This is a genomic window from Paenibacillus albidus (assembly GCF_014644435.1).
Taxonomy (GTDB): domain Bacteria; phylum Bacillota; class Bacilli; order Paenibacillales; family Paenibacillaceae; genus Paenibacillus_AQ; species Paenibacillus_AQ albidus.
Genome location: NZ_BMKR01000006.1, coordinates 56,269 through 109,968, shown reverse-complemented (window position 1 = coordinate 109,968; position 53,700 = coordinate 56,269). Strand labels below are relative to the sequence as shown.

Annotated in this window: 87 protein-coding genes (1 of these 87 only partly in view); 80 read left to right on the top strand and 7 right to left on the bottom strand. The window is 43.7% G+C overall.

All coding sequences use genetic code 11. The annotated features are described in order from the left end of the window. From dnaN to IEY53_RS08835, 3 genes are all read left to right on the top strand, one after another. Positions 1-458, top strand: partial view of a DNA polymerase III subunit beta gene (gene dnaN, locus IEY53_RS08845; RefSeq protein WP_189024019.1) — the final stretch only. Its footprint begins 649 nt before the window's first position; only the last 458 of its 1,107 coding nucleotides appear in the window; the start codon falls outside the window, past its left edge; it ends in the stop codon at positions 456-458. Positions 459-461: 3 nt separating this feature from the next. Beyond that, complete coding sequence (locus tag IEY53_RS08840; RefSeq protein WP_189024017.1) at positions 462-662, top strand: hypothetical protein; 201 nt, start codon at positions 462-464, stop codon at positions 660-662. Positions 663-830: 168 nt separating this feature from the next. Further along, entirely contained in the window at positions 831-1,202 is a 372-nt protein-coding gene (locus IEY53_RS08835; RefSeq protein WP_189024015.1) for a hypothetical protein, read from the top strand. A gap of 21 nt (positions 1,203-1,223) precedes the next feature. Here IEY53_RS08835 and IEY53_RS08830 read toward each other — a convergent pair whose 3' ends face one another. Continuing rightward, entirely contained in the window at positions 1,224-1,448 is a 225-nt protein-coding gene (locus tag IEY53_RS08830; RefSeq protein ID WP_189024013.1) for a helix-turn-helix domain-containing protein, read from the bottom strand. Positions 1,449-1,615: 167 nt separating this feature from the next. On the opposite strand from IEY53_RS08830, the gene IEY53_RS08825 reads away from it, so the two are divergent. From IEY53_RS08825 to IEY53_RS08715, 23 genes are all read left to right on the top strand, one after another. Continuing rightward, positions 1,616-1,789, top strand: a complete 174-nt coding sequence (locus IEY53_RS08825) for a hypothetical protein (RefSeq protein ID WP_189024011.1) — start codon at positions 1,616-1,618, stop codon at positions 1,787-1,789. A gap of 62 nt (positions 1,790-1,851) precedes the next feature. Continuing rightward, a complete protein-coding gene (locus tag IEY53_RS08820; protein WP_189024009.1) occupies positions 1,852-2,529 on the top strand; it encodes an HNH endonuclease in 678 nt (225 codons plus the stop codon). A gap of 10 nt (positions 2,530-2,539) precedes the next feature. After that, entirely contained in the window at positions 2,540-3,133 is a 594-nt protein-coding gene (locus IEY53_RS08815) for a sigma-70 family RNA polymerase sigma factor (RefSeq protein WP_189024007.1), read from the top strand. A 122-nt stretch (positions 3,134-3,255) separates the two neighbouring features. After that, positions 3,256-4,077 carry a hypothetical protein gene (locus IEY53_RS08810; RefSeq protein ID WP_189024005.1) on the top strand — a complete coding sequence of 274 codons (822 nt, stop codon included), beginning with the start codon at positions 3,256-3,258 and terminating at the stop codon, positions 4,075-4,077. Positions 4,078-4,433: 356 nt separating this feature from the next. Continuing rightward, complete coding sequence (locus IEY53_RS08805; protein WP_229696054.1) at positions 4,434-4,670, top strand: hypothetical protein; 237 nt, start codon at positions 4,434-4,436, stop codon at positions 4,668-4,670. Positions 4,671-4,687: 17 nt separating this feature from the next. Then, on the top strand, positions 4,688-5,092 hold the full coding sequence (locus tag IEY53_RS08800; protein WP_189024003.1) for a hypothetical protein: 405 nt from the start codon (positions 4,688-4,690) through the stop codon (positions 5,090-5,092). After that, positions 5,089-5,523, top strand: coding sequence for an ASCH domain-containing protein (locus IEY53_RS08795; RefSeq protein ID WP_189024002.1), 435 nt, complete (start codon positions 5,089-5,091; stop codon positions 5,521-5,523). The genes IEY53_RS08800 and IEY53_RS08795 overlap by 4 nt, the downstream gene beginning before the upstream one ends. Further along, positions 5,520-5,789 carry a hypothetical protein gene (locus IEY53_RS08790; protein ID WP_189024000.1) on the top strand — a complete coding sequence of 90 codons (270 nt, stop codon included), beginning with the start codon at positions 5,520-5,522 and terminating at the stop codon, positions 5,787-5,789. The genes IEY53_RS08795 and IEY53_RS08790 overlap by 4 nt, the downstream gene beginning before the upstream one ends. A gap of 4 nt (positions 5,790-5,793) precedes the next feature. Next, positions 5,794-6,084, top strand: coding sequence for a hypothetical protein (locus IEY53_RS08785; protein WP_189023998.1), 291 nt, complete (start codon positions 5,794-5,796; stop codon positions 6,082-6,084). After that, positions 6,068-6,259: a hypothetical protein gene (locus IEY53_RS08780; RefSeq protein ID WP_189023996.1), complete on the top strand. Its 192-nt coding sequence runs from the start codon at positions 6,068-6,070 to the stop codon at positions 6,257-6,259. The genes IEY53_RS08785 and IEY53_RS08780 overlap by 17 nt, the downstream gene beginning before the upstream one ends. A 175-nt stretch (positions 6,260-6,434) precedes the next feature. Next, positions 6,435-6,830: a hypothetical protein gene (locus IEY53_RS08775; RefSeq protein ID WP_189023994.1), complete on the top strand. Its 396-nt coding sequence runs from the start codon at positions 6,435-6,437 to the stop codon at positions 6,828-6,830. Then, a complete protein-coding gene (locus IEY53_RS08770) occupies positions 6,820-7,197 on the top strand; it encodes a hypothetical protein (protein ID WP_189023993.1) in 378 nt (125 codons plus the stop codon). The genes IEY53_RS08775 and IEY53_RS08770 overlap by 11 nt, the downstream gene beginning before the upstream one ends. A 369-nt stretch (positions 7,198-7,566) precedes the next feature. Beyond that, positions 7,567-8,097 (top strand): hypothetical protein, encoded by a 531-nt coding sequence (locus IEY53_RS08765; RefSeq protein ID WP_189023991.1) that lies wholly within the window; start codon positions 7,567-7,569, stop codon positions 8,095-8,097. Beyond that, complete coding sequence (locus tag IEY53_RS08760; protein WP_189023989.1) at positions 8,094-8,285, top strand: hypothetical protein; 192 nt, start codon at positions 8,094-8,096, stop codon at positions 8,283-8,285. Before IEY53_RS08765 ends, IEY53_RS08760 begins: the two co-directional genes overlap by 4 nt. A gap of 30 nt (positions 8,286-8,315) precedes the next feature. Next, complete coding sequence (locus IEY53_RS08755; RefSeq protein ID WP_189023987.1) at positions 8,316-8,762, top strand: HNH endonuclease signature motif containing protein; 447 nt, start codon at positions 8,316-8,318, stop codon at positions 8,760-8,762. A 59-nt stretch (positions 8,763-8,821) separates the two neighbouring features. Then, on the top strand, positions 8,822-9,058 hold the full coding sequence (locus tag IEY53_RS08750; RefSeq protein WP_189023985.1) for a hypothetical protein: 237 nt from the start codon (positions 8,822-8,824) through the stop codon (positions 9,056-9,058). A gap of 38 nt (positions 9,059-9,096) precedes the next feature. Next, positions 9,097-9,261 (top strand): hypothetical protein, encoded by a 165-nt coding sequence (locus IEY53_RS08745; protein ID WP_189023983.1) that lies wholly within the window; start codon positions 9,097-9,099, stop codon positions 9,259-9,261. A 15-nt stretch (positions 9,262-9,276) separates the two neighbouring features. Beyond that, on the top strand, positions 9,277-9,561 hold the full coding sequence (locus IEY53_RS08740) for a hypothetical protein (protein WP_189023981.1): 285 nt from the start codon (positions 9,277-9,279) through the stop codon (positions 9,559-9,561). A 215-nt stretch (positions 9,562-9,776) separates the two neighbouring features. Continuing rightward, the gene (locus IEY53_RS08735) at positions 9,777-10,115 is read left to right on the top strand and encodes a hypothetical protein (protein WP_189023980.1); all 339 of its coding nucleotides are present in this window, start codon (positions 9,777-9,779) and stop codon (positions 10,113-10,115) included. 183 nt (positions 10,116-10,298) lie between these two features. Then, entirely contained in the window at positions 10,299-10,463 is a 165-nt protein-coding gene (locus tag IEY53_RS08730; RefSeq protein WP_189023978.1) for a hypothetical protein, read from the top strand. Positions 10,464-10,487: 24 nt separating this feature from the next. Continuing rightward, positions 10,488-11,144: a hypothetical protein gene (locus IEY53_RS08725; RefSeq protein WP_189023976.1), complete on the top strand. Its 657-nt coding sequence runs from the start codon at positions 10,488-10,490 to the stop codon at positions 11,142-11,144. 15 nt (positions 11,145-11,159) lie between these two features. Continuing rightward, positions 11,160-11,438 (top strand): hypothetical protein, encoded by a 279-nt coding sequence (locus IEY53_RS08720; protein WP_189023974.1) that lies wholly within the window; start codon positions 11,160-11,162, stop codon positions 11,436-11,438. A 122-nt stretch (positions 11,439-11,560) separates the two neighbouring features. Further along, complete coding sequence (locus tag IEY53_RS08715) at positions 11,561-12,205, top strand: hypothetical protein (protein WP_189023972.1); 645 nt, start codon at positions 11,561-11,563, stop codon at positions 12,203-12,205. Positions 12,206-12,536: 331 nt separating this feature from the next. On the opposite strand, the gene IEY53_RS08710 is transcribed toward IEY53_RS08715, so the two are convergent. Next, positions 12,537-13,052 (bottom strand): hypothetical protein, encoded by a 516-nt coding sequence (locus IEY53_RS08710; RefSeq protein WP_189023970.1) that lies wholly within the window; start codon positions 13,050-13,052, stop codon positions 12,537-12,539. 221 nt (positions 13,053-13,273) lie between these two features. On the opposite strand from IEY53_RS08710, the gene IEY53_RS08705 reads away from it, so the two are divergent. The 40 genes from IEY53_RS08705 (at position 13,274) to IEY53_RS08515 (ending at position 44,780) form a co-directional block, all read left to right on the top strand. Next, positions 13,274-13,825, top strand: a complete 552-nt coding sequence (locus IEY53_RS08705; protein WP_189023968.1) for a tyrosine-type recombinase/integrase — start codon at positions 13,274-13,276, stop codon at positions 13,823-13,825. A 261-nt stretch (positions 13,826-14,086) separates the two neighbouring features. Then, the gene (gene terS, locus IEY53_RS08700) at positions 14,087-14,854 is read left to right on the top strand and encodes a phage terminase small subunit (protein WP_189023966.1); all 768 of its coding nucleotides are present in this window, start codon (positions 14,087-14,089) and stop codon (positions 14,852-14,854) included. Next, complete coding sequence (locus IEY53_RS08695; protein WP_189023964.1) at positions 14,838-16,247, top strand: terminase large subunit domain-containing protein; 1,410 nt, start codon at positions 14,838-14,840, stop codon at positions 16,245-16,247. The genes terS and IEY53_RS08695 overlap by 17 nt, the downstream gene beginning before the upstream one ends. A 79-nt stretch (positions 16,248-16,326) precedes the next feature. After that, the gene (locus IEY53_RS08690; protein ID WP_189023962.1) at positions 16,327-17,079 is read left to right on the top strand and encodes a DUF5677 domain-containing protein; all 753 of its coding nucleotides are present in this window, start codon (positions 16,327-16,329) and stop codon (positions 17,077-17,079) included. A gap of 117 nt (positions 17,080-17,196) precedes the next feature. Then, positions 17,197-17,352 carry a hypothetical protein gene (locus IEY53_RS08685; RefSeq protein ID WP_189023960.1) on the top strand — a complete coding sequence of 52 codons (156 nt, stop codon included), beginning with the start codon at positions 17,197-17,199 and terminating at the stop codon, positions 17,350-17,352. Between the two features lie 103 nt (positions 17,353-17,455). After that, positions 17,456-18,802 carry a phage portal protein gene (locus IEY53_RS08680; RefSeq protein ID WP_189023958.1) on the top strand — a complete coding sequence of 449 codons (1,347 nt, stop codon included), beginning with the start codon at positions 17,456-17,458 and terminating at the stop codon, positions 18,800-18,802. A gap of 41 nt (positions 18,803-18,843) precedes the next feature. Beyond that, positions 18,844-19,896, top strand: coding sequence for a 3-oxoacyl-ACP reductase (locus IEY53_RS08675; RefSeq protein WP_189023956.1), 1,053 nt, complete (start codon positions 18,844-18,846; stop codon positions 19,894-19,896). 3 nt (positions 19,897-19,899) lie between these two features. After that, the gene (locus IEY53_RS08670; protein ID WP_189023954.1) at positions 19,900-20,901 is read left to right on the top strand and encodes a hypothetical protein; all 1,002 of its coding nucleotides are present in this window, start codon (positions 19,900-19,902) and stop codon (positions 20,899-20,901) included. A gap of 53 nt (positions 20,902-20,954) precedes the next feature. Then, positions 20,955-21,251, top strand: coding sequence for a hypothetical protein (locus IEY53_RS08665; protein WP_189023952.1), 297 nt, complete (start codon positions 20,955-20,957; stop codon positions 21,249-21,251). Beyond that, positions 21,248-21,811, top strand: coding sequence for a hypothetical protein (locus IEY53_RS08660; protein ID WP_189023950.1), 564 nt, complete (start codon positions 21,248-21,250; stop codon positions 21,809-21,811). Before IEY53_RS08665 ends, IEY53_RS08660 begins: the two co-directional genes overlap by 4 nt. Before the next feature lie 8 nt (positions 21,812-21,819). Beyond that, on the top strand, positions 21,820-22,389 hold the full coding sequence (locus tag IEY53_RS08655; RefSeq protein ID WP_189023948.1) for a hypothetical protein: 570 nt from the start codon (positions 21,820-21,822) through the stop codon (positions 22,387-22,389). Next, a complete protein-coding gene (locus IEY53_RS08650) occupies positions 22,386-22,964 on the top strand; it encodes a hypothetical protein (protein ID WP_189023946.1) in 579 nt (192 codons plus the stop codon). The genes IEY53_RS08655 and IEY53_RS08650 overlap by 4 nt, the downstream gene beginning before the upstream one ends. Beyond that, positions 22,961-23,395: a hypothetical protein gene (locus IEY53_RS08645; protein ID WP_189023944.1), complete on the top strand. Its 435-nt coding sequence runs from the start codon at positions 22,961-22,963 to the stop codon at positions 23,393-23,395. The genes IEY53_RS08650 and IEY53_RS08645 overlap by 4 nt, the downstream gene beginning before the upstream one ends. A 66-nt stretch (positions 23,396-23,461) precedes the next feature. Further along, on the top strand, positions 23,462-23,659 hold the full coding sequence (locus IEY53_RS08640) for a hypothetical protein (protein ID WP_189023942.1): 198 nt from the start codon (positions 23,462-23,464) through the stop codon (positions 23,657-23,659). Positions 23,660-23,701: 42 nt separating this feature from the next. Further along, a complete protein-coding gene (locus IEY53_RS08635) occupies positions 23,702-24,484 on the top strand; it encodes a YomU family phage tail tube protein (protein WP_189023940.1) in 783 nt (260 codons plus the stop codon). A gap of 59 nt (positions 24,485-24,543) precedes the next feature. Then, positions 24,544-24,876 carry a hypothetical protein gene (locus IEY53_RS08630; RefSeq protein ID WP_229696053.1) on the top strand — a complete coding sequence of 111 codons (333 nt, stop codon included), beginning with the start codon at positions 24,544-24,546 and terminating at the stop codon, positions 24,874-24,876. A gap of 85 nt (positions 24,877-24,961) precedes the next feature. Continuing rightward, positions 24,962-25,162 carry a hypothetical protein gene (locus IEY53_RS08625; RefSeq protein ID WP_189024349.1) on the top strand — a complete coding sequence of 67 codons (201 nt, stop codon included), beginning with the start codon at positions 24,962-24,964 and terminating at the stop codon, positions 25,160-25,162. Positions 25,163-25,269: 107 nt separating this feature from the next. Then, positions 25,270-30,501: a phage tail tape measure protein gene (locus tag IEY53_RS08620; protein WP_189023938.1), complete on the top strand. Its 5,232-nt coding sequence runs from the start codon at positions 25,270-25,272 to the stop codon at positions 30,499-30,501. Next, positions 30,502-31,305, top strand: a complete 804-nt coding sequence (locus tag IEY53_RS08615; RefSeq protein WP_189023936.1) for a phage tail domain-containing protein — start codon at positions 30,502-30,504, stop codon at positions 31,303-31,305. Between the two features lie 15 nt (positions 31,306-31,320). Beyond that, positions 31,321-32,100, top strand: a complete 780-nt coding sequence (locus tag IEY53_RS08610) for a hypothetical protein (RefSeq protein ID WP_189023934.1) — start codon at positions 31,321-31,323, stop codon at positions 32,098-32,100. 15 nt (positions 32,101-32,115) lie between these two features. Beyond that, positions 32,116-32,661 carry a hyaluronate lyase N-terminal domain-containing protein gene (locus tag IEY53_RS08605; RefSeq protein WP_189023932.1) on the top strand — a complete coding sequence of 182 codons (546 nt, stop codon included), beginning with the start codon at positions 32,116-32,118 and terminating at the stop codon, positions 32,659-32,661. A gap of 11 nt (positions 32,662-32,672) precedes the next feature. Beyond that, positions 32,673-33,794, top strand: coding sequence for a hypothetical protein (locus IEY53_RS08600; protein ID WP_189023930.1), 1,122 nt, complete (start codon positions 32,673-32,675; stop codon positions 33,792-33,794). An 11-nt stretch (positions 33,795-33,805) separates the two neighbouring features. Beyond that, a complete protein-coding gene (locus IEY53_RS08595; RefSeq protein ID WP_189023928.1) occupies positions 33,806-34,192 on the top strand; it encodes a hypothetical protein in 387 nt (128 codons plus the stop codon). Beyond that, positions 34,185-34,292, top strand: coding sequence for a CD1375 family protein (locus tag IEY53_RS36045; RefSeq protein ID WP_373293826.1), 108 nt, complete (start codon positions 34,185-34,187; stop codon positions 34,290-34,292). The genes IEY53_RS08595 and IEY53_RS36045 overlap by 8 nt, the downstream gene beginning before the upstream one ends. A 104-nt stretch (positions 34,293-34,396) precedes the next feature. Then, on the top strand, positions 34,397-35,242 hold the full coding sequence (locus tag IEY53_RS08590; RefSeq protein WP_189023927.1) for a hypothetical protein: 846 nt from the start codon (positions 34,397-34,399) through the stop codon (positions 35,240-35,242). 92 nt (positions 35,243-35,334) lie between these two features. Beyond that, entirely contained in the window at positions 35,335-37,548 is a 2,214-nt protein-coding gene (locus IEY53_RS08585) for a phage tail protein (RefSeq protein WP_189023926.1), read from the top strand. A 39-nt stretch (positions 37,549-37,587) separates the two neighbouring features. After that, positions 37,588-38,124, top strand: coding sequence for a hypothetical protein (locus IEY53_RS08580; protein WP_189023925.1), 537 nt, complete (start codon positions 37,588-37,590; stop codon positions 38,122-38,124). After that, entirely contained in the window at positions 38,124-38,555 is a 432-nt protein-coding gene (locus IEY53_RS08575) for a hypothetical protein (protein ID WP_189023924.1), read from the top strand. Before IEY53_RS08580 ends, IEY53_RS08575 begins: the two co-directional genes overlap by 1 nt. A 128-nt stretch (positions 38,556-38,683) precedes the next feature. Next, entirely contained in the window at positions 38,684-38,890 is a 207-nt protein-coding gene (locus tag IEY53_RS08570; RefSeq protein ID WP_189023923.1) for a hypothetical protein, read from the top strand. 18 nt (positions 38,891-38,908) lie between these two features. Beyond that, the gene (locus tag IEY53_RS08565) at positions 38,909-39,202 is read left to right on the top strand and encodes a hypothetical protein (RefSeq protein WP_189023922.1); all 294 of its coding nucleotides are present in this window, start codon (positions 38,909-38,911) and stop codon (positions 39,200-39,202) included. A gap of 185 nt (positions 39,203-39,387) precedes the next feature. Further along, complete coding sequence (locus IEY53_RS08560; RefSeq protein ID WP_189023921.1) at positions 39,388-39,777, top strand: hypothetical protein; 390 nt, start codon at positions 39,388-39,390, stop codon at positions 39,775-39,777. Next, positions 39,764-40,564 (top strand): M15 family metallopeptidase, encoded by an 801-nt coding sequence (locus IEY53_RS08555; protein ID WP_189023919.1) that lies wholly within the window; start codon positions 39,764-39,766, stop codon positions 40,562-40,564. Before IEY53_RS08560 ends, IEY53_RS08555 begins: the two co-directional genes overlap by 14 nt. A gap of 2 nt (positions 40,565-40,566) precedes the next feature. Further along, positions 40,567-40,788, top strand: coding sequence for a phage holin (locus tag IEY53_RS08550; protein WP_189023917.1), 222 nt, complete (start codon positions 40,567-40,569; stop codon positions 40,786-40,788). A gap of 154 nt (positions 40,789-40,942) precedes the next feature. Then, the gene (locus IEY53_RS08545; RefSeq protein ID WP_189023916.1) at positions 40,943-41,365 is read left to right on the top strand and encodes a hypothetical protein; all 423 of its coding nucleotides are present in this window, start codon (positions 40,943-40,945) and stop codon (positions 41,363-41,365) included. A gap of 103 nt (positions 41,366-41,468) precedes the next feature. After that, entirely contained in the window at positions 41,469-42,002 is a 534-nt protein-coding gene (locus tag IEY53_RS08540; RefSeq protein ID WP_189023914.1) for a hypothetical protein, read from the top strand. Positions 42,003-42,309: 307 nt separating this feature from the next. Then, complete coding sequence (locus tag IEY53_RS08535; protein WP_189023912.1) at positions 42,310-43,284, top strand: hypothetical protein; 975 nt, start codon at positions 42,310-42,312, stop codon at positions 43,282-43,284. Between the two features lie 28 nt (positions 43,285-43,312). Next, positions 43,313-43,681 (top strand): hypothetical protein, encoded by a 369-nt coding sequence (locus tag IEY53_RS08530; protein ID WP_189023910.1) that lies wholly within the window; start codon positions 43,313-43,315, stop codon positions 43,679-43,681. 89 nt (positions 43,682-43,770) lie between these two features. Then, a complete protein-coding gene (locus IEY53_RS08525) occupies positions 43,771-44,121 on the top strand; it encodes a hypothetical protein (RefSeq protein ID WP_189023908.1) in 351 nt (116 codons plus the stop codon). Between the two features lie 182 nt (positions 44,122-44,303). After that, the gene (locus IEY53_RS08520) at positions 44,304-44,546 is read left to right on the top strand and encodes a hypothetical protein (RefSeq protein ID WP_189023906.1); all 243 of its coding nucleotides are present in this window, start codon (positions 44,304-44,306) and stop codon (positions 44,544-44,546) included. 15 nt (positions 44,547-44,561) lie between these two features. Then, positions 44,562-44,780, top strand: coding sequence for a hypothetical protein (locus tag IEY53_RS08515; protein ID WP_189023904.1), 219 nt, complete (start codon positions 44,562-44,564; stop codon positions 44,778-44,780). 33 nt (positions 44,781-44,813) lie between these two features. Here the strand turns inward: IEY53_RS08515 and IEY53_RS08510 are convergent, their stop codons facing one another. Beyond that, a complete protein-coding gene (locus tag IEY53_RS08510) occupies positions 44,814-45,080 on the bottom strand; it encodes a hypothetical protein (RefSeq protein WP_189023902.1) in 267 nt (88 codons plus the stop codon). A 159-nt stretch (positions 45,081-45,239) separates the two neighbouring features. On the opposite strand from IEY53_RS08510, the gene IEY53_RS08505 reads away from it, so the two are divergent. Next, positions 45,240-46,145, top strand: coding sequence for a discoidin domain-containing protein (locus IEY53_RS08505; RefSeq protein ID WP_189023901.1), 906 nt, complete (start codon positions 45,240-45,242; stop codon positions 46,143-46,145). Positions 46,146-46,209: 64 nt separating this feature from the next. Here the strand turns inward: IEY53_RS08505 and IEY53_RS08500 are convergent, their stop codons facing one another. Beyond that, the gene (locus tag IEY53_RS08500; RefSeq protein ID WP_189023900.1) at positions 46,210-46,884 is read right to left on the bottom strand and encodes an SOS response-associated peptidase; all 675 of its coding nucleotides are present in this window, start codon (positions 46,882-46,884) and stop codon (positions 46,210-46,212) included. Between the two features lie 25 nt (positions 46,885-46,909). Next, positions 46,910-47,776, bottom strand: coding sequence for an ATP-dependent DNA ligase (locus IEY53_RS08495; protein WP_189023899.1), 867 nt, complete (start codon positions 47,774-47,776; stop codon positions 46,910-46,912). A gap of 153 nt (positions 47,777-47,929) precedes the next feature. On the opposite strand from IEY53_RS08495, the gene IEY53_RS08490 reads away from it, so the two are divergent. Genes IEY53_RS08490 through IEY53_RS08475 form a run of 4 tightly spaced genes read left to right on the top strand, consistent with a single transcriptional unit; the run spans position 47,930 to position 49,128 of the window. Beyond that, on the top strand, positions 47,930-48,127 hold the full coding sequence (locus IEY53_RS08490) for a hypothetical protein (RefSeq protein WP_189023898.1): 198 nt from the start codon (positions 47,930-47,932) through the stop codon (positions 48,125-48,127). Beyond that, positions 48,043-48,342 (top strand): LexA family protein, encoded by a 300-nt coding sequence (locus tag IEY53_RS08485; RefSeq protein WP_229696052.1) that lies wholly within the window; start codon positions 48,043-48,045, stop codon positions 48,340-48,342. The genes IEY53_RS08490 and IEY53_RS08485 overlap by 85 nt, the downstream gene beginning before the upstream one ends. Then, positions 48,335-48,634 carry a hypothetical protein gene (locus IEY53_RS08480; protein ID WP_189023896.1) on the top strand — a complete coding sequence of 100 codons (300 nt, stop codon included), beginning with the start codon at positions 48,335-48,337 and terminating at the stop codon, positions 48,632-48,634. The genes IEY53_RS08485 and IEY53_RS08480 overlap by 8 nt, the downstream gene beginning before the upstream one ends. Before the next feature lie 14 nt (positions 48,635-48,648). Then, a complete protein-coding gene (locus tag IEY53_RS08475) occupies positions 48,649-49,128 on the top strand; it encodes a YhjD family protein (RefSeq protein WP_189023895.1) in 480 nt (159 codons plus the stop codon). Between the two features lie 69 nt (positions 49,129-49,197). Here the strand turns inward: IEY53_RS08475 and IEY53_RS08470 are convergent, their stop codons facing one another. Further along, positions 49,198-49,419 (bottom strand): helix-turn-helix domain-containing protein, encoded by a 222-nt coding sequence (locus tag IEY53_RS08470; protein ID WP_229696051.1) that lies wholly within the window; start codon positions 49,417-49,419, stop codon positions 49,198-49,200. A gap of 138 nt (positions 49,420-49,557) precedes the next feature. Between IEY53_RS08470 and IEY53_RS35705 the strand changes: the two genes are divergently transcribed. The 8 genes from IEY53_RS35705 (at position 49,558) to IEY53_RS08435 (ending at position 52,279) form a co-directional block, all read left to right on the top strand. Beyond that, positions 49,558-49,683, top strand: a complete 126-nt coding sequence (locus tag IEY53_RS35705) for a hypothetical protein (protein WP_268240760.1) — start codon at positions 49,558-49,560, stop codon at positions 49,681-49,683. A gap of 115 nt (positions 49,684-49,798) precedes the next feature. Continuing rightward, on the top strand, positions 49,799-49,990 hold the full coding sequence (locus tag IEY53_RS08465) for a hypothetical protein (RefSeq protein WP_189023893.1): 192 nt from the start codon (positions 49,799-49,801) through the stop codon (positions 49,988-49,990). Between the two features lie 36 nt (positions 49,991-50,026). After that, the gene (locus IEY53_RS08460) at positions 50,027-50,200 is read left to right on the top strand and encodes a hypothetical protein (protein ID WP_189023891.1); all 174 of its coding nucleotides are present in this window, start codon (positions 50,027-50,029) and stop codon (positions 50,198-50,200) included. Between the two features lie 89 nt (positions 50,201-50,289). Continuing rightward, entirely contained in the window at positions 50,290-50,535 is a 246-nt protein-coding gene (locus IEY53_RS08455; protein ID WP_189023889.1) for a DUF7667 family protein, read from the top strand. A 114-nt stretch (positions 50,536-50,649) separates the two neighbouring features. Continuing rightward, positions 50,650-51,276: a hypothetical protein gene (locus IEY53_RS08450; protein WP_189023888.1), complete on the top strand. Its 627-nt coding sequence runs from the start codon at positions 50,650-50,652 to the stop codon at positions 51,274-51,276. Next, positions 51,269-51,784, top strand: coding sequence for an accessory gene regulator ArgB-like protein (locus IEY53_RS08445; RefSeq protein ID WP_189023886.1), 516 nt, complete (start codon positions 51,269-51,271; stop codon positions 51,782-51,784). The genes IEY53_RS08450 and IEY53_RS08445 overlap by 8 nt, the downstream gene beginning before the upstream one ends. Positions 51,785-51,788: 4 nt before the next feature. After that, positions 51,789-51,908: an AgrD family cyclic lactone autoinducer peptide gene (locus IEY53_RS08440; RefSeq protein ID WP_189023884.1), complete on the top strand. Its 120-nt coding sequence runs from the start codon at positions 51,789-51,791 to the stop codon at positions 51,906-51,908. Between the two features lie 11 nt (positions 51,909-51,919). Next, the gene (locus IEY53_RS08435) at positions 51,920-52,279 is read left to right on the top strand and encodes a LytTR family transcriptional regulator DNA-binding domain-containing protein (protein ID WP_189023882.1); all 360 of its coding nucleotides are present in this window, start codon (positions 51,920-51,922) and stop codon (positions 52,277-52,279) included. Between the two features lie 248 nt (positions 52,280-52,527). On the opposite strand, the gene IEY53_RS36040 is transcribed toward IEY53_RS08435, so the two are convergent. Continuing rightward, entirely contained in the window at positions 52,528-52,755 is a 228-nt protein-coding gene (locus IEY53_RS36040; protein ID WP_189023880.1) for a helix-turn-helix domain-containing protein, read from the bottom strand. Positions 52,756-53,008: 253 nt separating this feature from the next. On the opposite strand from IEY53_RS36040, the gene IEY53_RS08425 reads away from it, so the two are divergent. Next, on the top strand, positions 53,009-53,164 hold the full coding sequence (locus tag IEY53_RS08425) for a hypothetical protein (protein WP_189023879.1): 156 nt from the start codon (positions 53,009-53,011) through the stop codon (positions 53,162-53,164). Positions 53,165-53,700 lie beyond the last annotated feature (536 nt).

Here is a 53,700-nt window from a genome sequence, read left to right as displayed (position 1 = left end):
TTCAATCGAAGCTTGTAGTCGTGACAAAAAACTTTATCTTTTGCTCTCGGGTTTTAGAAGGTGCTTATCCTGATGTTGACCGAATTGTTCCGACGAGCTACCTATCTACAGTTAGGGTAAACCGGGACTCAATGATCGAAGCACTTCAGAGCGTAAAGATCATTGTAAAGGACGAAAAATCAAAGCTTACGAGAATGTATGTGGGAGAGATCATTGAATTAAAAGCTGCAGCTGAAGGTGTGGGGAAAGTCAATGAATTTGTAGATATCATATCTCTTCAGGGAGAAGGATTTAAGGTTGCTTTTAACGGAGAATACGTTCTCGAAGCTGCTGAATCTATTAACTCAAAGGAGATTATCATAGGGTACTCTGGAATGACGAACCCGATCTTAATCAAAGATGCTGATGATGAGCGTAATTATAGAATTGTTCTCCCATATCGAACAACGGAGGTATAAGTGATGACATTGAGTGTAACCCTCGAAAACCGAGATATTGAAAAATACCTGGATGAACATGACAAAAGTGAGTTGTCCCGAATCATATGGAAAATGGAACAGTTAAAGGCTGCTGAGAACGATCCAAACCAACTGCAGGCTGAATTATTGGGCAACGATTTAGTTCTTTCCGAGAGTGGGAGTGAACATGGAACAACCGACTAAGTTGCAGCCTGGAGAAGTGGAGACGGTCAGTGGTCAATACGGCAAGTATGAACGCTATTATCTATCTGACGAAGAGCTCCAGAAATATCGCGACATGCCAAATGATACATTTTGGGATCATCACTCTAAACCAGCGACAGCACCTATTAGGAAGGAGAAATCCCTAAATTGACCGCTAAAGAAATCATATTGATGCAACCCGGCGAAGAACTGGACGAATTGTTCGTCAAAATGGACGATCAGTTCTCTCCCTCAACGAACATGAATGATGCTTGGAGACTAAGAAACAACTTTCTTGAGCACTATGGCGGAAACTTTAAAAACGAGAGGTTCTGTGACACGTTCCCTGAACACTGCTCGTGGGAGGATGGCGGGAGAGTAGTTCTTGTTTGGTCTGAGACAGGACCAGAAGCGATATCGAAAACAATTGCTTTGGCAGCGCGAGGATATTTTGGAGATTTTCATCCGTGGGTGCTATTTCCCGAATTACAGGCTCAGTTCATTGAAAACCTTAAAAAGAAATCGACGCTGTTCCGGTAAGCAAAAAGGAGCATAGAGGGTTCATTCCTCCTGCTCCTTATCATCCACGTATTCAATAAGTTCTTCAACCGAACTCAACCCGAGCGCCTTATATATCTTATTCAGGTTTTCGGGTGACCAAGCCTTCGCTTTGTTATTGACGAGATCACTTATTGTATTCGGTCTAATGCCTGTCTTTATATGAAGTTTGTACATTGTCCAATCAGGCTTGTCTTCTAAAATCTTGTCTAGTTTAAGACGAAACATAAACTCACCCCTCCCATCCAATATAACAAATAAGGTTTAACGAAACAAGTTAATAATAATCATTGACTATTAACGAAAATCGTTATAATGTTATATTAACGATAAAAGTTTAACGATAATAGTTGTGTTTAGGATAAGGAAAATTTTCCTGAGGGGTGAGCCACTTAATGACTAAGAAAAAACTTGATCTATCTGAACTGGACGATCAGCCGCAGGAGATCAGAGAAGCAATTGCCTTTTATGCTGCACACACTGTACTGCCGATTCACTTCACCGCAGCCGAGCGAGAACGTCATTATACAACGCTTGAACAAGCTGGTTACTTGGAGAGAATCACTTGAAACCGTAGTAAACGCGCACTTAATTAGTTCTAAAATTGAATCATAGGAGGTGTTGAAGAGTAATGGCCCATCAGACATTCTGGAAACCTGAAAAAATTGTCAAGGAAAAGAAAACCTACAATAGTTTGCGTTCAAACAAGCCTAAAGCAGCCAAGAAGGAAGTTCCAGAATGGAAGAAGGATATCCTTGCTCATCACAAACCAGGACAAAGCTCAAAAGATCGGTGTGATTTCGATAAAGATGTGGTGGCAGAACTTATTGCAGAGCAAGGTGAAAAATGCCCATGTTGTAAGGTTGCTGCGTCAAACACTACGCACCATGTCTGGCCTAGAGGTCGTAAAGGTCGAGGTGTAAAAACAAATGGACTTAGGGTCTGCTGGCCTTGTCACGATAAAATCCAAACTACTGATGAACTGCTCCAATACTGGATTTCGGTCTATCGTGAGAAATACGGGGATCATTTCTGGTTTGATGAAAAAGACTGGGAAGAATTCAACCATAAGCAAAACGCTCTGCAGCAAAAAGAACGCGAGAAACAGGAACGTCAGAACCAGATCAAACCGGTTGTCGATCTACTTTCAACAGCAGCTGGCCGGAGTCTCAAGGCCAAGGAATTGCACTTGCTGCAATCCTTTCAGGATAAGGACATGGCAGTCTTTGCAACACTAATGGCGGATGTATTCGGAAGACCATTAGAAGAACCTAGAGTCTTCAGTTACGGAGAACGATTCGAAGATTAAGGAGGGCAACATGAGAAAAATACCCATCAAGAGAATAAGAGATAGCCATCCTCAGCTTGGAACGAAAGAAGAATGCTATCTCAATCATTATAAAATGGTGTATAAAATTGCTAGACGTTATGAGCATTTAAGGAAATATGGAATAGATATGGATGATTTGATAAGTGAGGGAACTATTGGATTACTCAATGCTTATGATCGATTTGATATCGAAAAAACAACGGCGAAAATGTTTTCTACGTTTGCTTATCCTTATATCAGAGGTTTCATTCTCAGATATTTGGAAGGCAGAGCTCAGCTTATTCATATTCCTTATCACTCCAACGAAAATCCTAAAACTATTATTAACATCAATAGAAAGGTTAGGTTTAAGGATGGATCAAGTTTAGAAGTATCCGAAATCATCCCAATTAATGAAGACTCCACTCGATTACAAATTGAATGCTTCATCGAATCGTTACCTCAAAAAGAACAGACTACAACGACGATGCTAATGGCCGGATTCACCGCAGAGATGATCGGGCAAAAGATAGGGGTATCGTCCAATACCGTAGGAACTTATAAGAAAATAATAGGGAAGAAGTATCTTGAAATGGCTCGTTAGCAAATTTTAATAATTCATATAACAACGAAGTAGGGAGTTTAATTGCTGGTAGGTAGAAGTTAAGGCTCTGAATGAGCAATTAACAAGTAAGGGGCTGTCATAGCCCCAGGGAGGGAACAGACATGAAGCACATCGTCTGCTACAGCGGCGGGGAAACATCGGGCATCGTGGCAGTCGAAGTCGCTGCTAGGTATGGGCCTGAGAATGTAATCCTGATTAACCATGATATTAACCCATGGGTCGAGCACTGGGATATAAAGCGATTCAAAGTCGAGGTTGCGGATTATCTGGGCATACCCATCACATATGCAAACATGTCCGGATGGGACCAGAAAGACCAATTCGATGTATGTATGGAAGCGAAGGCGTTCAAGGTTGGCGTGCATCCGCTCTGTACCAACCGCATCAAGACAGCACCGTTTCACAAGTGGCTGGCCGAAACGTTCCCGGTGGAGCCGGGGAGCTGCCGGGAGGATGTAACGATATATTACGGCTTCGAGGCCGGAGAGGCTGCCCGCGTGGAGCGCCGCCGGAGCATCCTGCGGGAGAAAGGGTATCTGACCTGTTTCCCGCTGGCGGAGTGGTCGGGCTTGATCACCAGCACCCGGGACATTGGCATAGAGCCGCCAGAAACATATGAGGTCTGGAAGCATGCGAATTGCACCGGCTGCCTGCGGGCGGGGCAGCAGCACTGGTATGTGGTCTACTGCCGGAGGCCGGATGTCTGGGCCAAGGCAAAGCATGCTGAGGATGTGATTGGATACAGCATCCTGCGAGTCAATAACAAGCCGATGTTTCTCCAGGAACTGGAGCCGAAATTTGCGGCCATGCAGCAGCTCGGCATCCAGGCGGACGAAAAGACCCCAGCCGCGACCTTCTGGGCAGCAGCGCGGAAGCTTCTTGGAGCACAGCCGGTGGAGGAAAAGGCAGGCTGCAGCTTTTAAATCAAGGGCATAGGCCCATAAGGAGAGATAAACGATGGATGTGGAAAACGCGTATTTATGTATCTTTTAAAAATGGAGTAAAAAGAACGCTCAAAAGAGCGCCCTTTCAAATCATTTTAACAATGCGAACGACGCTTCTTATGCTTACAAATGACAATCGCTTTTTGACCAGGGTGCAGTTTTACGACAATTACTTTTTTTCGTTTCGGGCACGAGCATGACATAGTAGTTGCCTCCTTCTTGTTTGACATACAGACAGATTATGATCCTCAAAACAATATTGATTGGACGTAAGGAATGTGAATGAATAATGGGGCTGGTTAACCACACTCTCCCCTATAAAGGAGCTGATAAGCGTGGCGAACTTGGAAGGCATGAAAAATAAATTTTGCGGAGTAATCAAGCATGATGATGCTGTTAAATACCTGAATGATAAGGATAAATCGGATTTCAACTATCTTTGTCACCTCATCGAATGTGGACGACGAAAGGACAGTAAGCGCCCGGTAAATGCGTACCTGGTTATCAATGTGGATGAACCATACGCTGAAGAGGTAATTGAAATTCTCAAACGAAACGGCCATTGGGGCTGAGGGGAGGCATAAGCAGTATGAAGGTCAAAGTTACTGATCCATCACATCCATGCTTCGGGCAGGAACTTGAAGGCGGCATTATCTATTATGACATCTACCACCGCGGGGGCAGACCGGACCTTTACGAAGTGAGTACACCGGAAGGCAAACGCTATCGTTTATTGACTCACCAGATTGACGCGGATCATTACGAGGCACAAGAGCTAAATGAGGAAATCGAACGGCTCGGGGCCGAAGTAGGCGACACCGTAATGGTCATTCGACCAGGAAGCGGTGGTAGCAATGCCGGATTCGATTGGAACGCTTCACATGTAATAACAAGAATTGATGGTTCTGGACATGTTGAATTTGATGATAAGGCGGCATGGGGATTTCGTCCTGACGTACAGGTTTTATCCAAGGGAGAGGAGGCGGAGGAATGAAGGCCATAACAATAATCCAGCCCTGGGCCACGCTTATAGCGGTCCTGGAGAAGCGTTTTGAAACACGCGGCTGGTCCACGAAGCACCGCGGGCCACTCGCCATCCACGCCGGGAAAAAGATTGACAAGGCGGCCTGCCAGCAGCCAGAGATTAAAGCCGAGCTGGCCCGGCATGGCTACACAGCCGATAACCTGCCTACCGGGGCTGTCCTAGCGACTGCCACAATGATGTTCCCTCATCACGTCGAGGAGGACAATGGCAGCATAGCAGTGTTGTCAGATGACTCTCTTGTTCAAGGTGATGAAATTTGGTTCGGTGATTTTTCTAAGGGACGTTATGCCTGGGAGTTGGCCGATGTTAAGCAGCTACCGGAGCCGATCCCGGCCAGAGGGATGCAAGGTTTGTGGAACTGGGAAGGTGTGCAACCATGACACCAGAACGGAAAGAAGAGATCAGAGAAAAGGTGCGGAATCATAAAATAAAGACGCAAATGGAATCTAACGGAATTATCCTGTCATTGCTGGCTGCTCTAGAAGAGGCAGAGCAACGGATACGCAAACTTGAGCTGTACACCAAGTCACTGGAGTTCAGCCGTGATTCTGCTCAAAAAATGGCCGATGGAATAAAAAGAGATAAAGGATTGGAGCTGTATGAGGCACAGCAGACCATAGCCCGACTGGAGTCGGAAGGGAAATAGACATATGAAACTCAACCATAAGGATCAAGACTATAAAGGGATCACACTTACACTCCTTAAACGCAATTATACCGGGTATGCAGCGAAACGATATCTATTAAATAACACGAGTCAAAATGTCTGGATACCGAATAAGCATTTGGAGCATGACGGTACGATCAAGCAGGGTGAGGATTTGGATTATGTGTTCCGCAATGCTCCGCGGAAGCTGGAGTTGGCTGGATACAAAGGTCCTATTGCTGGGATAAAAAGACGTTCTGAGGAAGGTGGGAAATCAAATGCCAAGACTGATTAGTGATATGCAAGAAGAAATGTACCGGAAGAGAAAGAGAGAAAGGCTAAACTTTGAAGAATTGGCAGCCAAACTGAATTGTACTCGGGTACAAATGGTCAGTGCTCAAATGGGAAATAATTTGCCGGACGAAGTGTATGAGGCCGTCACAGGCTGGATAGGGGAGACACAGCCATGACACAGGTAAGCACCGAAGAAATGATTTGCCCACATTGCGGAGAGAGTCAAGACAATCATGAGCCGGATGATATGACATATTACATGTGCCAAAAAACGTGTGAAAAGTGTAATGAAATGTTTTGGTACAGCGTGACTGTCACAAGAGAGTACACAACGGATAGAGGTGATGAGGCATGACACAGGTACAGGATATGACAAACCAGCAGCTTAACCGGGCGCTGGCGGAGTTGATGGGTTACAGTATAAGGGAATATATGTATAGTTTCGGACTTATTAATCCGTATGGTTCAGTGTTAATTGAGATTGAATCAGTTGACGATGCATGGGCGTATGCGCCTGACTACTGCACTGACCCTGCTGACTCTCTAGAGGTACAGACAGCAGCATGTGAAGTGCATGGGGAATTATACATTTGGAATCTAGCAATTGTACAGGGCTGGGTAGGCGGCACAATTATTAGCCGAAAAGAAGCCATTAGGATTGCCACCGCCAGACCCCGAGAGAGGGCAGAGGCGGCATATATCACGCTATCACAGGCGCTGAACGGAGCTGATCGGATTGATTTATGAAAATAACATAACAAAAGAAATTCTGGATACCGTAAGCATCGGCAATCTCGTTAAGGTGAACGACTGGAAGAAACCTATGCGAGTAGTTGGCGTCTCCGAGAACTACTTTGTAATGATCCGTAATAATTTCGGGCAATTGCGCTACTCCGTATGCGAGAAGAAGCCATGGGGTGGTATACGGCATAATCAAATGGTTGGAGGAAAGTTTCACTGCGGCACAGATAACATGATTTTTGGATGGTTCGGGTTTGACTACAAATTCGATGACCAAGAACAAATTAATAAATACCTTCAGGCATTTGAGACGGGAGAGATAGAACTGTCCGTTAGGGGTACTATCCCCGTTTTAAGCTTACAAGTTAAGTAGGCAGTAGACGCATATAGCGAAGTATCAAATGAACATTAAAGATCATTAGAAAAATAATCTCATAATAAGCGCGTAGCAGCCAAAGACAGTAAGAACCAGAGCAGTTAATTTAAATAGGGGCTTTAATTTAAAGAATATCAATATAAATTCACTCCTCATTAAATCACTAATTACCATTTATATCTTATCACACATCATTATGGCTGATTCAATTTCAATTAATTATTGTGTTGCGCAGTACGAAGAAACAGCGACATGAAACGGCCGGAGGCCATCGTAACGACCGAATAGGCGCGAGCCGTAAGAGATAATTCAGATTATTAAGGGAGTAGGAGTAACCCTCCTCTCCCACCAAGGGAGGAACAGGATATGACACAAAGGGACTGGCAAAAGGATATGGAGATGTGCAAAGACATAACAAGCATGTCAAGCAAGGGTGAATTTGTCCGAATGGCTGAATACTGGCTCCAAGAAGCCAAAGAGCGCGGGGAACGGGAACAACGACTTAAAGTGGCAATTGAATGTGCTATTGAAGAATATGGTCTCTGGAAAGATAAAGGTCGCGCAGTTGAAGTGATGATAACTGAACTGAAACGCGAACTCTCCACCCTTTACCCAGATACCCCAGCACCAACACCAGAGATTAAACAACCGGTGGTTGCTAGACCAATCGACGAATGGCACGAAGATTATGGTGATGTTCTTTGGTGGGAGTTTCCGGTTTGTGAGCCTCCATACTGTGGAACTCCAATAGATGTAGACTGGCCGGGATATCACACTCACTGGACTCCTATCGTGATTCCAGAATCCCCAGCACCAGCCCCAACACACAATATCAAAGGTGTAGATACAACAGGCTGGACCTGGCATACCCCAGCACCCAAGGAGGGCAGCTCATGAACCTAGTGAAATTAAAAGATGCGATTGAGACCTTAGATAAGCTCAAGGACAGCTATAATGATTTGCGCTTGTTGATTGCCGACCAAGTTAGAGACAAACAAATTACTGAAGCGAAAAATAACTTTGAGAAGTTGGAGAGCTTAGGAAAAGCAATAGAGCAAATGGAAAACTTGAATGTCCAAGTGTAGGCAAATTGAGGTTGAGGAAGGAGATAACCAATGAGAACGAAGAAACTTGATTTCGAAGTAAATGAAGGCGGGTGCTTCATCGTTACATCCCATCGCTTGAATAAGGATGGGTACGGACACTTTAGACATCAAGGGATAGAACATAGAGCGCATAGATTTGTTTATCAGGAGTGTTTTGGAGAAATACCAGATGGACTGGTAGTAAGGCATAAATGCGATAACCCAAGTTGCATCAATCCAGAACATTTGGAATTAGGGACACCAAAAGAAAATATGCATGACGCTATCCAAAGAAAAAGAAACGCTTATGGTGTGCGAAATGGGAGTAGCACAATAGACGATAAAATGGCCAGAAATATTAAATCAATGCTAAAAGAAGGCGAGCCAACAAGAAAAATTATGAATGAGCTTTCAGTCTCTTTAAAAACCGTACGGTTGATTAGGGAAGGGAAGAGTTGGAAGCATGTGGATTTATAGCTTAGCGTAGCGGAGGCCGCAGGTGGTCTGGTACTTAACTTATAAGGGGGCTGAGACACATGAATCAAGCGATTTATACGAAGGACGGAAAGCTCAGAAAGAATCCGCCGGCGCGGTACGTACGAAGACTTGATAAGCAGCCGGTCCAGAACAGCAGGATTAAGCAACTCAAATATCCCGGCATTACTTTTGTGGTTGGTCCCAATGGCGAGCAATTGGACGATAACCCGGACCATACAGAGTGGATGAGACTCCGGCATGAACAGGACCAGAAGATTGTAGCAAACCGAATTTAGGGGGCAGAGACCCCAAAGGGAGAGGATACACGATGCAAGTGATAACCATTTTAGGCGAGTACAAAATAATCGATGGTCCGTGCGCCGGCATTAAAGGCCAAGTAATGAGCGCAGAAATCGGCGGGGATGAAGACGAAGTATGGATTCAGGTAGATCCGTTCACTTCGATAGTCACTCATTCGGATAATTTAGAAGAGGTATAAGGGGGAGAAGAGGATATGAAGACAGCATTCTTTGATATTTCACCTGATAGTGTAAAAACGGCAGTAGAACAGATTAAGGGTGAATACAACGACTCCCTTATGGTCATGGCGCCGTTCAGTGGGAAGATGTCGATGCACGCGCCAAGCAAGACCGGAAAGAACAAAGGGTACCATCGAATCAAATGCGAGATATGGATTCCTGAGGATGCCATCCAAGGTGAGGATGCACTTACTGACTTCGGAGCATTCGCAGTAATGAGGCTGCCGAAAGCCCGGGTAAAGGACCATCTGAAATCATAGGCCGAAGGGCTCCGATTCGACCGAATTACCCAGTTTACGGGGGCCGATACAGGTTATCTGCTCCCCATAAAGAAAGGAACAACCCAATGTACTGGAAACATTTCAAAGCAGAGTTTAAGAAAAACGGCAGGCAGTTAATCATTCCAAGTATCGTTCTGGCCGGAGCAATTGTTGGAATATGCATCGCAAAATACTGGTAGGGGAGGATACAGACAATGCCTAAACTGATCGATGCAGACAGGCTGCTGCAATATCTGAACGAGCAGGCAGAAGCTTGGCGACCAACGCAATCTTATTACCAATTGAAAGGTGTAATTGATCAAGTAGAATCCGGCACCTTTGACCCCACACCAGTACAGCCAGACACGCCGAAGATAGCACCAGAAGACGGAGTTTACCATAAACGATATAAAGCCTCAGGTACCGTTAAAAGGCTCTCTGATAGTCATATGAGAGCGCTGGTGGAATGGCATGATGGAGCCTCGCCTTCCTATGTTTCTATTAACAGTCTGGTGAAGATTAAAGACGTGGAGGTCATACCTAATGGAGACTAAACCAATCCCAAACTGGCCGGGATACAGTATAAGCGCAGACGGTCAGGTATTTAGCAGCCGAAAGAGCATCGATGGCACGCCTAAACTACTCAAGACCAATTCTCAGGGCGCGGTGCAACTGCGGGGCATCAGTAATAATACAAAATGGCGGCGTACAGCTGACTTAGTAAAGGAGATATGGGAATGAGCACACTAAATGATAATGAGGTTATCCACGATTACGACCTATTTGATAAAGACCCAGAAGAGTTTCTGCGCCGGGGACGTGAAACCTATGGCATTACAGAATCTCAGATATCCGTAGTAACTCCGTACGAAATCCACTCTATACTGACAGTAAATATATAAGATAACCGCAAGGAGGTATTGCCCATGATTGAATTGATTTCAGCGACGCAAAACGACTATACACCCAAGAACGATCTCGCAGATATAACGAGAGCCTATCAGGTTCAGTTCTTCACAAATGCTGATGAAGAGGACATCCGGAAAGCCTTGTGGTTGCTTAACAGTTATCGAACCATTAAGGGACTGGTGGACAGTTATGAATTCGTCCTTAAGCAGCCACAGGAGAACGGACTAAACGATTTTGACATGGCTGGAGTAGAAGGTGCAGTCAAACGCCTTGGCACAAGCGACCATGTTTCGAATTTACCGGCTAACGTACTTATAGCCAAAGAGACACGCCATCTTAACTACATGTTGTATAAACGAGTCACAGAAGCTGTACTGCACGCTGCAAATAACATAGTAGATCCACATGAGCGCATGATTGTGCAACTGTTATTCGTAGGAGAAAGAAAATACCGATACAAAGATGCCGTTGAGTACATGCGAAAAGGATATAAGGCAGTTGCTTATGGAATCGAAGCCACCACGTTCGCGGAAAAGCGCCGGAAGGTTATTGCTTCACTGGCAAACACGCTTCTGTTCAATGGAACTCTGGATTATGTAACGATAGATTATGGACTTGGCAGGAATAAAGAAGGTGAAATCGGTCTTCGAACGCTCAACAATCGAGATATATAGTGGAGGGATGTATAAATGGAATTACTTGAATTTCCATCTGATATGAGAAATGAAATAAAGGAACTTGCAAAAATCTACTCCATCACAATCGAAGAGGCTAGAAATTATTATTTGATGGGTGGATTTGAGCACGCCAAGCAGTTACTTCAGTTGAGACAAAAACTTCTATCCTCAGCCTCAGTGGGCGTGATTCTCAATGAAGAAGCGCTTGAAAATGTTATTCGTTCTCATAGTAATCAGATATGGGATCAAAGGAACAAAGAAGTAAGGTGTGCAATGGAAGAATTGACATGATGACTATTCATAAATGCGGCCGCGAAGGGTAGATACCTAGAGCGGTTTTTCTCTATACAAACTTGAGGATATGTGCAAATATTAACCAAGAGATGAAATGATAATAGAAATTGAGGTGTATTATGAGTTCCGAGCAATTGCTTGATGTCCTAAAACAATTTCATGATTATTCAAAAGCCCCGTATTGGAGTTCATTTTTTCAGTCCGTTACATATTTGTCGCCTTTAATCGCATTATTATCAATTTTTGTTGCCTATTTTGCTGTCAACAGAACACAAAAGAAAAACAAGGAGAATGACAATGATAAAGTCATACGAGAATTACGATTAAAGGCTGCCGATGATTTCATTGAAGCAATAAGCAATGTGAAAATGAGCTTCCATGACACGGTTGCAGTGAAGCAGGTATGGGAAATATATCTATGTGGACAAACAAATACAGCTACATTAGAAAACTATATCGACAAATGTATTTCAGAGCAATATAAATCAACCCTCATGATGGCAATTCAATTTAAGAAAAGAAAGATAATCTTAAAAGAATATGAAAGGCAAGTTGAACACATATATGAAACGGGTTCTAAAATGGGGAGAAGCTTAACTTTATTTAAAACTTACTTATCTCAGCCAAACACCAATAAAACAAGAATATCAGAACTCATCAGTGATATAGAATCAAACTCAAAAGGATTGAATGACCATCTAAACAAGCTATTGATTATTGTTCAAGATAATTTCATTGGTAAGATACTGCAGGGTGAAGATTGAATTGACCTAAGTAAAAAAAGTATTTTAGTCAATAAATCCGTAGCCATTTAGTATCATTTTAAAAATATAATTAACTCAAGGGGGCAATAGCTTCCAGAAACACTCCATATCTGGTTGCGGAAATCTGTGACGGGCATATCACACACCGCAGCTCATACCCGAACACCTCCTGGGCAACCGTGGTCTCAGCGGCTAAAGATATGGATCGAGAACGTTAACCGGTTACGTGAATGAATACCGGATGATTTCAAGTCGAAGCCCATCAGGGGCAATATAAAGCGGTATGTTGGCAATCACTAATGTGAATACGCCTCATACCGCTTTTGAGTAGTTAATTATTGGTGACCTCAATAATTGAAATTAAGTTAATCTTCCTCTCAGCAAGATTGATAAATGGGAGTTCAATTCCTTTATCAAGATTTTTGGCATTGAATAGATATGGAAATAATGGACTTTCTGAGTCTTTCAGATTTGCTATATCTAATATTTTGGTAAGTGTGTTGAAGAGCAACGGAATACTATCTACCCATATTAACGGATTGTTCCAAAACGGGTCAGCCGATTGAGGCTTAACAAAACTAGCATAAGCTTCCCATATTCCCTTTAATGATTGCAAGGTTTCGCTTCCTGTTGACGAATATTGTTTTATTACTGGGTCGCCTTGATCATCGAAACTTTGCTGTGAAATACGTCGTCCGTCAAAATCCACAAAGTCTCCGAACCAATAAGAACTATCAATTTCAACCACTAACTTTAAATTCTTTTGAAACAATTTTGTGCATTGCCTATCGCTAGTTATTTTCTTTAAAAGAAAGTCGCAAGCTTGTAATTGCTCAATAGTGTACATATTTTTAGCCTCTTCCCCGATAAATTTGAAGTAACGCAACTAACTATCCATAATTATACAACATATAAATGAGGATATTAGTTTTAAAACGCAGTAAAAAAGAATTAATCTCATGTTACGTTATACATATAACAAATCTATCTTCACCCATGAGCGCCCGATAAGGCGCTTTTTCTTTTGCTCAGGAAAATTTTCCTTAACTCAAAAATGGAGGTGATGAAATGAAGTTCGTACAACCGATACGAGATCCTAAGAAATTAGATGCCATGAAGAAATACTTATATTTCAAGAACATCCGTGACTTCATCATGTTTTTTGTAGGAATCAATACAGGATTTCGTATTTCAGACATACTGCCCCTTACGGTCCGGGATGTAAAGGGGACCCACATAACAATAACTGAAAAAAAGACCAGGAAGGTAAAAAGTGTATTGATTCGAAAATCACTTCGCAAGGCGCTTGATGCCTACATCAAAGACAAAGCAGATTTCGAATACTTGTTTCCCAGCAGGAAACGTAAAAGAGGTAAGGCACACCCCATTTCGTCAAATATGGCATACAAAATAATTAGAGGTGCAGCAAAAGAACTTGATCTTGAAGAGATTGGCACCCACTCCATGAGAAAGACATTTGGATACAGATTGTATCTCGAAACGAAGGACATAGCGTTACTAATGGATCACTTTAACCACTCCGAAGAAAAGGTGACCTTAAGGTATGTCGGCTTGCTTCAAGACACTTTAGACGATGCTTTAGAGGACTTTGAACTCTAATGAATTCACTATAATAGGGCAATGATGAATTCATTTCGGGGAACGAGGAGCAAAACAAATCACATCAAGGAAAATCCGCACTTTACGAATGACATACAATTAGTATTAAGATGAATTCAATTAACAAATATTAGTAGAATACTGCGATCAAGCGAAGCCTGAGAAAAATCTGAGGCTTATTTTCATTAGTAACGCTTGACCAATTTAGACCTTTGGTGTGAAATCCAACTCAAATACGTAGTAGGGCAGAGGTGAATATAGTTGACGAGAGAAAAAAGTCCAGATCGTGAAAAGGCGCTGAAAATCTGGCTGAAGAGTGGCCGGGAGAAGAAACTGAGTGAAATTGCAGCAGAGCTGGGGCTCAATCCTTCGATGGTTCGAAAATGGAAAAGCGTAGACAAGTGGGATGAGATACCGGAAACGGGAAGGCGGCGCGGAGCACCAAAAGGTAATAGGAACGCTAAGGGAAATAAAGGCGGTCCGGGTGGTCCTAAAGGAAACAGCAAGGCTGTCACGCATGGATTCTTCCGGAAATTCATGCCACAAAACCCTGAGTACCTTGAAATCATGGATGCAGTAGAAAATATGGACCCTGTAGACATGATATGGTACAACATCACAACACAGTTCAGAGCCATCGTATGGGCACAGCGCATCATGTTTGTAAATGATCAAGGCGAAATGATCAAGGAACTGAAAAAGCAAAAATTCGAGATCCATAATAACGGCACGAAGAAAGAGCCGGATCTTGTGCAAATGGTGACTGAAGAAGAACATGAATTTCAGTTTGCTTGGGATCGTTACGCGACCTATTTGAAAGCTCAATCTGCTGCTATGTCAGAACTTCGCAGTGCCATTAAGCAATTTAAGGCCATTGCACCAGAAGAAGATGAACGCCGCATTAAGCTGGAGGGTATGCAAGCACAGATCGAGAAGACACGGCTGCAAATTGAAGAGTTGAAGAATGGTGATAATGACAAGCCAACTGAGATTAATGTAAAGAGGTGGTCAAATGTCACTCGCCCTTGATCTAGACCCCTTTGAAGGCTGGTCTCCTCACGCCAAGCAAATAGAGGTTATGGAAAGCCAAGTGCGCAACAATGTACTAAACTGCGGACGACGCGGAGGTAAGACCAACGTTGGAGCACGGAAGTTCTTCGATAACATTCTTGATGATATAGAGCGCGGGAAAGGCCTGCCTTATAAGCCGCCGAAGAACCTCAAAAAGATGAAGAAGCCAAAACCAAAGCTGGAATACTGGTGTGTTTCGCCAACCTACGCTATGTCTGAAATCCAGCAAGAGGAATTATCAGATGTTTTGCCCGAGGATATGATTGAATCGTGGGACATGTCTAAAAACCGGATATGGTTAAAGGGATGGGTTCTTATTCAATTTAAGTCAGCAGATAACCCGAAGTCTCTCGTTGGTAAAGGTCTCGACGGCGTGTGGCTGGACGAAGCCAGTAAAATGAAGGCTGAAACTTGGACCGGTTACCTCTCTTATGCATTGGCCGACAAAGGCGGATGGAGTGTATGGACTACCACTCCGGAAGGAATCAACTGGTTTGCGGAGGATATCGTGTTAAGGGGTCAGTTTATTGACGCTGGTCTTGAAGAAGAACAATATCTCAGTGATCCAGAGTGGCGTAACTTCTATTGGACATCACTTGATAATCCAATCCCTGAGCTACAGCGAAACATTCAGCGCATGATTGAGACGTACCCTGAACGATACGTAGACCGTGAGATAAGGGCGAAGTTCAACGTATTCCATGGACAGGTGTACGATGAGTTCAAACGGACCACACATGTTGTAGATATGCGTTGCCTGGACGAAAGCATTCACCTATATGAGATAACCTATCCTGACGGAAGCACAAAGGATATCACCTTCAGTAGATTCATCGGAGGGATGGACCACGGCTGGAATGATCCGGCTGTTCTACTCGCCATCGGCTGCATAGGTGAAGACTATTACATCGTTGAAGAGTCCTATGCCCAGCATGTCAATGTACTCGTTGTAGGGAGTGACGGTGCATTAGAAGACTGCCTCGTTAAACGTTATAAAGAAATGAACGACAGATATCACTTTGATGAAATATGGGCCGACCCATCAGAGCCGGAATACATCAGCACCTATCGGAATTACGATCTACCCGTTAAGGAGGCCAACAACACCATTGGACCAGGCATACGAGAGGTATCTACTCTCTACAAGGTAAAGGTAGGTACTGGCCGTCCGAACATATATGTAAACCGTGAATGTAAGAATGAAATCAAAGAAACGGAAAATTATAAATGGAAAGAGAAGGCTGGGCAACACACTGAGGAGCCAGAGGATAAGAATAACCACACACAGGATTCAAAACGGTATGCGATTTACAATGACCGAGAGGGCGATACAGGCTTTGCATTTGGATGAAGCTATGAACCATGTGATGCTCCCTTGTATTGGAGGTGTTACAATAAAGAGGAATTAAGCAAAGGGGTGTATGAAACCAATGGAAAAATTTGATGAAGTAATTAAATTCCAAAATGAAGACATACTAGATTTAATAGAAATTATCGAAAAAGAAGCTGGGTTCAAAAGTTCATCCCGAAAATCCGCAGAGATAATGTATCATTTATATTCAAAATTAGCTAGATCGGTAAAAGTAGCCAATCTTGTACTTAAATCTGATATTGAAAATAACTATACAGAAGCAATTCCGGTATTAAGACAATTGATAGAAACATACTTTCATATCTGCTATGTCAGTAATGGGGAAGGCGACGATGAGAGAATCCTTAAAGAGTATATGGAATTATCTAAATTGCAAAATTGGAAACTGGGTAGGGACATTAAAAGTCTTATAAAGGAAGGAGATGGGATTCATCCTGATAATATTGCGTTTATGAAACAGTTTTATAGTGGAAAGTCCAAACCGAATCCTCCTGAACATCTAGAAAAAATATACTTATTGGCTAAATCAGTCGGAAAATATGATGTTTATGTTCAGTTATATAGTTTGTTCAGTAGTTTTATACATTTCAATCCGAATACAAAGGTGAATCTTGGTGAACAGATTGGAGATACATTCTCCTTTAATAAATTCGCATATGATGCGAAGATGGATATTGAAACAAGAACATATATTTGCAGGGTTACGTTATTGTCTTTAGTTGAGATCGCGGCTTATTTTAATCTTCATAATTTCAGAGAAAATCAGTTAAAAACTTGTGTAGAGAAATGGCGTGCAATTGATAGTATGTAAAACCATAGTAACTCCACAATAAAACATTGATATTATCAAATCCATAGAAGTATGTACGAATACAGAAGGTCAGGAAACTTTTCCTGCCTTCTATTTTTATGCCTGGAGGTGAAAGTCGTGAACGAAACTGCTGAGTTTGTTCAATTCGCTATCAGTCAATGGAGAGAGAAAAGAGATGCATCGTTCCGTGAACACAATCTCATTCTTGAGGAAGTATACAAAAAGGGAGAATTTGAAAACCTCCCACCTGAATGTCTTATGGCGGTGTGTTAAGTAGACGCGTTTGCATGCGTGCAAGCGAAAATCCGTAGCAATACTGAATAAAACAGGTGTTATCTTTAATTCATAGAAGTCTGCAAGGAAAGGAGGTAACACCTTGGGCGTAAGACAGATGATTATCGATTGGCTTGCAGCAGGTAGAACAAAGAATGAGCCGGAGAGGCAGACGGACGCCTATCCTCAATCGTGGGGATGGTGGGGACGCAGTGGGAATAAACAACCTGTCCCAAAGCGAACACCGACTAACCTTAGGACATTGAGCGAATCGCCTATACCGCGACGAGCTATCAATGTCATAAAGGATGGCATAACAAAGCTTAATTGGTCAGTAGCTGCCATAGATGAGAACGATGCTGAAAAGTATCAGGAATTATGCAAAATCATTGAGCGATCCTTGCTTAAGCCAAACCCATCTGATTCATTTAGATCCTGGCTTGAACAGATCGTTGAAGATCTGCTTGTATGCAGTGCGGGGAGTTCTGAAATGCTCAAGGCGGGTGATCCGTTGAGGCCGTTCAGGATGTATCCGGTCGATACTTTTTCTGTAGATCTTCATCCAGATTGGGACGGTAAACCCGATTCGTATCGTTTTGCCCAAAGGGTGAACGGGAATTATGTTCACTTGACGGCATCAGAATTGATGTATATACGAATGAATCCAAGAACAAACACTCCTTTCGGCTTATCGCCACTCGAAACGGTTTGGGAATCGGCAAATAACTTTATCGATTCGCATAAATCGGCTGGGAATCAAACGAAAAGTACTTTTCTCAGGAAGATACTTAATCTCGGTAAGACAGCTGATTCAAATGCGGTTAAGGCTTATCGGACTTTTTGGGATAATGAGGTTAATGGTCAAGGGAAAATGCCGATAATTGGCGGCGAGAATCCAAGCGTTTTGGATTTGGGTGCGACTGATGATAAAGCGTTATTTCTTGAATGGCAGCGTTTCTTGATTGAGATCATAGCAATTTCCTTTGGTGTATCGCCTAAGAAATTAGGGCAGACAAAGGACGTTAACCGGACTACGGCGGAAAGCGAAGACGAGGATACAGAAGCCACGGTGCAATCCATCGCCGAGAACATTGTCGAACATATCAACAACCATGTGATTGACGGTATCTTTAAAATGGGTGGCGTAATTGAATTCAAATTCTTGTATGCTACATCCTTGAAGGACCTGAAGACTCAGGCCGACATTGATGCAATCTACCTGGACCGAAGAACCATCACGCCGGATGAGGTAAGGGACAAACAAGGCAAGAAAGCATTCCCTAACCAGCACGGAGAAGTGTTATTGCAGCCGAGCAATAACACTGTTGTTGATATAAACAAGACTCAAGAAGAGCTTGCAGAAGCGGAGAAGGCCAAGGCTGTTCCACCAATACCACCAGAACAAGAAGATGAGCTGAATAAGGAAGACCCAAACACCGAGGAAACGTAACGGTGTTTTTATTTTGCCCTGAGGGGAGGTGAGAACCATAAATGCTTAAGACATTAAAGCTAAGCAATCAAACGATGCGTGTCCAGGACTTCAAGTTATCCGATGCTGGAGCCCATCCCAACAAAGTTCCGTTCAAGTGTGCTTTGTTCGCTGTTGATCAGCCAAGTGACGGTTCACCTTCGGGGGCTGGAGGGAAGAAGATTCGAATTTCTTCAGAAGTATGCGATCAGTGCTTACATACCTTTGTGGGCATGGCGCTGAACATTGATTATGCAAACGGTATGGCCGACCACGATCCACGCTTTAAAGTGGCTGTAATTGAGAAAGCCTACCGTTCTTTGGATGGTTACGCATGGATCGACGGGTATATCTACGCCAAAGACTTCCCGGATGTAGTGGCGACTATTCGCTATTACAACGGGCTTGCTGCTGAGTACAGCTGGAGTGAATACCAATTTGGTGCATCACTCGAAATGGAGGCGTCTGTAGTAGGTGCTGCTGATTTGGAGGATGTACTTGATGTTACCGACTTCTGCGGAACCGGCGCTGCAATCCTTTTTGCAGAAGCTGCTGCATACAGAACAACCAGTTTCGCGGCTAAAAATAACAAACCTAAAGAGGAGGTTGTCAACGACATGACACCAGAACAAATCAAAGCCATGGAAGATGGAATGAAACTACTGCAAGAGAGCATGACATCAATTACCGCCAGCGTTCAAAGCGTTGTAACTGAGGTTGGCTCAATCAAAAGCGACCTTACGAGCATGAAGGCGGCTAGTGCAGAGGCTGAACAAAAGTCGGTTGAAGAGCAGGCAGCAGCAGACCTTAAGGCTGCAAACGATAAGGCGGAAGCGCTTGAAAAGGAATTGGCTGATCTAAAGGCCGGAAAAACTACGCTGACTCCACCAGAGCCGGAACGTAAGACTGTATCTGCGGCTAATCTGTTATCCAAGTACGGCAAAGTCGAAGAAACGAGCACAACAGATTACAAGTCGTTTTGCGCATCAGTTGACGCGCTTAATCTGCCATCTTCCGAATCCATGAAACTTAAATTCCAAGCCAAGGCGAAATTCGCCGAGAAGGAGAGTGTGTAATATATGAACAGCCGAGTAGGTCAGGCGCATTCCATCGATGTTGCAGCAGCAACACAGTTCCAAGGACCGGGCGCGATCATTGTCGATGATTTTCAACGTGAGATCACCGATGCACTTCGTCGCACATCAGTATTGGATGGCCGCATGCAGTACGTTCCAGCAACTGGTGATATCTCTACGTATTACGAGCAAAATACAATTAACGGTGGGGCTTCGGTTGATCCTAGGAACCCATCCGCCACAGCGACTAGCAATCCGCGTACGCCACACGGTTTGAAAATCAAAGCAAGTACCAACCAAGTCAACTTCGGACACTATGATGTTATCCTTGGACAGCAACAAGCCAATTTTCCAGAGCTGAAGGCCAAAGACTTGAATGACATGATCAATGGCGTTGCATTGCATCACGGACGTATGTTGTGGAGAGGCACTGATACATCACTCGCAGTTCCAACTACCCTACAATATATGGGTCTTCCAAAACAAATCACGAACACATTCACCGTTGGCGCTGCTGGATCGATTGTTTCGGCGATCCGCGCTAAGGTTGCGGCTATGATTGCCAGCGAACTTTACGAATTGCTGCCTTCGGCCATCTATATCCATCCGATTGCCCATCATTACCTGGAAGAAGAAGAACGACTTGCTGGCAATAACAGCACTCAAATCAGCAACCTGAAAAAGACCACTGTTGCTGGACTTGAAGTATTGGCTGTAATGACCGCAGCAGGTCTTCTGCCAATCATTCCAGAGCCATTCATGCCATCCGCCGTTAACGCAACGACAGCAGCCAACACGGACTACGGAATCGCAATTGTTACCGAGTCAATGATCGAGTACCACTATGTAGGCGAAAAGGGTATTTACCTCTTCCAAATGGGAACCGTTACTGATCTTCAAGAGAAGTATGTCGCTATTAAATATGGTGCTCCTGTTGCTAAGGGTCCTGGTTATGCTCATGCTTATGGCACAATCGAACGTCCTACAATTACCGCAGTAGCTTAGCGAACGAACTCAGGGCGGCCCAAGTCGCCCTGAGTATATAAGGAGGCGAAAGAATGAAAAAGAAGGAAGAATCGTTGGGCGATGAACAAACGGAAGAGGTAAAGTCAGGCGAAGCTGCAGCACCCGATGAGAACAATGGTGACTCTGATACCTCTGGGAAATCAGAGCAGAATGAGGTTCAGACAGCAGAAATTACCCTCAAAGGCGTTGTTCTCAAAGGAACTGATAGCCAGAAGATAGGACCACACACCCTTTTTATAGGTTCTAGAATCGTCAATTTTCTTGATGGCAAAGCCGAAGTGCAGGAAGACTTGGCTGAGGAACTCGAAAATGGCGGTTACATTGAATGAGCCAATATCTAACCTTGGAAGACACCGACTACGTTCCGGCAGGCACGGCGCTGGCCCTCCCACTGATCATTAGGGCATCTGCCATTATTGACGGACGCTGTAAGCGTGAGATTGGTGTGACAACCTACACTGAGCGCATTCCATTGACCAATCAACGAGGACATTTGTCGTATTACCCAGTGAAGGAAGTTACAGCGGTTAAGGGCAGAGCTGCATACGGAATCACTGGAGACAACTTCTTCGGTGCTCCGGAATTCACAGAAGCCGATCTGAGCGTCTTGGACGTTAACAAGGAGATTGGCTCTTTGTTGTGCGGCGGCTCACCATTTGGAGCGCCTTATGCAGAACTGGAAGTCACGTACACCAGTGGCTGGGACCCGATTCCTGATAAGGTGAAAGTGGCTTGCGGCTTAATCGTTGCACAACTCAGCGGAAACCCAGATACAAACGTTAAATCAAAGAAGGATTTCGACTTTAGCATTGAATATTTTGGGAATGACATGATTACTCCTGAAATAGCAGATTTGCTTTCAGAATATCAGCATCGTTCCTTCAGGTAGGTGACAACATGTTTTATCGATTTGCGCACCGCCATTCACCATGTACTGTCAATGGAGAACCGGATGTAGTAATACTATCCCGGGACACCCGAGCAACAACAATTGTCGGTAAGGAATACACGTACAACGGCGTATTTGCTCCAACCTCACCCGTAAAGCCGGGAGACCTGATCGAGAATGGGGAAACATTCCTCGTGCAGACCTTACGGCCCACCACCGAGAAGGATAAATACTGTTCATTGATCAAAACCAATGCAGCAATCACCGTCGAACGCTACTCGCAAGAGTATGACGAGAATGATAATCCAATCGGTGACGAAGAGTACAAGCCCGTTGCCGTGAATGTTATCGCCTTTGCTCAATACGTCACAGCGCGGCTGCGCCAAGACGACCCGGGCTTGCTACCATCCACCACTTACACACTGCAATTACAAACAACAGTCGACATCAAAGACCCGCAGGACGCCATCCATCCCGATCAAGTTAACCTTCACGGTAAAGCTTATCAGGTGGACGCCGTTGATGTGGTCAAATACCCCAATCTCCTGCATGTGCATTTATCGGACAGTGTGCGATGATCACAGGATATGATGCTGCAAGAGCCTCCAGAGACTTGGAGAGCAAGTTAGCCGTCGAGATAACCGGGCTTACAAAACTGGTCCTACTGACCGCCAAGGGTGGCATACGTTACTATCCTGCGGTACGCGACAAACTGCAAATGGAAATGTTAGTCCTCGCTAATCAGATGATATCAGGTGACATTACAGCGGATTACTGGCAAGCGTGGCTTGAACAGTTCGGTAAAGGCTCCCTGATGGCTGATGCCACGCAAAACCCAGGGTTGGTTACGTATATGAACTCTGATGCCTGGAACCGACTGAGATCACGAAGCAGCAAGGTGGTTGTTGGGCGTGGGCAAGGCAACTACAAGAGCATTGACGGTACTATGCGATTCTCAGGCGGTGGATATGCTGGTGTGGATTTGGAGGAACTGGCTGAACGCGGTGATATCGATCCGAAGTTTAAACCTACGCCACCAACATACTTTCTGAGGATAGCTATTCAATCTAACCGAAACCGAATCCTCCAGGGCATTGCTGAAGTAATAGAAAGCTTTCCGTATCATCGGTATTTTACGGAGGTGAAGGATTGAGTCTTCAACTGATTGACGCTATTCAGAACACACACAAGGCCGACGAGGAGTTCATGGCTTTACTCAAACTATTACCGACTGCTGACGGTGAACAAATGGCAACTCGTTTCACAAAAGGCGTAGAGCCTGAAATTGTGGTCACTAAGGAAACAGTTCCTCATATCTGTCAGTACATCATGCCAGGACAATTTGCACGTAACCATCTGGTCTTCCAAGGCAAGTTCTGCATCGACTTTTATGGAAAGACTGGATACGAAGCAAAGCTACTGTTTCAACGTTCATTTGAACTTTTGCATGATCGTAGGATTGTCCAGCCTAAGTTCCATTCATTTTTGTGCGTTCTAGCATATGATGGTGACTTTGCAACGGGGATCAGCGGAGTTAAGGGCTATAAAGGCATCTTCGATATTGATTATATCCGTATGAATTAAGTAGCAATTATGCATAAATGTGATTGTAAAGTATACATGAGGAAGTTCAGCGACATTCGGAGCGAGGTGATAACGGTGACGGAGAAGACTGAAACAAAGAAAGAGCCAACGGAAGTCGAAAAGCTTGTGAAGGAGAAAATATCTCTGGCAAAAAAACTCGGACTGATGGATCAAGGGACGAAGCCGAATGAAGGTTACGAAGAAACGGATGAATACAAACGCATTAATGAAATTGATTTAAAACTATGGGAGCTGATCAAATAAACTGATCAGTTCCTTTTTTATTACCCAGGGAGGGATATACGAATGCAGGAACCATTGGTATTTGATGGAGTCGGTAAGATTTGGATGAGAGAACTGGACGGGACTCTCAGATACATTGATGAAAAAATAAACAGTGTAATGTTCGCTCCACAGTTTTCTTGGACCAAAGTCTTCGGCGGGCAATCCGGCTATGCTTTTCACCTTACAGCCCAGGATCTGCAGGATGTACTTACAATCGAATTGCCGCGCTACTCTGCTGTCATTGCCGAGATTTCGCAAGGTGCAGAGACAAAAACCGGAGTGGTTGATATTGACGAAAATGAAGAAGGTATACTCGGGGCAACTGGATACGCCATACAAGGAATCACGGCGTTTGGCGGTACATTCGTAGCTGCAAGTGACGATGTTTATCTCAAAGCGAATGATGGCTCTTTGACTAAGCTTGAACGAGTAGCGTCAGCACCAACAAGCGAACAATATTCAATCACTGCGGACGGGGTTGTTACTTCCGCCGCCGCGAACTTGAACAAAAACGTTATTGTGACCTATAAGTGGTCTAAACAAGGGACTTCGAGCAACTTCAAGGGAACCCGGAGGCCGAAGCCGTTCAAGTTCGTGCATCGTTTTGAATTAATTAATGACCGCACAGGATTGCCGGTACAGGTGCAATTAACGGTACACAAGGCTGTAGGCGGTGGTACGCTGAATGTCGGCGCTACGCGTAAGACACCAAGCACAAGCACCCTTAACCTGGAGGTACTGGAAGCAGACATCACTCCAGACAACCCAGAGGGCATTGCTGCAACAATTATCTTTGTGGACTAGACTAAATCGCTCCCTCGCTGAAACGGCGGGGGAACATCTATTTTAAGGAGGAACTAACCTTGGATAAACAAATTGATGAAACGTTGAATATTGGATCGGAAGTTAAATTGGCAGAAGGGCTTTCCAAAAATATTAAGATCGGAACCATCGGCCTTATTCGGCAAGTGCGTAAGGTGATGAAAGATGCACCTTACAAATTCTCAAATTCTATTGGTCGCGAAAAATGGCCAGCCACAGATTTGGGTGCAGAGGTGGATTGGCCGGCAATTGAAGCGTCTTACCGTGAGGCGTTTAATCTTGTGCTTGATGGAGGTCTTTCTGACACGGAGTATGAACTGGTTGACTTGAACGGTATTGAGGAGTTGGAAAACCTTCTGACCCGATTTCTATGAGGAATCCTTCCCTCCAGACCCTGATGCAGAGCCTGAGGAAGACGAAGGTGACGGCGGTGAGGGGGACGAGACAGAAACAAACTGGATGGATATGTGGGCTCTGTGTGTAAGTAACGGCATATCTGACAGCGAGTGGATAAACATGACCATCCCTAAAATCCGAGCGCTGATGAAGGCTAAGAACAAGAATCGCGAATTCGAAGTGATCCTGCATGGCGGGGAAATCAAAAATAAAAAGCCGAAGAAAGCCAAGTATCTTTCAGACTTGGGTATCTTCCCTAAATAATATCCAGAGACCTCCGTCACCAAGCGGCAGGTCTCTTTTTCTGTATAAGGACTTAAAACCATATTTCAGGAAAATTTTCCTTACCCAAAAAAAGGGGTGAATTTATATTGGCAGATACAACTAGGGATGTTGTTGGAGCGCGTCTCAATCTCGACACATCTAAAATGATCCCCGCGTTCCAGGCGATTGATCGAGGAGCTAAGGGGAACGCTGAAACCTTCAAAGTATTGAACAATGAAATATCTGTTACAACAAAGAATTACACAGCATTGGCGGGCGCTGCAAACAAACTAGCTCTGACATCCGAAGAGCGACGCAAGAAGATCATGTCGGAATCGGAGGCCTTGATTAAACAGCGAACAGCACAAGCAGAGCTGATTTCCGCGAAGAAGAATCAGTTAGATCAAGCGAATCAAATTATAAATGCCAAATTAGCTGCACAGGAAGCGATTGTAAAGCGAAGATACGATGCTATAGAACAACAAGAGCGAGAGCATCTAAAACGGATGGAAATACTTCAAAATAAAGTTACTTCCAGCGCAATTAAGAAAACAGGATCGGTATCTACCACAACAGACACTACTCGCGAACGTGTCCTCATGCAGGAACAAGCCATCCGACAAAAATTATCACAAATGGCTGAGAAAGAAAGCATGCAGGCCAGAAAACATGCTGCTGATTATGAGAAGTTTTGGTTAAATGCATTACAGTCCAGAGAACGGAAGGAAGCGCAAGTTCGCGAAAGAGCCTTGCAAGAAGAACAACGTGTTCGCCGATCATTGACTCAAACACAAACCCAGGTCAACGGAATCATGGGTACAGCGGCTCAGTATGCCATGACGGGTTCTTTGTACTACGCCTTCACCAGAGGTGCTACAGAGGCCATTAGCCTGCTTAAAGACTTTGAATATGAACTGGTCAACATACAGCGGGTCATGGGGGAGTCTGCGGACGTTGGTTATGTCAAAGATTCCATGATATCCAGCGCCAAAGAATATGGTTACGCACTCAGGGAAGTTGCCAGCGTCTATACACTTGTTGCCCAAAATGGCTTTGACGAAAAGCAGACCGATCAACTAGCGAGAACGGCTCTTATGGCTAAAAACGTTGAGTTGTCCTTCCAAAGTGCTTCACAGGCTCAGGAATTAATGACCGGAGCAATCCTCAACTATGGAATGGCTGCCGAAGATGCAGAACGATTACTCGATAGATTGAATGAGGTCTCCAATAACTTCCCAACAACCTCCAAGAAGCTGCTGGAAGGGATCAATCGAGTCGGTGCAACAGCCAAGAATGCAGGTGTGGACATTGATGAGTTAATTGGTTACCTGACAGTACTTAACCAAGCTGGATTTAGCGGTGCGGTTGCTGGTAATGCCATTAAGTCATTTATTAGCTTTGCCAGCAGACCGATAGCGATCGACAAACTAGAGAAGTATGTAGGCGTGATGAAGCAGGCGGATGGAGAAATGATGGACTTTCCCGAATTGCTTAGCAAAATTGCTGCACAATGGGACACTCTTTCTGACGCCGAACGCAACGAAGTGACGCAGGCTATTGCACGTGGAGATCAAGCATCCCGATTTATCGCACTCATGAAAAACTACAGTAAAGTAATGGACGTAGCCAAGGTATCGGAAGAATCCTTTGGATCTGCGCAGCGAGAGAATGCCCTTGCTATGACCACCCTTACCAAGCAGTCGGAGCAACTCCGTGCTTCTTGGGATGAGTTGATCATTTCTATTGGGGACAGCGGCCTTTTAGGTGGCATGAAGCTGATTGTACAGCAAGCTACCATCCTATTAGATGGCTTTAACAACCTTCCAGGACCAATAAAGAACACGGTCACAACAATCTTACTGCTCGGCGGAGCGATAACTATCCTTAATACCGGTGCCAGAATACTGACTGGACAAACCCTTGTTTCCTTAGTTACTGGTGTAGTTGGAGCGGCCAAGGCGATGCTTGGAATGAAAGTAGCTACTGATGCAGCAAACCTATCACAAAAGGCCTTTATCGCTACACCTATCGGGGCTGCACTAACAGGAATAGCAGTGGCTATAGGAGCTGCCACAACAGCCTGGGCCTATTTCAAAGGAACACAGAGTCAAGTAAGTGACGAAACGATGCAGCAGAATCGGAAAACTGCTGAACTTGTTGCTAGATATGATGAATTGAGAGCGATTGTTGACGATAACACTAAATCAGACCAAGAGGTAACGGCAGCAAAATCCGAACTTGCTAATGTAATGGACAGACTAAGTGCGACTATGCCGGGACTGGTTTCACAGTGGGATGAACTTGGCAACGCCAAAGAAATGGATATTGAAAAGATCGAAGAGTGGAAAACCAGATACGCTGATAGTATTAGGGTTGTAGAACAAGCAAACTTGGATGCTGCAACTAAAAGAAGAGCTGAGCTGGATCAAGAAATGCAGTTCACCGAGAACTCATTAAAAAACGTATCAGAAAGAGATCTTAGCATTGTCGATAAAGCGATGGGGAGAACAGTACAAACCCTTCGAGAATTATGGGGACAAGAAATAATTAATCTTGGCACAGAATTATCGAAAGAAGATGAAAAAATACGCGCAAGTCAAGCGGCGTTAGATGCGCTTAATGGAGTTACTGCAGTAGGAACAGAGCAAAATAGCAGACTGGCAACAGCAGCGGCAGACTCTGCGGATTCAATGGAGAGTTTTGCTGATTCTGCAGGTACTGCCGGCGCTGCAACCGAAGAAGTATCCGATGAGATTAAGGCACTCATTAAGGCACAAGAGGAATGGGAATCAACAGTAAAGGGAAATAGCCAGACTGTTTCGGAACTGAATAAGGTGTTGTACGATTTGGCAGATGGACAATCCTTAAATGCTGCCAATGCAACTGATTTGATCAATAAATATCCGGAACTAGCATCTGCGATCTATAAAACGGCTGATGGTTGGGCTTTCGAGACTGACGCGGTAAACAATCTGAGGAAGATGAAAATCCAGAAGGCGATCGATGATCTGAATTCTGAAAAATCCTCGGCATTTAACACCAAGATAGCTACTGACGAGCGTTTAAAGGCCTACCAGATCGAAGCAAGCGCAATTAAAGACTTGGCCAACTTGAAGGCTCAGTTGAATGGCAGCAAAGCAATCACTGGAGACAATGTTACTCAAACTGGGGATGATCTTAAGTATTTCAAACCTCAGTTCAGGGATGCCGGTATTGCTCAGGCAGCAGCGGAAACTGAGATACAAAGTATCATTGATGACTATGATGCAGCAGCAAAAGTATATGATGATAAAATAGCCGCGCTGGGGAGTATGTATCAAGATCCTACCTTTGGGGTTAGTGAGCCGCAGGACAAGGGGAGCAAAGGAAGCAATGGAAGTAAAGGAAGTGGAAAGTCCGACGCCGAAAAAAACGCAGAAAAAGCAGCAAGTGAAGCCGAAAAGGCGGCAAAAGAAGCAGCAGCGGCGCGTAAGGATGCTTACGATGAAGATATGGATAACTTCAAGTACCTAGTTGAACAACAAGGCTGGTCCATAGAACAACAGATTGCTGGATATGGACGTCTGAAGGATCGCCACAAGCAATATCTCTCAGAAGATAAAGACGCTGTTAAGGAATGGACCAGAGAAGTTAAGGCACTCAATGACAGCAGATTTGAAGAAGATGTTTCATTCCTCGAAAAGAAAACTGAGAAGATGAGACAGGCAAATCTGCAAGAAATTGAGATGGTTAAGACTTCGCTTAATTTCTATACCAAAGAAATGAAGAAGTCCTATTTAACCAACGATCAAAAAGCTGAAGCTCAGAAACAAGTTTTTGATCTGACTGTGAAATACAATGAGCTTCGATACTCTAATTCTCAGTCATGGATCGATAAAGAATCCTCCAAAATGGAGATGTCTGGTAAGAACAAGGTCAATATCATCACAATGGAACTTCAGGCTTATGAACGGATGATAAAAGATAAAAAACGGTCAGCGGAACAGAATTTCGAATTAGAAAGGCTGATCTACGAAAAGAAACAATCTCTGGTCGAACAGCAATTCTCAGATTTTCAAAAAGACTTGAATCATCGAAAGGCTATGGGCGAAACAACAGTTGAATCTGAATTGCAAGCCTGGCTGAAAGTCCAATCCATGTACCGAATTGGAACTGACCAGCGCATGCAAGCAGACGAACAGGTTTATGCGTTGCGCCAAAAACTGATCGAGGATGAAACAAAGTCTGTGGAAACGCTGGCAAAGAACTACAAATCCAACATTGAAGCATCCAAGAACGCAGCGATCAAGGCAATCGAAACGGAACGTGATGCTTACCTTGCTGCCAAGGATGCCGAAATCCAAGCGATCGACGATTTACTTAGTAAGCAGCAAGAGCTAAATGCAGATCAGGATTATGAAAGTGCCTTGGCTGAAAAGCAAGCACGCCTGGCTCTCTTGGCTTCAGCTGTTGGGCCAGATGGAATCGCTGAACGAAAACAGGTTCAAAAAGACATTGAGAAAATGCAGTTAGATCAAGAACGCGTTCTTGCACGGAGAACTCTTGAGGAACAGAAGAAAGCTTTAGAGGATGAGAAAAACACTAAGAAGGATGCTTTTGATAAAGACATCGAAGCGACAAAAACGCATTATGATGAGTTGCTGCAAGCACTGGATAGTTTTTCATCGGACACGGAAAACCGTGCAGAACTAATGAAAAGCATTCAAGTATTAAAGGAATCAGAAAAGAATGCGGAGATACTTTCTCAATTAGATCAGTTTATCGCTGATTACCAGGCTAAAATGAGTAAAATCACCTCATTGTCACCTACGACAAGAGGATCATCACTTTCTCTTGCTTCGGGAAGCGGACAATCAAAAAAGGATCTCGATTTAATTGAGTATAACTCCAACAAGGACGCTTGGGATGCAGCCAAAACAGGCGGAAATAAAGCAGAGATGGAGCAATTGGCAGCAAGAAACGAAGAGCTGCGCAAAAAATATGGGATTGAGAAGGATACAGGAAGACTACAGACTTTCCATGAAGGTGGCGTAGTACGGGGAGCTAGAAGAGGTGAAGAGACTCAGATCACTGCAAAAGTTGGAGAGATGTATATCAATGAAAAACAACAAGATAACCTTTTCAAAATGCTCAACTTCAAGATGCCTAATTTGAACTTTTCAATGCCAGATTTTTCAATTCCAAGTATCTCACCTGTCGGTGGAGGCGGCTTAAACCGTAGCGAGGTCGTAATAACTATGGGGGATACTTATATTGCGGATGAATCTACAGCACGGGTGTTTTGGAGCGAGAAAGACAACTTTGTCCGGCGGTCACAATCCAGAACGGGGGCGAAATAATTGATTGTAGCAACAGCAGACGGCGTGTCGTTTGCGAGTATCGGACTGGGGCTTAAATCTCATAACATCCCCGTTCTGCCGCCGACAAAGGATTACTTCCTTGAACTAGCAGACCGGGATGGGGCTTTAGATTTCGGAAGCACCTACGGGCCACGAACATTTAACCTTGAGTGCGTAGTCATGGCTGATGATACAACGTTGGATTACCAAAGGAGAGTCGCTCTTGTAGCGGCTCTTTTTAATATCCGAAAAGGAGACATCGTATTTACGTTTGGCGATTTAGTAGGAAAGAGGTTTGTTGGAAGATACGCCGGAACAATGGATATTACCAAACTCATCTTTGATGGTGAAGTTACGATTCCCATAAAGATGAATGACCCTTGGCCCGAATCGACTCAAGATACAACCGTTCGTGAATACGGCCAAGGATTGGAGTATGGTCAAGGTTATTTGTACAGTGACTATGCTGTATGGATCGGTTCTAGTGGGCAAAGCATTGTGGTCCGTAATGAAGGCAGTTTACCGGCATACCCAATTATCAGGATTACTGGTTCTTTCGCAAATCTCAGTCTAACAGACGGAGTTTCTACACTTACTTTGTCTGGTACAAGTAGTGCTTCAGACGTCTGGGAGATCAATTGCGATCCGGGAGAATGCACTATTAGCCTCAACGGTCAGAATGCCTATTCCAGAAGCAACGGTGTTTTCTTTGAACTTCAGCCTGGGAATATAACATTCACAACGTCAGGCAACTCATTAGCGTTCAATCTCGCATTCATCTTTCGTTACAAGTATCTCTACTAGGAAGGAGTGATACGCTTGGCATTTAATCGTAGAGTAATAAACAAAGAACTTGATATGGCGAACCTGAACAAGCACAACGACAATTACGCAGATATAGAAACCACATTAGATGCACATGATATTGCAGTTGTAAACTCAGCAAACCATATTGCAAATGGAAACATCCACACTACCGCAGCGGAAAAGACTAAACTGGCCGGTATTACAACAGGAGCCGGTGGGGCTAACTCTGCCACAGACGCAGTAATAGGCAACCGGACGGCAACGGACAGCGCAACGCCAAGCTTAACAGGTACATTGACAGCTCTGTTGTCCAGTCTGTTCACGCTGGTCAAAGGCATTACCGGGAAGCCTGGTGCGCTAACGACCCCGGCTATCAACCTGGAAGCAACCAAGGCCCACGTGGACAATGCCAACTTACACACCACAGCGGCCGAAAAGACCAAACTGTCCGGGATTGCTGCTGGAGCTGAGGTCAACCAGAACGCCTTTGCACAGGTAAACAACATTCCAGCAGCAGCAAAAACGGACACACTCACTGTAACAGGCGGGACCGGGATTACCGTTACCACCAATCCCGCGACCAAGACTATGACTGTCACTGCAACCGGCACGGCCACGCCGGGCGCTCACGGCAGCAGCCATAACATTGATGGCCCTGACCCCATTCCGGATCTGGTAGCGGTCAAAGCGAAAGTAGAGGCATTAGAGGATTTTTTGGCATATATGCCGATTGATGGCGGGTGGTTTGATACGCCTCCAGGAGGTCCAGTCATTGACGGCGGTACCTATTAAAAGGAGGATAATTACATGGTAGTAACGACTATTCAAATTAAGCGCGGACTCTCTGCAAATCTTTCAACCTTGACGCTGGAGGCCGGAGAGCTGGCCCTTGCTACGGATACCGGGAAGTTATACGCAGGAAATGGGACAGGGCGCGTACTACTTAATCCGGACCAAGCTGCGGCTGAGACTGCGGTCAAGCTACAGACGCCGCGTACGATATCAATTACGGGAGACGGGACGGGTTCTGTGTCCTTTGACGGATCGGCTAACGCGCCGATTACGTTAGTCCTTGCTAATAGTGGGGTGACAGCGGGTTCTTATACCAAAGTGACGGTTGACGCCAAAGGACGCGTAACCTCCGCCTCGCAAATGACAGCGGCGGATATTGCGTTGGGTAACGTCACCAATGAGAGTAAGGCTACGATGTTTACTAACGCTGCACTAACGGGCAATCCAACGGTACCAACGCAGGCCACGGCTGACAACAGCACAAGGGCAGCATCTACAGCCTTTGTTAAAGCGCAGGGATATCTATCCGCATCCGACACCATTGACGGCGGTACATTTTAAGGAGGTGCACTATGGCAAATAAGATACAAATCAAGCGTGGTACGATTGCGCAGATCAAAGCGGCGCCGAGAGATATTGCCGAGCTGGTCTATGCTACGGATACCAAGGACTTATATATCGGTAATGCTTCCGGCGGGGATACGCTGTTTCTAGCGGCGGACAATATCCCGTACAACGTAAACCGGCAGGCGATTATAAATGGTGGCTTTGAGGTGGCCCAACGCGGGGCTACATTCACTAATCCGAGTTATGGGACGTACACGTTGGATCGCTATCGGATGGAAGCGGGGGGAGTAGGGACATTTCCTACGTCAATAGTACACTCTCAGGCCACGCTCGTTGCTGGCGCTATACCGGGTGGTGCAAACTACTATAATGTATCTGTTAACGGAGCCGGATCAGGGTACGGCACAGACGCTTATTATCTCATCACTCAACTCATCGAGCGGGGGACGAGATATCTTTGTGGAGCCGGGAAAAAACTTGTTTTAAGCTTTTGGGCATTTAGTTCAATATCAGGCAAAAAGATTGCCGTCAATATAGCGCAATCCTACGGGACTGGGGGGTCGCCGTCAGCTACGGAGCAACTGATAGGGCAGGCCATAACACTCACGGCGGGTTGGGCTCGTTACACAGTGGTGTTTGATACACAAACACTGGTGGGGAAGACTTTCGGTAGCAATGGAGATGATAGTTTGGGGATACGGTTTTGGTTGATGTGGGGAGCAAACTTCAGTTCCCGTTTCGGTGCTTCCACATCTGAGACTTTTTTAGCTGCTGGTAACATCGGTATTGCACAGGTACAACTCAGCACTGCCGATGTCCCATTCCAGCCCCGTACTTACCACGAAGAGTTGTCGCTTTGCCGGAGGTATTTTAGTAAATCCCGCTATGAGTTTGTGTACTCCTATGTTGACCAGGTTTACACAGCATTGGCGAGTTGGCCACAAAGAATGCGGGTAAATCCAACAGTGACTATAGGGACATTACAAGGTGTTTATGACACCGCGCTCGGCGTTACTGCAACAGCAGGGATAAAAGATGCTGACGGGTTGCGCACAATTAACTTGAGTGCGTTGCCGTATCTTAATCAATCAATTAGGGCTGAAGTATCTGCCGATGCCGAACTATAAGGAGGGACGACATGTATAAACACTATATCCGCGTGGATGCTAACGGCAACGTGATCCGCGCCTTTTCTGATGCTTTTGAGCAATCCCAGGACGGGGATATCCTCGTCTCTGAGGGCGGCGGCAGGCACTTTAACCTTGACCTCTGGTATAACGGCGTCATACCGCGTTGGCATGTCCCTGGTGACCAAATGGTAGAGCGAGACGCCAAGGAACTAACGACGCTATGGACGCAGTACCAAGCAGCGCATCCGCCAGAGTTGAGCGATATTGAACAACTTAGAATCGAAAATATGGAGCTGAAGCTAGCTTTGACTGAATTGGCTGAAGCACAAGAAGTTGACAAGACAGAGGTCCAACTGGCGCTCGCAGAAATTGCTATCCTGATTGGAGGTGAGTAGTTTGGCAAAGGTATACTTTGACTTAATCCAAAAGCATTTAAAGACAATTGATGATGTCCCATTGCGTTGGAAAAATGCAGTACAGGAATTATTGAGATAGTATGCCAACTTTCCCATAGATTATTTGATTTTTCATTGTAAGTTGTTGAACTTGATACTATAATTGACTTTGTTTAGATAAATTTAACAATTGGAGGGATCTTCTTGAAGAAGATCATCACTGGTATGTGCGTATTAATTGGATTGAGTGGGCTAGTGCAATATGGCATTCAAGCAATTGATCACAAGGACGACGACAAAGTCAATATAATAAAAATGCAAAAAAATTTTAGAGCTTGGCAGGGTGTGGGATCAAACGGTAAATTAATTTATGTCACTACTGATCGAAATGAAAAATTCTCACTATCGAACACTATTTCAGTCTATGGGATAAAAGGAAACTTTATAAAAGAGAAAACAAAGGCATACATTGGGATGGATAGTCATAAACGCTTTATGTCTTTTGGGGATTGCTATGTTTCTGGAGATTTTCTATATGCAACTGTGTATAATTTTAATTCATCTCCGCCAGAGAAAGATCGAATTAGTAGAATAGTAAAATATAGACTATCTGATTTAAAACAAATCAAGACCTATGATATCGGAGAAGGCACTGCGGAGTCATTAGTGAAATACAAGGAATCATTTTGGGTAGTGTATCATGATAAGAATGAAATAAGGAGATTCGATACCAATTTCAAATTTTTGGAGAGTTACCCACTTTCCGAACAGTTCGGAGGAGAAGGTGGGTATCAAGGAATATTTTTTGAAGGTGATGATCTTTATGGGAATTTACACGGCTCAAATAAATATGGGGAAAATTATGCACAGGGAATGGATAAGTATCATTTTGATGGACATTCCTTCAAGTTTGTTGAGAGAATTAAACCTCCGACTTACGGAAGTGGCCAAGGCGTGGAGAAGGTGGGCAATTTAATATTTTGGACTGACAGACCTGGGAATCAGATTGTTATCACAAATAAAGGAAAAATAAATCAACCTAAATATTAACGCCCATTGAGGCGTTTTTATTTTGCCCTCGGATCCCCGGGGGCTGTTTTTATGTTAAGGAAAATTTTCCTGAGCAAATAAGGAGGTGGCTAATGGACTTTTTACAGTCTTACGACAAGAATATGGTTCCTATCGGCGCGCTGGTCAAATCTTATGATATCACCAGAAAGCGGCGTATTAATTCTGACTACGAGCTTTCCTTTTTGGTTCCAATGTCCTCCAAAGACTACCTTGAAAAGATATTGATCAAAGGTCATGTCAAAGATGAACGAGGACAATATTATGTAATTAACAGCCGGTCCCGAGTCCGCGAAGATAGGAAGCTTACGGCATCCATTATGTGTACGCACGTAATGTTCAAACTTACAGATTTCAAATTCCCATACGCCTCCTACATCGATGAAGCTTATGGTGTTCATATTTCGCAATTGACCAACTTAATTTCTGTGGCCACTGGGGGACGTTTCACCTTTTCGATAGATGATACTTTCGATTTGTTCGATATTAAGGATTTCGTCCAAGGGAACTGTCTCCAGGCACTCAACAAGATCATTGAAATGTATGGCTGTGAAGTTGAACCAGATAACTTCGTGATTCATCTCAAGAAGCGGATCGGAGCAGATAACGGATTACAGTACCGGATAAAGAAGAACATCGTTTCCGACCAATTCAAGGATGACGCATCATCGCTTGTAACCCGTCTGTACTGCCAAATGAAGGACGGTAGGACGTGGATAGGACAATCATCATCAATCCTCACAAACGAAGAGAGGGCGTTACTGGAGGTCGTACCGGGGGCAATCGTTAACGGAATCCTGCAAGTAAATTACCTTATTTCTCCCTATGCCGCAACTTGGGCGAGTAATTCCGTTCCGTTCTTCGACGGGGAAATAATTGAGCAAGATATCGAGGAAGTATCTGACCTGTTGGAGGCTGGACGGAAAACCCTGAGGGAGAAGGAGATACCAAGCTTCGAGGTTACGGCTGACAGTGCAGACCTGTATAAAATAAATAACAGAGAACCAAAGCCAAACCTCGGAGACACCGCCTATTGCCACGACCCAGACATAGAATTGGTTAATCTCAAGGCTCGTATCATGGAGTTAACGGAATATCCATATACGAAGGAGAAGCATACACAGGCAACCTTATCCAATGTCACAGTAAGAGATATGGATGATATCATCGCTGACCTGGATAAGAGTAAAAAGCTTGTAGATAACTTGTATTCAAATGGACGGATTCGGACGGAACTCTTTGAGGCAGTAGCCAAGCAAGTCATTACAGATATCAATAACTCAAAAACGGAACTGATTTATCCAGAGGATGGCGGTATATTAGCAAGGGATAAAAATAATCATTTGCGTCAGGTAAGGTATACCTCGGTAGGGTTAGGGATATCTACAGATGGTTGGAATACAATACGAGCTGCAATTACTGCTGATGGTGTTTTGGCAGAAACGGTTGTGGGTCAGTTCGGTAGCTTTGTTTCAATGTTGATCGGAACCGGGAATGCCGTTACTCAAATCAACACCAACGGTATAGCAGCAGGACACGCCAATTTTAACGATGCACCTTTCAGGGTGGATATGGCTGGGAATCTGGTTGCCAACAAATTGACAGCTAATTATGCGTCCATTGCTAATTCAAATTTCTCGGGTGGAGCAATCATTGGCTCTTCAATCAACATTGGAAGCGGAAATTTCGTAGTTAATACAGCTGGATCAGTATATGCAGCAGATGGGACGTTCCAAGGGACGATTAACGCAAGAGGCGGAACGTTTGAAGGAAACATCTATGCAAGCGGAGAAATTATTGGAGGTACCATTACAGGGGCATTGATCCGAACTTCATCTACGTTATACCCAAGAGTGGTTATCGATCCGTCGAGTGTTGCGTTTGGCGTTTATTCAGATGCTAACAGCGGAATTTTAATACCAGCTTATGATGGCGGCGTGTCCCGTATTATATTCAAGGCTAACGGTAACGAATCGTCAATGTATAATTCACCAACTTTAGGGCTAGTTATGTCTGGATATGGAAATGCATCAATAATGGGGTCAGATGTAAATTTGATGCCAAGTTCAGGAGGTAGCGTAAGAATTCCATCGTGGGGGGCATTGTTTTCGAATGGTGGAAGCACTACGTTACAAGTAGAGCTAAATTCTTTGCAATCTTCAATTACTTCATTGTGGTCGTATATTTACAGTCATACACATACCGTAACGTTACCTCCTCATAATCATGGGAATGCACAAAACCTACCAAACACTGGCGGGGGAACCTATGCAACATCTAAACCGTAATGGTACTATAAGGAAAATACTATTACGGAGGTTGTCAGAATGAAAAAATTTGTATCTGGATTAATTGTGGGTGCGATGCTATTTGCGGGCGCTTCCGCCTTCGCGGATTCTGCAAGCCTTATCGGACAGAAGGTACAGGGTCTATTTACAGTAGAAAAGAATGGGGCGAAAGTAGCTGACGCTGTTATTATCAGCGGAACGGCATATGCGCCAGTTCGTGCGGTTTCGGATGCAACAGGTGCAAAATTAACAATAGAAGGGAAAAAAATTATTATGGGAGATAGTTCAAACAACGCCACTTCAACGAACGAAGCAAAGACGTTGACAGATTTGAAGTCTCAACACAATAAAATTTCTACAGACCTAAATAAGCATCAGGAACGAATAACGGATTTAGAAAATAATATAATTCCCATTCAGGAAGAAGCGGCAAAGCTACAACCTAAATTACACCAGGAGCAACTTGATCAGTACAAGCAAATACTTCAACAAACCAAAGCAGAGGTTGCGTCTCTTCAACAACAACTAACAGATATAGATGCTCAAATAAAAGCACTGGAGAATGCTAGTAAGTGATGAAGAGAAGGATCATCATTTTAGTTTCTGCCATTATTGTATTGTTAGTTGGATTTTTAGCCATTGATCATGTAACCAATGACCCTAAAAAGTCTGCTTTCGAAAGAGGCGAGAGTCTACCGGTTCCAACGGGATCTGTTGATACGTTTGAGGCGGACACGAAATCCATCATTGACATGTATGCTTCTAAATCCGAAAATCTAGAACCATTAACGGAAGAAGAGGAGCGACAAGTCAGTGAATATCATGACAAGTATCTAAGAAATCCTCGTTTGACTGAGGAACAAGGAAGTTTGCAGACTAAGGTTATAATGTTGGAGAACTCTTATTTCGTATACTCTGCCAATACGGGGAGTAAGAAAAAGGAAGATATAAAGTCTGCGAATGAAGCTATAACTCAGTTCTTAAATGTGCTTGAAGAATCGAAATAAGAAGCCCCATAATTACCGTATTAATAAAGTATAAGAACAGTATATAAACTCCATTAAGATATAAGTAGAAAAGCCTCTCCCAGATTGGGAGGGGCTTTTACTTTTGTCTAGAAGGAGGCAAGAAACAATTGGTATCCATTAAGAAGATAGAATTGTCAATCGACCTTACCAGACCGGCTGAAGAAATTACTGAGGCTATTATTACAGTCATGGAATTTTTCCCGGGACGGCAACTTGAGATATTAGAGAAAGTTGATCAACGTATCGGGGAGATGTTGGTTGCTCTAAGTCCTAAGGAACAAACGGCAGAAGAAGATACAAAAGAAACGCCATAGAGAGAAAGGGGCGGGGGAATGAACGCAGAGCGTATCTCTGAGATTGAAAGATTATTACCATTGGCAGAAAAATACGGCCTCGCCGTGCTGCTGGTCTTCATTTTGCTGATCATCGTTTTGAAGCAATGGCGAGATGTTGCAACGGGGAAATTGGTTCCGCGTGAGATGCTGGATAGAGCTCTTGAAGACAACGACAGGCTTCAAGAAATATTGGATGGTGAGCGCAAAGAATTCATGCAGCCAATGCTTGAAGTATTCAGGAGGCTTAAGACAGACCATCACGCAGATAATGAAGAGGATAGGGGTGGATAATGTGCTGACGAAATGGATTCAACGCTTATTCCCCCGGCACCGGGAAAGAGAACTAGAGTTAGACCAATCTTCGCGCCGGGTAGCGCTCTCTATCGGCCTTTATAAGAACATGTCTCAAGAAATACAGGCTGAAATCGAGCGTAATAAATTCTCCAAGTATTTAGTTTATGATCGGGGGGATCACCATGGGTATCATTGATATCATACTGTTATTGCTTTACGTAATCGCTATTGTAACGGCGGTATACATTTTGTTCAAACACAGGTCGTATTTCCACGAACGATTTAAAAAAGGCGTTGTCAGTGTCTTCATGCTGGCGATGCTTTTTTTCTTGGCTGCTTACACGTTTAAAATGGCCATCGTACTGCTGATCCGCGCGTCGACAGTCTTTGGCTTTGCATCGCCAGAGTTGTCCGTCTGGCTGCTGGAGGGCTGGACGCTGGCCCAGATCGGGACAACCGGCGGGTTGATTGCTTTGGCCTGGCTGACATGGACAGGACGTTATGACCAGTTCGTGCAGTTGCGGAGACTGGATAAGAAGATCGAGGAGGATATAGACGATGCTGACGCTTGAGCAAGTAAAGGCAAAATCAAGTAAGCGGTTGGTCGGGCTGCATCCGGTGGTATTGGCTGCTGCTGTCGCGCTGATCGAGCGCAGTTATGCCCGGGGAGTAAATATAGTGATCACTCAGGGACTGCGCACCATCGAGGAGCAAGACGCTCTGTATGCCCAGGGGCGGACAAAGCCCGGTAAAATCGTCACCAATGCCAAAGGCGGGACCAGTTACCACAATTATGGTCTGGCCATTGACTTCGCGCTGCTACTGCCTGACGGGAAATCCGTATCATGGGATTTAAAACGTGACGGTGACAGTGATAAAGTAGCGGACTGGACAGAGGTGGTCCAAGAGGCCAAAGCGCTAGGGTTTAAGTGGGGCGGGGATTTTGTGTCTATAAAGGATGCGCCACATTTTCAAATCACGTTCGGCCTTAAAATATCCCAGCTGCGGGCGGGCCAGAAGCCGACTGAAACGGCCATGGCTATCGCTAAAGCAAAAATAGATCGACTTACTGAGGAGGTAAAAGAAGACATGAGTAAAATTACAGAGTTGGCATCAATCGTCGCTGAACAAGAGGAACGCCTTGTAGCGCTGGAGAAGCGTTTGAATATCTCTGGCGAGGAAACATATGCGAAGGACTATGAGAAGGCAATACAGGCCGCCAAGGACGCTGGGATTATAACTACTTCGGCAGAAAAGTCCAAGATCGAACTGAACGTTATCACTATGCTGGTTAATGCAGGATTAGCGAACAAGGCTCTCATTTCGTTCTTTAAAAACTTCAAATCTGAGGTGAAATAATCATGAAAAACAAATGGCGTAACTACGGACTGTGGGTATCGCTCACAGCTGCTGTGCTGCTGGGGGTACAGACTATAGGAGCAATCTTCGGGTTCCAATTGGCCCCGGAGAAATATGACGAGGTTACAGCAGCAGTGAATGCGGTGCTGGGTATCCTGGTTGTGCTGGGGATCGTGAGTAACCCGGAAGTGGGCAAGGGATACGGAGATGAAAAAATAAAATAGCCTCCAGTGAGACCCGTACTGTGAGGAGGATAGTTTCTATTGGTCCTAACTGCATTGACTAAAATAACCCATCATTGTTCCCACATAAAATGACCAAGCAACATGTCCTTTCTAGCATATAATACTATATCTTAAAAAGAAGGGAGGTCTTTATATGGGAACTTATGTAGACGGAAGAACATCACAGAATGCCAGCTATGCCAATTCTATTGCAATTCCGATCCTGGCTATTAATACTCCACAGATTTTTGGACAAGTTGGGCTGGTAACGCAAGGAGTTACGACCAATCCGCGTGTTCTGCTTAAAGGTACGATATCCGTAACAGTTCCGTTGGCTTTAGTGGGAATTACAATTACGATTGTCAGAGGAACGCTGCCCACTGATCCACTGGTTTACTCGGCCACGTCGACTTTCAATCTCAGTGTTCTGGCTTCGCAGGTAATTACTTTCTCTGCTGATGACTTTGTGCCGCCGATCACCCCGCAATTGACTTACACAGCATTTGTTTCTTCTAACTTGCTTGGAACAATTCGTGTCGGTCCTGAAAGCTTCGACGCTATCCTGGTTTCTGACTAAAAATTTTGTGCGTTCGGGATTATGCCCACTGGCTCTAACTGGTGGGCTTTTTTCTTTTACTCTCTCGTGGTAAACTTTAGGGAAATTCTTGGGGGGGAAAGAAATGCGTCGAGGTGCTGTCTTATTGTTGATGCTCGTATTGCTCACTGCCTGCGGGGCGTCGAACAGTGGATTATCCACAGATGACCTTGCAATTGTAAGAGTTGATGATGAAAAACAAATTGTGCAATATGGTATGAGTCGCGCAGCAGCAGAGAAGGTGTTGGGGGAAGCAAGCGGAAATAAGAATTACTTGAGCTACGAGAATGGAGTGGAAGTCTTATACAGGGACAATTCGGTGGTGCTTCTTTCATTGGGTGAAGAATCTAAAGGAGTCTATAAGACCATACAAGGCGCAGAAATCAATATGAATAAAGGAGAAATGAAAGAAATATATGGTGAGGACCAAGCCATAGAAATTCATGAAAATAATTTAGACTATCTCTATGATTCGATAAACAAAAAGTATCTTACCGATATAGAGGTTAATTCGGAAGAAAGAAAAAGTTTTTATCATATATCATTTATGTTTAATGAACAAGGAGAAGCCGAAAGTATATTCTTGAGTGATAATAATGCTTCTATGTTTCTGAATTAATACATATTTCCAATTGAATTCCCAAACGTTCGCGATTTTGCCCACTGGCTCCGGCTGGTGGGACTTTTTGTCGTTTTTTAGGAAAATAGTCTCAATAAAAGACTATCATTATTCCAGAATATAGGTTAGAATACAGAAAAATAGACATGAAGCGATATGAGCCACCATGTCCATAAAAGCTTGAGTGTATTCGGCACTCAATTACAGTTATCATCTTTATAATATCGAAATCTTACCGTTTTGTCCAGTATTTCGAGGCTTTTTTGGACTTGCTCATACCTCTTCGAAAATAGAGGAGAGATTAAAATTGGCATTAAATGATGTATTAGCAATGCAGGTTCCTTCTGGTGTACTGAAACAAATCTTGAAAAATGAAAAGTTAGACAAGGAAACTAAGTTATCAGTCATCGAAGATATGGCCAAGACGATAGCCGACAAGAAACCGGTAGTGGGACAGGAAATAGCGGATCAGTTTCAATATGCTGGTGCTACAGCAGTAAACGTCCATATGATTATGAGTGACTTGTCACCGGATTGGCAAAATAAAGAGTTTTTTAAAGATTTTCTTATAAAAAAATTTAGTGGGGCTCTTTTTGGACGAGGACTTCGTCCTGAGTTGGACTCTGAACCTAAACTCATAAAAGCAACTGAGGTAGGAGACAGAATGGTACTCGCTTTTTCGTATCTAGGCTCACCGAGACGGTACCTTGAAAATTATGAAATTGTAATTCGAAAAGCGCAAGTTCTTGATTATGTTGTGATTCATTTTTCTCCCTTTGCTGTAGAAGTAAGAGCGAGCCAATCGCAAAACCGGGTTTTTAAATCAGCAATGTTGGACATCATGGAAATACAAGATACTCCGGTTTGGGAGAAATTAACAAAGCTTACAGAAACACAAGCGAGAGAACTTGCAATTAAGCTCAATGCAAAATTAAGAGCTGCTAAGCATAAAATGACTGAAGGTGCTTATGCTACAAAAGAAGTCACTGCAAGCACTCAAGTATTGGATTTAGAGGATGAATTGCAATACCAAGAAGAGTTTGGAAATCAACCAATGAAGAAAAAGACGCTGACTTTCAATTTTACCTACTCATTTGGGTTTGAAGATGAAATTTCATATGTAATAACTGATGAGGGGCTATGGTTTAGATCCAACGTTGGTGAAGAGGCTATTCAACATGTATTTGATTTGATTTTGAAAATAAAATTTGCTACAGTTGAATCCACAGATGAGGAAGTTGTCACTGAAGAGGAATTAGATTCTCCATCAGCGAATATATAATTTATAACCTTGGAATGGGGGGAGAAAAATGTTGGAGCATGAATTTTTACTGGACGACACTCTTGAAATTATGGCTCAGAACAACAAAAAGCATTTCTCCCCACATTTCGTTTGTGCCCAAAGTGGTATTGCTGATATCAAAGCGGTCACTGAGTACCTGTACTCACAAGTAGGTCGTAAATTGAAGGTTTATTACGAAGTCGAGTGCCCTGATGGAGATAGTGATTTCGCTGTAGTTTCTCCAGATCTCGTTTCAGATGATTGGAAAGTTTGTAGTATTTGTGGAATCGACTACATTCCTGATCCGGATAGAGTTTGGGTAGCTTTTGATTTTCTACCACCGTACATTGATCACGTAAAAAAAAAGTCCATAAAGGTATGTCTTCTCCCCAATTAAAAGATATCCCTGCCATAGGCACAACTCTTAGTGACATATTCAAAATGGGTTTTACAGTAAATCAGTTGTCAATCAATGGAGGCATTCACGTGAATAATGATAATTCTAGAAAGATGGATGGTAATAATTTTGCTGGTGCTACCTTCACCGGTAATGCCAACTTCCAAGGTGATCACAATAACCAAACCTATGAATCGGGTTTAGATGGTCCTACACAAGAATTATTTGCTAAACTCATTGAAGAAATTAAGAGTACAATCGCAGATCCCGAAGAAAGAGACGATAACCTCGCAGACGTTGAAAGGATTAAAGAAGCTGCCGCAAGTGGGAACAAAGCACGCGCAGCCAAATTTTTTAGTAGACTAGCAGAAGCGATAAAATTATCCTCAGTTGCTTCAACGTTAGCGAAAAACCTTGGCTTGTTAACCTTTTTAGCCTAATTCTAATATAGGGCCATCCATTAATTCAGTGGGAGGCCCTTTTTCGTGTGAGGATAATTTTCCTTACCAGTGATATAGAGTTCATATACATAATGTTCCATTTGAACTATACTTAATTTATTGAGTTCGGAAGTTCCGCCCTTGCCAGAGTGCAGGGTCTTACTTTTGTGGAGGTGAATGTCTTGCTGAAAGTACTAAGGGCAATTGGTATTTTGTTAAGTGCAGCAACAATCATTCTGGCCATATCATTTTTTTTCGGTGAAAAGGATCAGGTGGTAATGTCTTGGACAATGTTGGGGATGTGTGGAGCATTGATATTTAATGGAGGGGCCTCATATTTTAAAACTAAAGATAAAATGGCTGCTCTATCCTCGGTTATTGGTATTTTACTTCTAATAGTCTCGCTTACTCAGTTCCCTTTTTAGATAGGGGCGACTTAATTGAACAACACATACAAAGTCCTGGAGAGTGATACAGACTTCCTAACGGCTGCCCTGGCCCAATCAAAGGTATCTGTTTGGTACCGAGAAGATCCGGACCCAATCGGCCACCTGATGGATTATGGCGGGCTAGTGGAGGGATATTCACCAGAAACAATCAAGATTGCTAGCAGTTGGTTTATGCGTGAACGTTTTGAATTTAGAGCATACATAAAATAACCCGCTGGGCGTATATGCCTGTCGGGTTTGTTTTTAATCTTCAGTTTTTCCTTCAATCCTCAACCTGATTACCCTCGATACACTCTCAACCTCGCTTATCGGCACCCATACAGGCCCTTCCTCCGTATTGATTTTTATTCTTTCTGGATCATTTGAAAGATCTGCAACTCCCTTAATTCGCTCGCCATTATGCGATAAAAAGACTACCATTTGTTCGCCCTTTAAAACGGCAGCGCGGAGTTCTCTTCGTACTTCCTTATCATTCATGGACACACCTTGTCGTATTTCCTTATTGTCCATATAAGCACCTCACGATTTTTAGTCTTTCATAAAACTCTCTATCCACATTTTACCTCTATAACTCTCAATTGTAATGTAAATATTTGTCGAATAACAGACTGTTTGTTCGCCCTTTATTAGTGTAGGCTTGATGCATACATATTAAAGGAGATGATTTGATTGAAGAAGATTGTTACACCCATAATACTGTCCTTACTATTAATTTTTAGTTTTGTTTCTAGTACAAAAGCAGATACAGTAGTTGAAAAAAGTGCAATTCCAATAATGACATCAAATACCTCTCCATCAGGAATAGTCTCAGCAAGTGAAGCTTTTTCCGGCACTCCGGCTTGGAAGGCGTTCGATGGTATCAAATACTATAGTACAACTAATACTAATTACGCGGCATGGGGAACATCAAAGACTACAGGATGGCTTGCATACGAATTTCCGACCGCGAAAGTAATAACTAAATATATAATATATTATGGTTCTAATCAATCAAATAGTCATACAATTGGAGTCAACCCTAAAGACTGGACATTTGAGGGATCGAATGACAAAAGTAATTGGGTAGTCCTAGATACTCAAAGCAATGTCACAAGTTGGATATTAGGAGAGGAAAAATCATATGAGTTCAATAATGACACCGAATATAAATATTACAGGATAAATATATCTGCTAATAATGGTCAGACTGGTCTTACTGTAAATCTCACCATTCACGAACTTGCTATGATTGAGAAGGTTGCACCCCCCCAGCCAACGGCAACTCCGGAACCTACGGCAACAGCCACACCTGAACCAACACCAACCGTAACTCCGTCACCATCTCCAGAGCAGCCGATAGGCAACCGTGCCTTTCTCGTCGTGACGATGAATACCGGCCTTGAAAAAGAGTTCGACTTGAGCATGGATGAAGTGAATGCCTTCATTACTTGGTACGAGAACAAACAAGGTGGTACAGGAAGCGCATCGTATGCAATAAACAAGCATGACAATAATAAAGGACCATTCACTAATCGTAAAGATTATGTGATATTCGATAAAATCCTGACTTTTAGCGTAGATGAATACTCATTATAAGCATAAAAGAAAGTAACGCAAACAACCCCGTCAACCTTAAGTGGTCGGCGGGGTTGTTTTACGTTCATTGGGCAATTTCTTGTATAAGGTCGACAGAGTTATTGTGCACATTACCTACAGAAGAGTCAACTGGATAAGCCCTCATTTTGGACGCCTGATAAGGTTTCAACAGCCCAAGTAATGACTGTACATCATCATTATCACGTCCCAACCAGTCGGCCTCATCCTCCGGACGAAGGATCACCGGCATACGATTATGGATATCGGCCATTAGACTATTGGGCTCTGTTGTTATGATTGTAGAGGTACTAAGTTTATTGCCATCTGGATCGGTCCATGTGTCGTACAGTCCAGCCAAGGAGAAGATGCTGTCGTCTTTCATCAAGATTCGCATGGGTTGCTTATGAGTGCCTTCCTTTTTCCATTCATAAAATCCGGTAGATGGGATCAGACAGCGCCGGGAACTGAGCAAACGTTTGAAGGCGGGCTTTTCTGCAACCGTCTCGGCCCGCGCATTGATCATCTTGCTACCAATCTTGTCGTCCTTTGCCCAGGACGGTACCAAGCCCCATCGAAGCTCACCCAACCTGTTACCGGTACTGCTGCCGATCACAGCAGGTATATACTGCATGGGGGCCGCATTATAATTTGGTGAATAATGCGTAATGGTAGCATCATCCGTTAAATATCTAATCATTAACTCTTCCATTGTTACGGTGATCGTATATCTCCCGCACATGTACACCACCTCCATATTATTTATATTATCCTAATATGAATTGGTCAAACACTGGGCTCCGTAACATACCAGATTTAGTCCAGTTCCTGATTCGCACCTTGGCCCGCATCCGGGGCTCTAGGTGTACAAACTCCTTATCCTCGCCTTTAACAAGCTGCTGGGCAACGCCTCTAAATGCCTGCTTGTGGAGCGGTGATGCACCGAGCTCAATTATCCCAGCCGGGCGCAGCCTATCGGACGTACCGGACGGGACCGCAGCAAGCCAGCCAAACTCCTGCTTTCGATAGCCTGTGATAAAAACATCCACATAGGTCCAGTTGATTACCTTTTGCCAAGCGTGGGAGCGTCGCCCGGTCTCATAGATGCTGCTTTTGCGCTTTCCGACGACACCTTCCATTCTCTGGGCTTCAATCTGCTGGAATAACGCCTCACCTGCACCGTCTATATGCGGCACTACGCCATAGCTACTGGAGGGGAGGGTTAATCCTGCCAGTATCTCTTTGTGGCGCAGGAGCGGCAGCCCACGCAGATCTTGGCCTTTGTATTGCAGGATATCAAAGATAGCGTAATAAGCCGGCAGGCTGGCTGTGAGCTGCTGGACCTTATCCGCCCGGCGCGCCTGGAATCTACTCATGACCGATTCAAAATCAGATACACCGGTGGCCGGATCAACACAGGCAACCTCGCCGTCAAGGATAATGTCGTCGTCAAAGGAAAGCTGCAGTTCCGGGTACTGCCGGGTGCATTCGTTGTTGTGCCTCGTATATAGCCTGACCTTCCCGGCTTGCTGGGAGTATATCAACCGGTGGCCGTCTATCTTTGGTTCATATATATAATCACTGTGTGAAAACGGCCCGGAAGCCGTCTGCAGCAGCATAGGACTTATAAACATAGTTTCACCTCTACCTAATTATAAATGTCAGGTAGGAACAATTGGTGAGGTAAGTGCTGGAAATAAGGAACGTTTGTTCTATTTTTCCATTGATTAAAAATTGCAGACTCGGTTATAATACAAACAAACGTTCCTATTTCGGAGGCGGTAAAGATGAAAATGGCAGTAGGTCAAACCATCGAAATCGTATATCAAGCAAAGTCAGGGGAAATTACACAGCGTAAAATAGAGGTGAACGCTATTCGCGATGACCGTATTAGAGCTACATGTCTGACCAGTGGGTCCCCACGCGTATTCCTGAAAGGAAATATCCTTGCTTGGAGACTTATAAAGAGAGGTGTAGTAGCTTGAAGCCATTATCAAAACGACAGTACGCAGCATTGCAAGCAATAATTAAGCTATCAGAGGACCATGGGTATCCGCCAACCGTACGAGAAATCATGAAGGAAATCGAACTCACATCCAGTTCGACAGTGCAAGTGCTGCTGGATAAGTTGGAGGCAAAAGGATATATCAAGAGAGAGGGAAAAACTCCACGTGCACTTACGGTGCTAATCCGTGCTTGATGATACCCCACGCAAGCTGCTGCGGATCATATTTCAGTTCCGGTATCATTTCAGACGGATGCCAAAGATCCAGGAGTTGCGAAGATTGAGCGGGCGGCAGCCTGCGGAGATAATCAAAGGACTCAAAGCGCTGGCAGCGGAGCAATACATACTATGGGAGTCGTCTGCACCTATTGAGACGGCTATAATAATTGAGGGGTGGGAACGTAACGTATCATACGACACATCGCCTCAGGGAGGCACACAGAGCGCCGGACGTGGACCTAACATAGATTACTGGATGAATCACTGAGGGGGCAGTACAAAATGAGTAAATTAGACGGTAATGAGAGGTGGAAAACTAAGATGCTACTTACCGATCATGTGGATCAGTACGATCAGAAGAATAAGGACCAGGGAGCCGGTAGCAAGATGCTTACTAATGATGAGCGTGAGATGATACGGGACCTCATTTTGTTGCCACATATAGATACAATGGTGGGCAAGAGCATGCGAGATTTGGATCACTCCAGCAGCATACTTAAGCGAGCCTTTGTCCTGGCAGGAGAATCCATACAACGGAGGATTATGCAGGATACCTATCGGCTGCAGAAGGAGCTCAAGCAGCGGAATGTCCGGTTTATTGCGGATGAGCAGGATGAGTTTGTTATATACCATAAAGTCTTTTGCCGGGGGTATCAAGATAGGTTTGGAATGACCCGGGATGTAATGCGTACCGAGATTAGCCTGCGGTTGACCAAGTATACAGCAGAACTAGGAGACACATTAAAAGAGCATCTAAAATAACAATGCCCCGTCAGTGATTATACTGGCGGGGCTTCTTCATTTAATAAAATCACTTGTGATTTTTCTGGGTTATACCTCTGGCGCCTCTGTTACATGTTCCACAATCTCATGTAATGGTACACCAAAGTGATTACATGTCTTGTCCAATACTTCCATAGAAACATACTCGCCCTTTCCCATTTTAGCGAGCGTGGCAGAGGATAGGCCGAGCGCTTCCCGGTATTCGGTTTTAGACATGTCCTTGTCGATAAGCAACCGCCAAAGCGGTTTGAATGAAAATCCCATACCCATGTTCCTTTCATACTGTTTGTCCACATTATAGAATAATATATTTAATAAAGCAAATAAATTGTTTGACAATATGTTTTATTTAGTATATATTATATTCAGGAAGTAAAACATAGCGGCTTCCGGAAAGGAGAACAATACATGAAAGATTGGGTTATATTCCTGACAGCTATCATTCAGCTCATTACAGCAGCTACGCTGCTGAAGAAAGCTCAGGAAGACAACAAAAAAGGAACCAAACGCAGCCGTGGCGGCAAACGTAAATAGGTTCCCGGAGAGTAGGGGTTAGGGCCCCTGCTCTCCACCCAATCATAACATAAATGGCAAATCGGTTGCCACTTGATAAATCTGCCGGAAGGCGTACGCAGGAGAGATATGGGATATGAACAATGTGAAAATGAGAAGCACAAACAAGGATGGTCAAACGGTTGAAGTAAGAGACCATTCAGCAAAAATACCAACCATGTTTGAAACCCGTGTTATGCCAAAATTCAAAGTTCTGGTCGAAGGTAACGAAATAGCGGAAACGGAATATTTCCAGCAGGCAAAGTTTATCTTCAAAAACCAACTGTAGAAACATGAGACTACGGCCCCTCTAAAGGAACGGAGAATGAATATGAGATTCACGCCTGGAGAAAAGATTGCAATACAGTTGGCGCTGGAGCAAAGAGTTTTTGAATTGGAACGGAATGTAGTTGACTGGGAAGGCGAAGAAGTTGCAGAGGACTGCAAGGATTTATTGGTAGAAGCTAAGTTGGCATTGAAAAAGATCAGGGAGGGATAAAATATGCTGAACGTAATTACATGGGTGATCGTTGTAGCGGCGCTGGTCTTATCGGTTATCGCGCTGATTAAAGTGCGGGGGCGGCGCTAATGCTGCCCGTACACCTTCGCTTGGCTGAAATGTACCACATGCACAAAGCCGGTACGCTCTCTGACAAGCACGGTAAGGAGCTGCAGCAGTGCCTTGCTGTTAATGCCAGGTACTGCTGGGACTATAACACCCTTAACAATCAACTTGTGCAGGCCCAAACCACACAAGACACCTCATGGGAAGTGGATATCATGGTTAAGATGGATTGGCTCCGTCGCTCTGGAAAGTTGGTTAAAGGATATTGAATAAACTGCCGCCTGATAGACCTATTTTAGTAGTAAATAAGTAGTATACGTTGTACCTAAGACGGATATATAATTAATGCATTGAATGAAAATTATGTCAGGCGGTGTTGTGAATTGTCATGGGAGCCAGTGAGGTTTATGTTTTTTTCGACTCTTGAGGGGGTAGGATTGCTTGCACTAATGCTTTCGGTTTTCAGGCTTAAAATAACGCAGTTCATTTGGCCCGCGTTGTTCACTATTCTGGTTATGAACTTACAAAGTTACATTTTGAGAAATGAACTATCACTTTCGTATTTAGTTCCAGTAATTAACATCTTCCTTTTCGTTCTATTCATCACGATCATTGTTAGAGAACCCGTTTTGGGAGCCGGTATTATAACAATAACGGGATATTTATTATTTAGTATTTTGCAAGCTTCCTTGTTGTTGCTGGTGTTCGGATCGATTAGAAACATAGAGGATTCAGCCGCAAATGGATATGCACTTCAGTCTCTTTCTTTTTTAGTAGACACTTTGCTGGCGTGGTTCTTGTACAGGCATGGACTAGGATTCAGTTTTGACTTTGAAAAGCTGAGGTTAAAAAAAGAAAGCCTTGTGGTTGTGCTGTTTATATTGGTGACAACTATGACTTTTGCAGTCTTGATGTATCAAGAAAATATAAGCAAGTTGAGCATCTTCTTTGTAGTATCGTTATTATATTTCCTTTACTACTCCTTTAAAAAGGAGAAGGAAGATGATTGAGGCCTTGGCATTAAAATTTGCTTTAAGTATAAAGAAACACGCGCCAACACATCCGGCATCAGTAGATGTTTTGAAGTTCTCTCTTTCAATTTTAATAAATGCTACAACTATAGTTTTGCTCAGTTTTTTAATAAGTGGGTTTACAAATAAAGTTCCTGAGATGGCATTTTCGCTCGTTTCCTTTGCTTTATTAAGGCAGATATCGGGAGGCGTACACCTGAAATCTGGTATGTATTGCGTGGCGTTAACAACCGCCTTAATGACACTCATTTCTTTTTCTGATTTCGGTTTCGGGATGACAACAGCCTTTAATGCGATCGGTATTTTACTCGCATTGGCATATGCTCCTTCGAGGATCGAAAGACAATCAAGGATTCCTAAAAAGTATTACCCATTATTAAAAGTTGCTTCAGTTTTTCTGATTGGGTTGAATTTCATTATCAATTCGCCAGTGATTGCGGCTGGATTCTTGGCTCAGGCTTTGACTTTGATTAAATTAAGGAGGTGATTCAATGAAGACCTTGGCCTATGCTACTGCAACACTTCTTGCAACCCTTGCCTCGGGAGTTGTTTCAACAGCAAGCTTTCTGTTTGTTTATCAAGGCGAAACTCCCGAAGAACTTTTGAAATAGGAGTGCATTCGATGAAAGAGATCTCAGTGACAAGAAAAATTAATGGAGAGGGCCTCGGTCCCTTGGAGATAAACCACATATTGTTTCTTGAGTACGATCGGGCAATAAACAGGATTCTTGTTCATACCAAAACTGAAATATTTTATACAGTGGGAACCTTGGTTTATTGGGTTGAAATGCTTAACAACAATGGTTACAATTTCGCTCGGGCAGATCGTAACGGTGTGATTAATTTAAGTAAGGTAGAAGTGATGGACCAGAGGTTTTATAGGGGTTACTTCGAAGCAGGCATGAACGGAAAGTTTTGTCCGTTCGCCAAAGAAAAATTTAATCTATTAGTCAAAGAATTGAATTGCGTAGTTTTAACGTAAGCTTCCCTTTGGAAGCTTTTTTTAATGTTAGACCAACCATTATATCACATTTATTTTGAAAAGTTTGTCGAAATATGAAATATAATCAATCCAATTGAGGTTGCGAGATTGGCTATACATTATACAACTAAATAGTTTAAAGTGTAATTATATTACTCCGGGGGAATTTTTATTGACAAAATAAAAGGTGTACTCTTACTGCTTGTCGGTGTCATCGGGGAGCAAGAAATCTACTCCGTCCTGTTGCGTTATTTCGGCCATTGATAGACTTGTGACTCCGAACAACCAAGAACAATACAGATGCCCCTTAAAACTAAAGAGGGCATTATCTGATGATTGTTTTCGTACTTGGAGATAGTCTTTACCGAAACCGCCAAACCCACTTCTGTCAGCAAGAGTTCTGACAAATCTTCTTGGGTCATACCGGCTGATGTTCGTATATTACGCAACAGGCACTTCCCGTGACGAAGTGCCACCTGGAAATACCTCCAAACATCAAAAATAGTTTAATATGTTTTCGAGCGAATTATAACATATTATACATTGGGGGTGGAATCTAATAATTCAGTATATAGAATGAGAGTATTTTGGAACAAAGCAAAGACTCACCGGCTAGGGCGAGTCTTTGAATTGAAGCGCATGATTCCATTGTTCAATTTTAGCTTAACATATTTTTTATAACACGGTAATGACATTATAAAATTTTAATTCACCAAAGGGGTTCTATGAATGGAAAAGCATACAATTAAAATACCTTGGGATTTAAATATTGAACTCGCTACAATGCTTACAGAAGCAATTCGATTATCAGAAGAAATTAAGGCACCGATGGTGGCTACTATTGTAACGCCTTCTTGGACTGATACTGTTTATATAAAAGAATAATCCGTGCCGATTTTGTGCCGATTCAAGATGACAAAGTAAGATACAAGATGAAAAGCGTAAATGAAGAAACGGCTTAAAAGAAGCTGTTTCTTCATTATAATGTATGTAATGAAAAATTGATTTATTCAAGTTTGAGATGGAAGGTTCGATCGGTTAACCCATCATATACACCGTATGGATCACGAAAGGACTGTCTCATAATTAATGGGCAGTCCTTTTGCATCCTAAAAGCCACAAAAAGCAGCGATTCTCCCGTTATCCGGAGAATCGCTGCTTTGCGTTTTGGGTCCCTGTTTTTGGTACCGCAACCGTTCCAGACTGACGAGCACTTTCCAATTTCCTGCCGCCTGGTTACAACGTTTCTTCAGGGGACAGCCAAGCATCGCTCTGGATTCAGTAATAGGGTATCTGTCATCTGTTGACAGACTGAACGGAACGGAGAAACGTTATTTCGCGAAATCAGCTCATTTTTCTGGTCAAACGGACTCAAAAGCCGCTAAATGATCCATTAACCCTCGTTTTGGGCTAGAGATCAT

Coding starts and splice junctions, on each gene's coding strand:
- IEY53_RS08840 (WP_189024017.1), top strand. CDS start 462: ATGACATTGAGTGTAACCCTCGAAAACCGAGATATTGAAAAATACCTG.
- IEY53_RS08830 (WP_189024013.1), bottom strand. CDS start 1,448: ATGTTTCGTCTTAAACTAGACAAGATTTTAGAAGACAAGCCTGATTGG.
- IEY53_RS08825 (WP_189024011.1), top strand. CDS start 1,616: ATGACTAAGAAAAAACTTGATCTATCTGAACTGGACGATCAGCCGCAG.
- IEY53_RS08820 (WP_189024009.1), top strand. CDS start 1,852: ATGGCCCATCAGACATTCTGGAAACCTGAAAAAATTGTCAAGGAAAAG.
- IEY53_RS08815 (WP_189024007.1), top strand. CDS start 2,540: ATGAGAAAAATACCCATCAAGAGAATAAGAGATAGCCATCCTCAGCTT.
- IEY53_RS08810 (WP_189024005.1), top strand. CDS start 3,256: ATGAAGCACATCGTCTGCTACAGCGGCGGGGAAACATCGGGCATCGTG.
- IEY53_RS08800 (WP_189024003.1), top strand. CDS start 4,688: ATGAAGGTCAAAGTTACTGATCCATCACATCCATGCTTCGGGCAGGAA.
- IEY53_RS08795 (WP_189024002.1), top strand. CDS start 5,089: ATGAAGGCCATAACAATAATCCAGCCCTGGGCCACGCTTATAGCGGTC.
- IEY53_RS08790 (WP_189024000.1), top strand. CDS start 5,520: ATGACACCAGAACGGAAAGAAGAGATCAGAGAAAAGGTGCGGAATCAT.
- IEY53_RS08785 (WP_189023998.1), top strand. CDS start 5,794: ATGAAACTCAACCATAAGGATCAAGACTATAAAGGGATCACACTTACA.
- IEY53_RS08780 (WP_189023996.1), top strand. CDS start 6,068: ATGCCAAGACTGATTAGTGATATGCAAGAAGAAATGTACCGGAAGAGA.
- IEY53_RS08775 (WP_189023994.1), top strand. CDS start 6,435: ATGACACAGGTACAGGATATGACAAACCAGCAGCTTAACCGGGCGCTG.
- IEY53_RS08765 (WP_189023991.1), top strand. CDS start 7,567: ATGACACAAAGGGACTGGCAAAAGGATATGGAGATGTGCAAAGACATA.
- IEY53_RS08760 (WP_189023989.1), top strand. CDS start 8,094: ATGAACCTAGTGAAATTAAAAGATGCGATTGAGACCTTAGATAAGCTC.
- IEY53_RS08755 (WP_189023987.1), top strand. CDS start 8,316: ATGAGAACGAAGAAACTTGATTTCGAAGTAAATGAAGGCGGGTGCTTC.
- IEY53_RS08750 (WP_189023985.1), top strand. CDS start 8,822: ATGAATCAAGCGATTTATACGAAGGACGGAAAGCTCAGAAAGAATCCG.
- IEY53_RS08740 (WP_189023981.1), top strand. CDS start 9,277: ATGAAGACAGCATTCTTTGATATTTCACCTGATAGTGTAAAAACGGCA.
- IEY53_RS08735 (WP_189023980.1), top strand. CDS start 9,777: ATGCCTAAACTGATCGATGCAGACAGGCTGCTGCAATATCTGAACGAG.
- IEY53_RS08730 (WP_189023978.1), top strand. CDS start 10,299: ATGAGCACACTAAATGATAATGAGGTTATCCACGATTACGACCTATTT.
- IEY53_RS08725 (WP_189023976.1), top strand. CDS start 10,488: ATGATTGAATTGATTTCAGCGACGCAAAACGACTATACACCCAAGAAC.
- IEY53_RS08720 (WP_189023974.1), top strand. CDS start 11,160: ATGGAATTACTTGAATTTCCATCTGATATGAGAAATGAAATAAAGGAA.
- IEY53_RS08715 (WP_189023972.1), top strand. CDS start 11,561: ATGAGTTCCGAGCAATTGCTTGATGTCCTAAAACAATTTCATGATTAT.
- IEY53_RS08710 (WP_189023970.1), bottom strand. CDS start 13,052: ATGTACACTATTGAGCAATTACAAGCTTGCGACTTTCTTTTAAAGAAA.
- IEY53_RS08705 (WP_189023968.1), top strand. CDS start 13,274: ATGAAGTTCGTACAACCGATACGAGATCCTAAGAAATTAGATGCCATG.
- IEY53_RS08695 (WP_189023964.1), top strand. CDS start 14,838: ATGTCACTCGCCCTTGATCTAGACCCCTTTGAAGGCTGGTCTCCTCAC.
- IEY53_RS08690 (WP_189023962.1), top strand. CDS start 16,327: ATGGAAAAATTTGATGAAGTAATTAAATTCCAAAATGAAGACATACTA.
- IEY53_RS08675 (WP_189023956.1), top strand. CDS start 18,844: ATGCTTAAGACATTAAAGCTAAGCAATCAAACGATGCGTGTCCAGGAC.
- IEY53_RS08670 (WP_189023954.1), top strand. CDS start 19,900: ATGAACAGCCGAGTAGGTCAGGCGCATTCCATCGATGTTGCAGCAGCA.
- IEY53_RS08665 (WP_189023952.1), top strand. CDS start 20,955: ATGAAAAAGAAGGAAGAATCGTTGGGCGATGAACAAACGGAAGAGGTA.
- IEY53_RS08660 (WP_189023950.1), top strand. CDS start 21,248: ATGAGCCAATATCTAACCTTGGAAGACACCGACTACGTTCCGGCAGGC.
- IEY53_RS08655 (WP_189023948.1), top strand. CDS start 21,820: ATGTTTTATCGATTTGCGCACCGCCATTCACCATGTACTGTCAATGGA.
- IEY53_RS08650 (WP_189023946.1), top strand. CDS start 22,386: ATGATCACAGGATATGATGCTGCAAGAGCCTCCAGAGACTTGGAGAGC.
- IEY53_RS08635 (WP_189023940.1), top strand. CDS start 23,702: ATGCAGGAACCATTGGTATTTGATGGAGTCGGTAAGATTTGGATGAGA.
- IEY53_RS08625 (WP_189024349.1), top strand. CDS start 24,962: ATGGATATGTGGGCTCTGTGTGTAAGTAACGGCATATCTGACAGCGAG.
- IEY53_RS08605 (WP_189023932.1), top strand. CDS start 32,116: ATGGTAGTAACGACTATTCAAATTAAGCGCGGACTCTCTGCAAATCTT.
- IEY53_RS08600 (WP_189023930.1), top strand. CDS start 32,673: ATGGCAAATAAGATACAAATCAAGCGTGGTACGATTGCGCAGATCAAA.
- IEY53_RS08595 (WP_189023928.1), top strand. CDS start 33,806: ATGTATAAACACTATATCCGCGTGGATGCTAACGGCAACGTGATCCGC.
- IEY53_RS08585 (WP_189023926.1), top strand. CDS start 35,335: ATGGACTTTTTACAGTCTTACGACAAGAATATGGTTCCTATCGGCGCG.
- IEY53_RS08580 (WP_189023925.1), top strand. CDS start 37,588: ATGAAAAAATTTGTATCTGGATTAATTGTGGGTGCGATGCTATTTGCG.
- IEY53_RS08575 (WP_189023924.1), top strand. CDS start 38,124: ATGAAGAGAAGGATCATCATTTTAGTTTCTGCCATTATTGTATTGTTA.
- IEY53_RS08565 (WP_189023922.1), top strand. CDS start 38,909: ATGAACGCAGAGCGTATCTCTGAGATTGAAAGATTATTACCATTGGCA.
- IEY53_RS08560 (WP_189023921.1), top strand. CDS start 39,388: ATGGGTATCATTGATATCATACTGTTATTGCTTTACGTAATCGCTATT.
- IEY53_RS08555 (WP_189023919.1), top strand. CDS start 39,764: ATGCTGACGCTTGAGCAAGTAAAGGCAAAATCAAGTAAGCGGTTGGTC.
- IEY53_RS08550 (WP_189023917.1), top strand. CDS start 40,567: ATGAAAAACAAATGGCGTAACTACGGACTGTGGGTATCGCTCACAGCT.
- IEY53_RS08545 (WP_189023916.1), top strand. CDS start 40,943: ATGGGAACTTATGTAGACGGAAGAACATCACAGAATGCCAGCTATGCC.
- IEY53_RS08540 (WP_189023914.1), top strand. CDS start 41,469: ATGCGTCGAGGTGCTGTCTTATTGTTGATGCTCGTATTGCTCACTGCC.
- IEY53_RS08530 (WP_189023910.1), top strand. CDS start 43,313: ATGTTGGAGCATGAATTTTTACTGGACGACACTCTTGAAATTATGGCT.
- IEY53_RS08510 (WP_189023902.1), bottom strand. CDS start 45,080: ATGGACAATAAGGAAATACGACAAGGTGTGTCCATGAATGATAAGGAA.
- IEY53_RS08500 (WP_189023900.1), bottom strand. CDS start 46,884: ATGTGCGGGAGATATACGATCACCGTAACAATGGAAGAGTTAATGATT.
- IEY53_RS08495 (WP_189023899.1), bottom strand. CDS start 47,776: ATGTTTATAAGTCCTATGCTGCTGCAGACGGCTTCCGGGCCGTTTTCA.
- IEY53_RS08490 (WP_189023898.1), top strand. CDS start 47,930: ATGAAAATGGCAGTAGGTCAAACCATCGAAATCGTATATCAAGCAAAG.
- IEY53_RS08485 (WP_229696052.1), top strand. CDS start 48,043: ATGTCTGACCAGTGGGTCCCCACGCGTATTCCTGAAAGGAAATATCCT.
- IEY53_RS08475 (WP_189023895.1), top strand. CDS start 48,649: ATGAGTAAATTAGACGGTAATGAGAGGTGGAAAACTAAGATGCTACTT.
- IEY53_RS08470 (WP_229696051.1), bottom strand. CDS start 49,419: ATGGGTATGGGATTTTCATTCAAACCGCTTTGGCGGTTGCTTATCGAC.
- IEY53_RS35705 (WP_268240760.1), top strand. CDS start 49,558: ATGAAAGATTGGGTTATATTCCTGACAGCTATCATTCAGCTCATTACA.
- IEY53_RS08465 (WP_189023893.1), top strand. CDS start 49,799: ATGAACAATGTGAAAATGAGAAGCACAAACAAGGATGGTCAAACGGTT.
- IEY53_RS08460 (WP_189023891.1), top strand. CDS start 50,027: ATGAATATGAGATTCACGCCTGGAGAAAAGATTGCAATACAGTTGGCG.
- IEY53_RS08455 (WP_189023889.1), top strand. CDS start 50,290: ATGCTGCCCGTACACCTTCGCTTGGCTGAAATGTACCACATGCACAAA.
- IEY53_RS08445 (WP_189023886.1), top strand. CDS start 51,269: ATGATTGAGGCCTTGGCATTAAAATTTGCTTTAAGTATAAAGAAACAC.
- IEY53_RS08440 (WP_189023884.1), top strand. CDS start 51,789: ATGAAGACCTTGGCCTATGCTACTGCAACACTTCTTGCAACCCTTGCC.
- IEY53_RS08435 (WP_189023882.1), top strand. CDS start 51,920: ATGAAAGAGATCTCAGTGACAAGAAAAATTAATGGAGAGGGCCTCGGT.
- IEY53_RS08425 (WP_189023879.1), top strand. CDS start 53,009: ATGGAAAAGCATACAATTAAAATACCTTGGGATTTAAATATTGAACTC.